We start from the raw sequence: 55220 nt of genomic DNA on the forward strand, positions 1-55220 counted from the left end.
GTGCTGGCGCAGCCGATGGGTCCGCTGGCCAACAACATCGTCGGCCTGCTGGTCATCTCGGCCATCTGCGGCCTGCCGTTCCTGTCGCCCATCCTGGGACCGGGCGCGGTCATCGCGCAGGTCATCGGCGTCGCCATCATCGGCCCGCAGATCGCCAACGGCACCATCTCGCCCGCAATGGCGCTGCCGGCGCTGTTTGCCTACAACACCCAGGTGGGCTGCGATTTCGTTCCCGTCGGTCTGGCGCTCGGTGAGGCCAAGCCGAAGACGATCGAGATTGGCGTGCCGGCGGTGCTTATCAGCCGCCAGATCATGGGCCCGGTCTCCGTGCTGATCGCATGGGTCGTGTCCCTGATCGTGTTCTAAAACATTCATAAAAACGAGGTTCGCCATATGTCGGTTCTTCTCAAGACACGGGTCACAGCAATAGGACCCGAAGTGGCGGACCTCGCCGAGGGCGGCGTGGTCATCCTGTTCGCGGATGGCTCGCCTCCCGAACTGGCCGAGGTCTCCGTGCTGCACAAGACGGAGGAAGGCCCGAGCGATAACGGGCCAGCGAAAGGCGCGTCGATCACGCTCGGACCGGTTTCGGCTGTTATAACGGCGGTCGGCGACACGGCCTGGAGCAAGGTCCGCGAGATGGGCCATGTCGTGATCTCCTTCAACGGAGCGACCGAGGCCGAAAGGCCGGGCGAAGTCTGCGCATCCGAGGTCGATACCGGAGCGCTCGTGGCGGCCCTTACACCGGGCGCTGTCATCACCATCGCCGCCTGATAATATCCGCGCTGTCTGTCGATAAGCGCCCAAACCTAGAGTATTGCCATGGAACGCTCGACCATCGTCAGAGTGCACGAAGGTTTGCACGCCCGTCCCGCCACGCGGTTCGTGAAGCTCGCCAAGGGTTTTGAATCCGAGGTCGAGTTGGTCAAGGACGGCAAGGCGGTCAGCGCCAAGAGCTCGGTCAAGCTGATGCTGCTGGCGGTCAAGGAAAACCAGGAAGTCACCGTGCGCGCCAACGGCGCCGACGCCATCGAGGCGGTCGAAGCGCTGATCGGCTATCTGGAAAACCCGCGCGCCGGTCTCGATGACGAGAGCGAGGCGGGCGGGGGTGGTTCGGAAGCGGCCGCGCCCGCTCCGGAGGTCTCCCTGCCTGTTGCCGCACCGGCGGATGGAACGCCGAAACTCCAGGGCGTAGCCGCCAGCGAGGGCGTGGCCATCGGGCCGGCTTTCGCGCATTTTCCCGCCGAGATCGAAGGACCGGGCCGGCGCCTGCAAGCCGATGAGATCTACGGCGAGGTCGAACGGTTCCGTGCGGCCGTAGCGCAGGTCCAGGCGCGCATGGATCGAACCCTTGCCGAGGATAATCTCTCCGCCGGCGACCGTGGCATCGTCGCGGCCCTGCGCGACATTGCCGCCGACGACAGCCTGAGCGGCGAAGTCGAAAGGCTCATCAGCGAGGGCGATGACGCGGTGTCCGCCGTTATCGGCGCGGCCTCTACAATCGCCGCCGATTTCAGCGCCGTCGACGACCATTACCTCAACGCCCGGGCCGACGACGTCCATGCCGTCGGACGGCAGATCTGCCTGGTGCTGCTCGGCCAGGACGAGGTCAGCCTGGAGACCATACCGCAGGGCGCGATCCTGATTGCCGACGACATCGGCGCCTGGGATCTGGCGCGCGCGCCGCTGAAGCGCATCGGCGGCGTGGTCTGCGGCCATGGCGGCGCCACCTCGCACATCGCCATCATCGCGCGCTCGCACGGCATCCCGGCGGTGCTGGGTCTCGGTGATAAGGTCAACCAGTTGCGCACCGCAAAGGAAGTGGCGCTCGACGGCAATGCCGGGCATGTGATCGTCGATCCGGATGAGACGACGCGCTCCGATTTCACCCGGCGCGTTGAAGCCGCAACGCAGGAGCGCGCGGGCCTCAAGATATTCAAGGGAGTAACTCCTACACGCGCCGACGGCACGGTGATCGAGGTCGCCGCCAATATCGGCTCGCTGGAGGAGATCGAGGCCGCGCAGGAAGCCGGCGCCATGGGCGTCGGCCTGTTCCGCACTGAGCTGCTCTTCATGCGCCACATGCACCTGCCGTCGGAAGACATGCAGGCCGAGACCTACAGCGCCCTGGCCAAGGCATTTGCGCCGCATCCGGTGATCGTGCGCACGCTCGACATCGGCGGCGACAAGCCGATCGCCGGCATCGAATTTCCGGACGAGGAAAACCCCTTCCTCGGCTGGCGCGGCATCCGCATGTGTCTCGACCGTCCCGACATCTTCAAGAAGCAGCTGCGGGCGCTGCTCAGGGCCGCTGTCCATGGCAATATCAAGGTGATGCTGCCGATGGTCTCGGAAATCGCCGAGGTGACGCACACGCGCGCACTGGTCGATGAATGCGCCGCCGAGTTGAAGGCCGAGGGCGTGGAGCATGCTAGCTTCGACCTCGGCGTGATGATCGAGACGCCGGCCGCCGTGCTGATCGCGCCGGCGCTGGCGAAGGAAGTGGCGTTCTTCTCGATCGGCACCAATGATCTCACCCAGTACATCATGGCCGCCGACCGCCTCAACCCGACGGTCGCCAAGCTCAATGACGTCACCAATCCGGCGGTGATGTCGGCGATCGAGCTGACGGCCAAGGCAGGTGTCGCCGCCGGCATCATGGTCGGCATGTGCGGCGAGGCCGCCGGCCGACCGGATCTGATCCCGGCCTTCATCGGGATGGGCCTGACCGAGCTCAGCATGAGCCCGGCCTCGATCCAGCGCGCCAAGAAGACCATCGCGGCCATGGCGGCCGAACGATAGCGGATCCTTGCGGCGGTTACGTCAGATGCGCGAGCAGTGTGGCGAGAACCGGTGTCAACTCCTGGACGGCATTGGCCTGGGCGCAGGCCTGCCGGATGCGATCCTCCCGCACTTCGGCCGCCAGCACGGCGATCTCGAGAATATCGGGCTCCGGCGCGCCGCCGTCCGCCTTGGTCGCCAGTCCGCAAGCAAGCACCACCGGCGCAAGGCATTTGATGTCGAGAGACCGGTCGCCGGCGATTGCCGGGCCTGTCCCGATCTCGCCAGGCTGAACCGGACGGTGGTTGAGGCATTCGACGAGGAGAGCCGCGCAGGCCGCCGCGACCTGGTCCGTGGAGGCCGCGTCCGCCGTCGCCCCAGCCAGAAGATCGGCATGGCGCTTGCGCATCGCGGCGTGCACGGCGGAAAAGCTTGCCTCGTGTACGCGGGGATTGTCGACGCCGTAACCGGCCAAAACCGCGCGGGTCAGATAATACATGTCGCGCCTGAATTGACGTTCGCCGCCGATCTGCCGGTCTTCATCGCCATCCGGGAAATAGGAGCGCAGGCTTTTCACGGTCGTTCCGTCGACCTTGAGCGGCCGGGAATGCGGAACGAAGGATTCGGCGATCGTCAGCGCGTCGTCGACAGCGCTCGCGGCGTGGCCGAGCAGGCTGCGGCCCGGAAAGGGAGGCAAATTGCCGGCTATATCGTGAGAGGTCTCGCCGGTGCTGTCGTGGCGGCTTTGGCGAATGGCGTCGCGCAGTTCCCGAAGCCGGTCCTTCAGGTTGGCGCGCACATCTTCGGAAATTTGTCGCAGCATCGCCAATTGCCTCGAAATGCTGAAGCCGGTCAGGGCTCTGGGGCGCCAGTCGCCCTCTCTAGATTGTTCGTCTCGCTTGGTAGATCAATAGACGATATTTAACCAGCACGCAGAATCGGCGACGGCATCGCGGAGGGGAACTTGGGCAGGCGACGGCAGGGCGAAGCTGAAAACGGCAAGGCGACAGCGGAGGCGGCCGAGCAGGTCGTCAATGAAAGCCGGACCGACCGGCTCAGGATCCGCGCCGCCTGGATGTATTTCGTCGAGCAGATGACACAGAACGAGATCGCCGACGTGCTCGGCGTCGGCCGGGTCACCATCGTGCGCATGCTGGCGGAGGCGCGGGCGCGCAACGAGGTGAAGATCACCATCGAGAGCGAACTCCTGGAGATCGTGCGCCTGGAACGCGCGCTGGAAAAGACGTTCGGTTTGCAGCAGGCGCTGGTGGCGCCGCTCTCCGACCCCAACGCCGATCCGATCCCGGCGATTGCCGCCAAGACCGGCATGTTCCTGTCGGACGCGATGAAATCCGGCATGCGGGTCGGTGTCGGCTGGGGCGTCACGCTGTTCCACACCTTGCCGTTCATCAGCGCCAAGTCGCTGACCGACTTCAGTGTGATCTCACTGCTTGGCGGCATCGGCGTCGCGCGCCGGGTCAACCCCGCCGAGTTCGCTTGGCGCTTCGCCCAGATTTTTCAGGGTGACGGCTATCTGATGCCGACGCCGGCCGTCGTCGACAGCGTCGAGACCAAGATCGCGCTGGTCGAGCGCTGCGGCCTGCAGGAGATTTTTGCAATGGCCGACGCGCTCGATGCGGTCCTGCTGAGCGTCGGCGGCATCGCTTCGGCCACAACCTTCTCGCGCGGCGGCTTTCTCAAGGAAGCGGACCGGGAAGCCCTGCTGGCGCGTGGCGCCGTCGGCGATCTTCTGTTTCATTTCTACGACCGCAGGGGCGACCTGGTCGACCATCCCGTCAACAGCCATGTGATGTCGGTGGATGTCGACCGACTGCGCAAGGCCCCGATCCGAATCCTCACCTCCGGCGGCGCGGAGAAGACCGAGGCGCTGCTCGGCGCCATGAACCTGATCGCGCCGACCGTGCTCATCACCGACGAGGAAAGCGCGCGCCGCATGCTGGCGGCGCATGGGGCGTGAATCAAGCGATGAATGGGCTCGCGCGTTTTGGAATTGAGCCTCGGAGGAACCTGCGGGCCGGCTCCTCCAGCAGGATGAAGACGGCGACCGAAATAATGACAAGCAAGGGCTGATACAAAAGTCGTCCGATCCAGTCCCATTCCCCCGTGAATATCACGGGCATCCACTTTCGAACCGGAATTTGCAGGATGTAGAGGGCATAGCTTGCATTGCCCAGCAGCACGAGAGGTTTGTGCGACAGCGCGCGTCGGACCATGCCCTGATTCACGGCGCATGTCACAATCAGGGCAACGAAGCCGATTCCCGCGAAAGACGCTATGGTCGCCGTGCTGGTTGCGACAAGCGCGACAACCGTGAACGCACCGGCCAGGATGGCGGCCGAGTCGCCGCGAAAGCGATCGAGCGCGCCAGCCCGAAAAAGCAGGGCGCAGATGATGCCGGTGATGAATTCGGGCAGCCTCAAAAGCGGGAGAGGCATTGGCGCCATCCAGCCGAAAGCCAGGTAACCTGTCGGCCCGAGACCCGGAAGGCACATAACGGCAAAAATCGACACCGCTGCCGCCAGGCCGACCCACAGAGCCGCGGTCGTAAGTCTTGACAGGAGGGGAAGCAGAAGCGGGAAAATGAGGTAGAAGAAGAACTCGACCGAAAGCGTCCAGCCGGCGGGGTTCCAGAAGAATGCAAGCAATGACGCTGGTGCTCCCCAGGCCTGAATGAGGCCAAGCGTCGCCAGCGACGCAAGCGGGTAATCGAAAAGCCCTCTTGCCAGCGGCAGAGCTACCGCGAGAGCAAGGAGATAGACCGGATAAATTCTGGCGAATCTCGCTACGGCGAACCGTCGAAGGTCGTCCCAATGAGACATTTTGTCGACGTAGGAATGAGTCAGGATGAAGCCGGACAGCAGGAAGAAAAACGAGACTCCGAGATAGCCATTTTTCACAAAATTGGCGATCAGGTGTGGCGCTCCATCGACGTCGACCGAATGGTACGCAAGCACATAGACAGCTGAGAAAAACCGCAAGCTGGTCAGCTGCGTCAGGTTCGATCCGGCCGGATAATGCTTCGATTCCATACGGAACGCCGTGGCTGCAAGGATAAGGCGGTGCTCGGAACTCTCGATGCTGCCAGGAAACTCCTGTACTCCGGGCCACATTAACAAACCCGTTATGCTCGACGATGGGGGCCGTTCTTCTGCGGGAATCGGTCGACCCGGCCGCTCGCGGTCGATGAAGGTCTGGGGCCAAGTTTTAGGTTGAAAATGGTCGGAGTGGCCGGATTCGAACCGACGACCCCTTGACCCCCAGTCAAGTGCGCTACCGGGCTGCGCTACACTCCGGACCGCGCAAAGCCCTATAGTCTCAAAGGTTGGAGTGCAAGGGTCCGTTGGGCAAAATCATTGAAATTGTGGACTGACGGGCGAGACCCTGCTCTGTTGGGTGCCGGTGGAAATCGGTAAGTTCTCGCGATCTCTTGGAGATAACCCAGTGTCGTTGGCGAATGGTGCCGTACCGGGAATTCCATATCGCGCGGACAGCGCGCACAGCGCGATTGCCCGGATTCGCCCACACTGGGCACGGATGGGGATTACCAGGGTCGCCAATGTGACCGGGCTTGATCGCATAGGCATACCGGTGGTGATGGTGTGCCGTCCTAACGCCCGGTCGCTGGCTGTTTCGCAAGGCAAGGGCATCGATCTGGAATCGGCCGCGGCTTCGGGCCTTATGGAAGCGGCGGAGCTTTATCACGCGGAGCACATCGAGCGCCCGCTGAAGCTCGGCAGCATGGCTGAGCTCTCGCAATCGCACCGGTTCGCCGAGATTGGAAGGCTGGCTCGCATCAGCGGCAGGGCATTCACGAAGGACATTGTGACGCTATGGATCGAGGGCCGGGAGATGATCTCCGGCGAGACACGCTGGCTGCCTTACGAGTCGGTACGGGCCAACTTTACTGTTCCACCGCCGCCTGGAAGCGGCTTCTTTGACTGCAGCAGTAACGGGCTCGCCTCTGGAAATACCGCCGATGAAGCGGTCCATCATGGGATTTGCGAAACCATCGAACGCGACGCGACTTCCTTGTGGAACCGGATGCCATCCGCCGGCCGCCGGCGCACCGGCGTCGACCTCGGCAGCGCGCCGGACGGCCCGTGTCGCGACGTGTTGAAGAAACTGGAAGGTGCGGACTTCGACGTCGCGGCGTGGGAAACGACTTCTGACGTTGGTGTTCCGGCCTTTTTCTGCCTGATCGCGGATCGCCGGGACCGGAACAGCCATTACGGCATAGGCGCGGCGGCGCACCCGGTGCCGGAGACTGCCTTGCTAAAGGCGCTCATCGAGGCCGCTCAGGTGCGAACGACCTACGTATCGGCGGCACGGGACGATCTGACCGCCGAGGAATATAGCGAAGACTATCGCGACAAACGCCGCCGGCAGGCAGAGAGACTGCTGGCCGAACGTTCCAGCATCAGGCGACTTGCCTCCACCGAGGGCAGGGCTGCACAAGATGTTGCAGCGAATGTGACCTGGCTGGCTGAAAGGTTGCAGGCGGCAGGCGTAAGCGAGATCATCACCGTCGATCTGTCCAAGGAGGAGATCGGCCTGCCTGTGATCCGTGTTGTGATACCTGGCCTCGAAGGTCCTGACGACCATGACGCCTATATGCCGGGCGAGCGAGCTCGGCGAATGTCGGATGGCGGACAGTGAAACCGGTCGTCTTTTGCGGCCCAAGCCTGCGGGCGGATGACATCGCATCCTACGACGGATTCGAATTTCGCCCTCCCGTGCGCCAGGGGGATCTTTATGCCGCCACGCGCGATGGTCCCAGGGCAATCGGCGTCATCGACGGTTATTTCGACGGTCAGCCGGCTGTCCTGCACAAGGAGATACTTTGGGCCTTGACGCAAGGGATCGCCGTGTTCGGTGCGTCCAGCATGGGGGCGCTCCGCGCCGCGGAGTTGCACTCGTTCGGCATGCGCGGCGTCGGGCGTATTTTCGAAGCCTTTCGCGACGGCGAGCTCACCGACGACGACGAGGTCGCGCTCATTCATGGTCCGCCGGAGACCGGCTACATCCATCTGAGCGAGCCGATGGTCAACATTCGCGCGACGCTCGAGCGGGCGGTTGCGGAAGGTTTCATCGACAGACCGACAGGGTTGCGCCTTGCGGCCTCGTCCAAGGCGCGCTTCTACCCGGAAAGAACCTGGCCCGACGTGCTGGCGGACATCGGCGATCCCCGTACGGAGCAGGAGCTGGCGGCCTGGCTGCGAACGGGCAAGGTCGACAGGAAGCGCGAAGACGGGCTCGAGCTGCTGAAGGAGATCGACGCGTTTATCCGCAATGGTGCTGCGCAGGGGACTCCCGCCTTCCATTTCGAATGGACTGAGAATTGGCACAATGCATCCTGGCGAAACGAAGCCGCCCAGCCAGGCGGCAAGGCCACGGCTGAACAGGATGCCATTCTCGATGAGCTTCGGCTGAGCGGCGACTATGCGCGATTGCGTCGCGAGGCGCTGCTTCGCCTGCTAGCCCGGGGTGAGCGGGCAGCACCGGATCGCCAGGCGGTCAAGCGTGCCATGGGCGATTTTCGCTCGCGACGCGGGCTTATGCGGCAGGCGGACGTCAGCGCCTGGGCGCGCGACAACGGAACGGATCTTGCCGGCCTTGATCGCATGATCGAGGATGATGCGGCCATCGAGACGCTCGCGCGAGACCGCGATGCCGAACTGCATCGCGCCATCCTGGACAGATTGCGCGAACAGGGTCTCTACCCTGGTTATCGAGACAAGGCTCTGGCCAGACAGCGGTCGCCTTCGCTGTCGGTGCCGCGCGCCCTGCTCGCAGCCTGGTTTTTCGAGAAGCGACTCGCCCGCGAAGTTCCTCGCGACATCGACGACTATGCCATCTCCATCGGATTGCCCGGCATCGACAGCTTCTACGACCTGCTGGCTCGTGAGTATGCATTCACGGTCGGCCGCAGCTCTACCGATCACTCTGGCCTGACCAACGAAAACGGGCTAACTTGAAACCGCATTCGCCGACGATACCGCAGCCAGTTTGACGTGCATGTCTTTGTCCATTGCGAGGGGCAAGTGTGACATCTGGAGTGGAAGGCTCTGCATTCAAGAACGGGACGCGCTTCCGGCTGTTTGCTCAGGCGCCGTTCCTCAAGGCGTTTCATCGACCCGAAATCGTGCTCGTGTCGCCGCCGGCGGGGTCGGTCGGTCCCGGCCCGGGCGACGATCGCATGTATGTCGTCGACCCCATTGGCAAGGCGTTTGCCTACGGCCTTGCCGAAAATGTTCGCGGCGACCCGCTTTATTTAATGCCGCCCTGGCGCGGCGACGTCTTTCCTCCGGCGTTTCCTGATCCCGACGGCCATTTCGATCACATCGACCCGGACGATCCGACATTCGAGGCGGCGCATCTGTTTGGCTCGGTGCGTTTCACGCTGGACGTGTGGGAGAAATATTTCGGCCATCCGATCACCTGGCATTTCCAGCGCGACCTCGACCGCCTGGAATTGGTGATACAGCGCAATCTGCATGAAAACGCCTTCATGGGATACGGCTTTCTCGAGGTCGGCATCCACGAGACGCCGGATGGCCGGATCGAGCCGTTCACCCTGAACTTCGACGTCGTAGCCCATGAGGTTGGCCACTGTGTCATCTATTCCGTCATCGGCGTGCCCGATCCCGGGACGGCCAGCGCGGAATATTACGGCTTCCACGAATCCTCGGCCGACATCGCGGCCCTCGTCGCCGCCCTGCATTTCGATTCCGTCATAGATGAGTTGCTGGAGACCAGTCACGGCAATCTCTACACGTATAATCTCGTCAACCGCGTCGCCGAGCTATCCTCCAACAGCCAGATCAGGCTCGCGGCCAACCCGCTGTCGATGCTGGATTTCGTCCAGGGCTGGAGCGACGAGCATGCCCTTGCGCAGCCGCTCACTGGCGCAATGTTCGACATTTTTGTCGACCTCTTCCATGAGGAACTCGTCGCCCGGGGTCTGATCACCCAAAGCCAGGAAGACCTGTCCGACAGGCTGGAGGACAGTACCGACTATTTCCGCGTAATCCAGCCGATGTTCGACGAAGCCTATGCGGCGGCGCCTTTGGCGTTTCGCGAAGCACTGGTCGCCTCGCGCGACGAGCTCGGCATGCTTCTTGCCGAAACCTGGCGGCGCCTTGCGCCGGACGGTCTCAGCTACGCGGAAGTCGGATACACGTTGCGCGCCGTTGACAGGCTGATGACGGGCGGACGCTGGCGCACCATCATCGACGTCAACTTCAACCGCCGCGCGATCGGTTTTGTGAGCGCCGGCCCCAAAATCAAGCCGTCCGGACCCAAAAGCCACTTCGGCTTGCCGAGGGTATTCGTGCCGGCGCGTCACGGCGCTTGTTGTGCACGGCATCTGCATGTTGCGAGACGGACGGGAACGCGAGACAGACTGGCCAGGGCCGGCGTTCTTTGAGTCAGATGAGGAGGAATGTCCAATGCCTTACGTCGTGACGGAAATCATGGACGACATTGAATTGTTACAGGCCCATGTGGACAGCATTTCCAAAAAGCGAGGCAGGGTCATAGGCGTATTATGGCGTGAAAGTGATCGCACTTATGTCGTGACGCATGAGGTAGAAGCGGCTGAGAAGCAAAACAGAAGACAAAGAGCTGCATAATGCCAAGAAATCATACTGTCTAAGTTAGATACATGATCCAGGAACCGGAGGGTTGCGGCAATGGTAGAGAGCCTTCTTAGCGTGTCGGGTATAAATCTATTCGGCCATTTTGTGATCGATTTGCAGGTTGTGAACGCACTTCTCAATCCTATCGTGGCGCAGGTGGCGACTGCCAAGCACATACCGGCATTGACCGGCAACAAGGTCGTGAACGGTGTGCGTGTGGCAGAAAAGAGCAAGATTGTTGTTTGGAAACAGAAGGTTCCGGATCAGATCGGTGTGTACACGGTTGGCGGCGCGGACGGTCGGTGGACCAAGGATGACACGCCTGTCGGTGCGATAATCCAGGTGACCGGCGGGGATAGTTTCGTCGGCTATTTCATGAAACTTGAGGGCGGGTTCGAATTCATCGGGCGCCGCCCGGGCGCGGCCAACCGAGGCGGCAAGAACAGGCTCCTTGAAGACCAGCTGCAGAACGGCAGGTTTGCAAGGATTTATGGCTTCAGTTTTGAGGGAAGCTACTACGACCTTCCGAGGCCCATAATATTCCTTGTGCACGGTGATGGGGAGCTTGTCGCGGAAGATCTCGGCACGTTCAGCGCCGCCCGCTCACCCAGCCCGACCGGACTGACGGGCCTCGCTGCGGCCGACTTCGATTTCGCCGATGGCCTGCGTGTCTGGTCCTACGACAAGGCCGACTACACGGTCCGCATGGATGTCGAGACAGGCATGTTCGAGGATGTGCTGCTCGCTGCGATACTCGGCGGCGGCGGACCGGGGGGCATGGACAGTGCCGGCATGAGCGCGCGCGGGATGAGCGCAAGAGGCATGAGCGCGCGTGGCATGAGCGCAAGGGGAATGAGCGCCCGCGGCATGAGCGCCCGCGGAGGCGGCAACAGCGATTGACCCCGTATGGAATGAGTCCCTGACGGCCCCATTCGCTTCGCCATGCAGAAGATCGGCCTTGGCTGGGCAATCAACGGTGTGGTGTGTTGTCACCCGCTGATCGCGCGGGCGTTGCATTAGCATAAGCTAATTCCTTTAAATCTCAGCAATATTCCCTTGAGCACGTCTTTTTTTCCCGCCTGCTGTTGGCGATTCTGCGTGCTATGCTGCACTGCCCGGTGATTGCTGGGAACGCCGGCGGGAAGAGCAATGGTAACAGGCCGATACGAGCTGCTTAATCGAAAGCTGTCGGCGATCGTCTATGCGGACGTGCACGGCTACAGCCGCCTTATGGATCAGGACGAGGCAGGCACAGTTGTCCGCCTGACCCGGTCGCTCAGCTTCATACGCGGCTTGGTTGGAGACTATGGCGGTTCAGTCGTCGACACTGCCGGCGACGCTGTGGTGGCCCTGTTCCCCAGCCCGACCCTGGCGTTGCATTTCGCGGTCGAGATGCAGCGGGAACTGTCCAACGAGACGGTGTGGTCAGGCGCCCAGGATCCCATTACCTATCGGATCGGCATCACCGTTGGAGACACGATCGCAAGCGACGGTGAGATCTATGGCCTGGGCATCAATATGGCCGCTCGAATCCAGTCGCTGGCGGAGCCGCGCGGCATATGCATCGCCGAATCCGTTCGCCAATTCGTTCGCGGCGAGCCGGAGTGCTCGTTCCGCTCGCTGGGCAAGCAAAAGCTGAAGAATATCGCCGACGAAGTGGAGGTCTTCGCGGTCGATTTCGAGCTGGCACATGCCGAGCCAAGGGCGCAGGCGCTACACTTTGCCCCTGCGCCTGAGCGTATCGCGCCGGAGAGTTCGCTGGCGGTCCTGCCGCTTGAGAACGTTTCAGGTGACCCCGCGGACCTCCATTTGTGCCAGGGTGTCGTGGCGGATCTCATTTCCAACCTGTGCCGGTTCCGCAACCTGATGGTGATTGCCCGGCATTCGACACTGGCCGTCGTCGCCCAGACACGATCGCTGCGCGAGATCGCCAATCAACTGGGTGTTCGCTATCTCCTGACGGGAAGCCTGCGCCGTGCGGGCACTCGCCTGCGGGTCGCCATGGACCTGGTCGAGGCGCAGACCGAGCATACGATCTGGTCGGAACGCTACGACGGCAGCATTGAGGACATCTTCGCCTTCCAGGACGATGTTACCGCGATGACAGCGTCACGGCTTGCAGTGCAGATCGACATGGCTGAGAGGCGGCGGCTGATATCGCAAAATCATCCCAACATTCATGCCTATGGCATGATCTTGCGCGGACAGGATCTCAGCTTCCGCTTCCGCCCGGAGAGCAATTGGCATGCCCGGCGGCTCTATGAGCAGGCGAGGAATCTCGACCCCCGTTATGCCCGCAGCTATGCGGCCCTGTCCAGAACGTTCAATGTCGAATGGCGCTATGCGTGGACCAGCGACCCGGAAGCAGCGTTGAACGAGGCGCTGAAGCTCGCAAGTCTGGCCGTGCTGCACGATGACCTCGACGCGCGGGGTTACTCGGAGATGGGCTTGGCTCACCTCTACAAGAAGCAGCACGATCCAGCGATCGCCGCCTACGAACGCGCTCTGCAGCTCAATCCCAACGACGCCGACCTGCTGGCCGAGATGGGCGACTGCCTTGTCTATGTTCGGCAGGCGGAACGGTCGGTGAAGCTGCTGGAGCGGGCGATGCGGCTGAACCCCTACTATCCCGATGCCTATCTTTGGTATCTGGGCGACGCCTATTTTCAGCTGGGCGAATATGAAAAAACGATAGAGACGCTGCAGAAGATGCGGGATGGCTCCGAGGGCCATCGGCTAATGGCGGCGAGCCATGCCTATCTCGGAAACACTGAAGAAGCGCAGAAGCACGCCCGTGCGCTGCTGGAGGTGCACCCGAATTTTACCACTGAGCAGTGGCGCAAAGTTCCTCCGCACAAACATCCCGAGGATACTGAATTGCTTGTCGATGGCCTGCGCAAAGCGGGGCTAAGATAGCGCGGGTGCGGGCGTCTGCCGCGAGATAGACGACGCGGCCGCTGCCGGAACGGGACTACGCGCCAGCCGCAATTCCCGCTGATGCCGGTACTCCAGCGCGATGGCGCCCCAGACCAGTCCGAGCAGCAGATAGAGATGGCGCCAGTGGTCGATGTCGATGAAGGTGCCTAGTCCGATATTGCCGAGATAGGCGACATAGGCGCAGAGCAGGTAAGGCTGCCATGGCCGGTCGCGCAGGAGGATGCGGAAGCCGGCGCCGATCGTCCACAGCGTCAGCGTCAGGAACGACACGAAGCCCAACCAGCCATAATCCATCAGCGCCTTCAGCCAGATGTCGTGCGTGTCCTCGCCATAGATCGTGCCGAAGACCAGCGGGCCGATGCCGAACGGATGCTCCATCGCCAGCTGGAAGCCGATCGTGTAGCGGGCGAAGCGGCCGAGCCGCGCCGAGTCGTAGCTCTGCTCGAGCTGCGCGCGCTGGGTGAACATGTCCGACACGCCGGGCAGTTGCAGGATGATCAGGAAGGCGACGACCAGCAGCGCCAACGCCGCTATCGTCATCACCACCACGCGCAGCCGGAACTTGCCGCTGGCGCTCTGCAGGAAGAGGCACGCGGTAAGCAGCACCGCCGACACCGCGAACATGCCCCAGGCGCCGCGCGAGAAGGAGAAGAAGATGCCGGCGGTGATGATGAGCAGTGGCACGGCAAACAGCGGCATGCGCGGCACCGGACCGGTGAGCAGCAGGTAGAGCAGGTAGGTGCCGGGCAGCACAAGGTACGGCCCGAACACGTTCGGATCCTGGAAGGCGCCGGCCGCGCGGTCGTATTTGGTGAACATCTCCGCGCCGGGAAATGCATGGAAATAGCCGGCGATGCCGAGCAGCGACGTTGCCACCGCCGACACGACATAGGCGATGAAGATCAGCCGGTAGAGGCTGGGCTGGACCGAGGTCACCGAGGCGAAGAACACCGCGCTGAAGGCGAGGAACAGCGAGACGGCGAGATAGAGCGGCGTGTTGGCGAGATCCGCCATCTGCGTCATGGCGATCATGCCGCCGATGTTCATCGCCACCAGGAGCACCAGCAGCGGCACGATCGCGCGCGAGATCCTGAGGCCGAACAGCACCCAGACCGCGATCAGCCCGGCCATGTAGAGCTCGTAGGGCGCGGGCTCGCTGATGACAAAGCCGGAGAGCAGGATGCCGATGCCGATCCCCGCCGACGCGATCAGCGAAATCAGCTTCGCATTGACCGCCGACGCCGGCAATGCCCGCGGCTGCAACTCATGAGTGACGGCGCTCAATAGGCGTTTTCCGTGTTGAGCAGGCGGATTGGCGTCAGGAACAGAATGCGCAGGTCGAACAGCATCGACCAGTTCTCGATGTAATAGAGGTCATATTCGGTGCGCATGCGGATCTTTTCGTTGGTGTCCATCTCGCCGCGCCAGCCGTTGATCTGCGCCCAGCCGGTGACGCCGGGCTTCACCTTGTGGCGGGCGAAATAGCCGTCGACCACCTCGTTGTAGAGCAGGTTGTGCGACTGCGCGGCGATCGCATGCGGGCGCGGCCCGACCAGCGACAGCGAACCGAAGAGCGAGTTGAAGAACTGCGGCAATTCATCGATCGAGGTCTTGCGGATGAAGCGGCCGACGCGGGTGACGCGCGGATCGTTCTTGGTCACCGTCTGCTTGGCGGTCGGATCGGACCGGTCGGTGAACATCGAGCGGAACTTGTAGACCTCGATGATCTCGTTGTTGAAGCCGTGCCGCTTCTGCTTGAACAGCACCGGACCCTTGCTGTCGAGCTTGATGGCGATCGCGGTGGCGAGCATTACCGGCGAGAAGACGATGATGCCGACAAGCGAGAAGACGATGTCGAAGGCGCGCTTGGCGACCGAATCCCAGTCGTTGATCGGCTTGTCGAAGATGTCCAGCATCGGCACGGAGCCGATATAAGAGTAGGCGCGCGGCCGGAACTGCAGCGCGTTGGAATGCGCCGAGAGCCGGATGTCGACCGGCAGCACCCAGAGTTTCTTGAGCAACTGCAGGACGCGCGATTCGGCGGTCAGCGGCAGCGACACGATCAGCATGTCGATGCGCGCGATGCGGGCGAATTCGATGAGCTCCGAAATCGTGCCGAGCTTCGGATAACCGGCGACGATCGGCGGCGAGCGCTTGTCGTTGCGGTCGTCGAAGATGCCGCAGATGCGGATGTCGTTGTAAGGCTGCTTCTCGACCGAGCGGATCAGCTGTTCGGCCGCCTTGCCGCCGCCGACGATGAGCGCGCGGCGCTCCATGCGGCCGTCGCGCGCCCAGCGGCGGATGAGGCTGGACATCACCAGCCTCAGGCCGAAGATCAGCACGAAGCCGACCACGAACCAGGTGCCGAACAAAAGGCGCGAATAGTCTTCCGACGCCTTGATGGCAAAGGCGGTGAGCGCCATCAGCGCGAAGCTGCCGGCCCAGACGAGCAGCACCCGGCCGAAATTGGCCAGTGGGCGCATCAGCGCCGCGATCTGATAGCGGTCGGTGACGTCGAGCAGCACCACGGCCAGGAACGACGTCGCCGCGATCGCCAGCGGGTATTGCCAGGCCAGATAGGTGAAGAAGCCAACATAGTAGAAATAGACGCCGAGCCCCGACAGGAACAGCAGTGCGAACTCGACCATGCGCAGCACGCCGCTGACCATGATCGGCGACATGGTATCGCGCCGGTATTGCGAGGCGACCTGGCGCGCCACATCGTTGATGCCGCCGGGCTGTCCGCCATCGGCGGGAGCCTCGTAGTTGCGCACCGCATCCATGGAAAAGCGGTGCGCGGGGTCGATCTCATTCATGGGAACTGTCCGCGAGCTTCGCGCAATTGCTTAGCAAAAGAGAGCTAAAAAAGGCTTGAGACAACCGGTGGTTTTGAAGCTGTTGTGCGGTTGCGGACCTACTTGTTCAGCGCTCCGAAATAGGCCTTCTCAATCTGGGCGGCCATTACATCCGCTCCGAATCGGGTCTTGAGCTCGCCGGTCTGGGGCATCATCTCCCGGTACGCGTCGCGTTCGCCGAGCGCGGTCTTCATCTTGCCGGCAAGTTCGACCGGATCTGGCCGGATCAGGGCAGGGGAGCCCTCGCCGAAGATTTCCGGAATGCCGCCGACCGCGGTCGCGATCATCGGCATGCCGGCGGCCAACGCTTCGAGCACAATATAGGGCATCGCCTCCGCGCGGGACGGAACTACGACCAGCTCGGCCAGGGCGAAAGCTTGCCTGGCCGGCATCGGCGGCAGGAAGCGAACGCGACTCTTGAGACCGAGCCGCTCGACCTGCGCGTGGTAGCGCGGCAGGTCGTCGCCGTCGCCAATCATCACCGCGCTCAAGGGCCGTTCAAGCTCGCTGCCGGCTAAAGCCAGCGCATCGATGAAGATATCCGGGCCTTTCAGGTCGCGCATCATGCCGATGTACAGGAAATCGGCGGCATCTGCCGCCGTCGCCACCGGTTCGAATTCGGCGGCGCGCAGGCCGTTATAGACGAGCCGGTTGGGTATGGGCGGTTCGCCAACTTTGCGGCGATAGGTTTTCCGCTCATAGTCGGAAACGAACAGCAGGCAGTCGGTGAAGTGCGCCATGAAGCGCTCCAGCCCGAAGAACAGCTTTCCCGTCGCTGTCGTTTCGTCATAGTGGAGCGAGCCGCCATGCGCCGAATAAAGGCGGGCCACGCGATACCTTGAAACCCGCAACAGTGAGCCGAACAGACGGGCATAGGCGCCACCCTTGGCGCCGTGCCCGTGCAGCACGTCCGGCCGCAATTCCTGGATGATTCGATAGGTGCGCCAAGCCGAGGCGAGATCGCCCGGCCCGACATGACGCTGCATCGGCGTGCGATGGATGCCGAGCGCCAAACTGTCCTTCATCGCCTCGAACAGCCGTTCCTCATAGTCGCCGCCGGTCGTCGAGTCGCAGACGATTCCCACCGCGTGGCCGGCGGCGACCTGCGCCTCGGTCAGGTCGCGCACATGCCGGAAGATTCCCCCGACAGGTGAGCGGAAGCAGTGGACGATCCTGAGGTTCACCGCCACGACGGCTTTTTCAGAACAGGCGTTCGCGGACGTAGACGGTGTCGCCGGGCAGGAGCGGATCGGATGTCAGCACCCGTCCGGTCATCACCTTGCCGTTGATATCGCGGGTGATGTCGACGCTCTCCTGATTGGCGCGTGGCGTGAAGCCGCCGGCAATGGCGACCGCCTTCTGCACGGTGAGCCCCGGCACATAGGAATACTGGCCAGCGGCACCCACTTCGCCCATCACGAAGATCGGCCGGTAACGGTCGATCTCGACCGAAACATCGGGATCGCGCAGATAGCCCTGGCGCAATTTGTCGGCGATCTCCTTTTCCAGCTGCTGCGCGGTGTGGCCGCGCGCCGGCACAGCGCCGACCAGCGGGAAGGAGAGGTAGCCGGACTGGCCGACGCTGTAGGTGTTGGTCAAGCCGTCCTGCTCGAACACCGTGACACGGACGCGGTCGCCGGCGCCAAGCCGGTAGGGCTGGTCGAGCACTTCATGGAAGGCGGCGGGTGTCGGGCGATAGCTCGAGCAGCCGGTCAGCAGCGACAGGGCAAGCAAAGCGCGAAAGAGGGAAGCAGTGCTTTTCATGACCGGCCAGGAACCTTCATCGCTCTCGCCGCAAGCCGCGGCACAACCCCAGGAAGTTGCGACCGTTATCATCCTGTTAGGGTTAATGGGCGGTAAAGGAGCGCGATCCGGACCGCTTTGATCGGCAAAAAGCCAATCGTTCTATTGCTTTCATCCAATATTCTTTGAGTGCCCTCTAATAAGCCGCCGCCCTAATCTTAACGGGTGAGTTACCATAGCTGTTTACGGTCCATCCTCGACTCAAAGTTCGGAGCAGGATGCATGTCCGTTCAGTCCGCGGCCGCAGATGTCGATGTCGACCTGAAGCAGCTTTTCGCCAGCCTGGCGAGGAACTGGCTGCGCATTGTTATTGTCACGCTTGTGGCCACCGGGCTCGCCTTCGCTTTGGCCTGGCTCGCGACGCCTTATTATAAGGCGACAGCCAAGCTGGAGATCGGCTCGCGCGAATCGGAATACACCCGCCCGCCGGGCACCAACGACGACGACAAGCCGATTCTCGACGAGCAGGGCGTGGCGACTCAGGTGCAGATCATTTCCTCGCCCGACATCCTCAAGCAGGTGGCGACCAAGCTCAATCTGGATAAGCTGCCGGAGTTCGACGAAACGCTGAAGATGTCGGCGCTCGGGCGCATGCTCGTTCTCGTCGGCTTGAAAAGCGATCCCTTCGATATTCCGCCGGAAGAGCGCGTGCTGAACGCCATGCACGACAAGCTCAATGTCTACGCGGTTGAAAAGACTCGCGCGATCGCCATCGAGTTCGCCTCGAAGGATCCCAAGCTTGCCGCCGATATCGCGAACGGCATCGCCAACGCCTATATTGCCTCGAAGGGCGACGCCAAGCTCGAATCGAACGCCGCCGCCACCGACTTCCTGGCGCCGGAGATCGCCGACCTGCAGAATCGCGTGAAGGACGCCGAGGCCAAGGTCGCAGCCTTCCGCGCCCAGTCAGACCTTCTTATGGGCGGCAACAATGCGGTGTTGCCGACTCAGCAGCTCGCCGAGCTGTCGAGCGAATTGTCACGCGTGCGCGCCAGCCGCGCCGCCGCCGAGGCGAGTGCTGAGAGCGTGCGCCGGGCGCTGCAGAATGGCGGCTCGCTGGACAGCGTGCCGGAGGTCCTGTCCTCCGAGCTGATCCAGCGCCTGCGCGAGCGCCAGGTGGAGCTCCGGGCCAACATTGCCGACCTTTCCACGACCCTGCTGGACAACCATCCGCGCATCCGGGCGCTGAAATCGCAGCTTGCCGACCTCGACGGCCAGATTCGCAATGAGGCGCAAAAGATCATCCGGGGCCTGTCGGCACAGGCTCAGACGGCGAAGGCCCGCGAGGATCAGCTGGTCGTGGATGTCAACACGCTGAAAGCCGCCTCGGCGCGCGCCGGCGAACAGCAGGTGCAGCTGGACGCCTTACAGCGTGACGCGAACGTTCAGCGCCAACAGCTTGAATCCTATATGGCAAGTTACAATGCGGCCGCCTCGCGCAAGGATCGCAAATACTCGCCCGTGGCGGCGAGCCTGATCGCGCAGGCTCAGGTGCCGTCCCAGCCTTATTTCCCGAAGATCGGGCCGATCACCGGCGCCGCCGCCGCCGCTTCGCTGCTCCTGATGGCGATCGGAACGCTGCTTGGCGAGCTGTTCTCCGGCCGCGCCATGCGTCCTGCACCCGGTGCCCGTTTTGAGAACATAGAGCAGGTGGCAATGCCTGTCGCGCGGACGGAACCGGCGATCGATGACGAAGGTCGCGCTTTTGCTCCTTACAAGGAAGCCGCGGCAGGTCATTCCATCGCGGAAGCGGAACTCCCCAGGCCGGCCGAGACCGAGCCGGTAGAGGTTCATGCCGCCGCTGCCGAACCCGCTGAGTCCGTTGTCAGGCCTTCTGAAGCCGGCGAATCGGCGCCCGAGCCGCGCCAATCCCGGCTCGGCGAGATCGATGTCGACAAGGCGGCGGAGAAGCTGATCGCCTCCGGTGCGGCGCGTGCGATCTTCGTGTCGCCGGAAGGCGACGAGGCGGCCGCGTCCGCCGTGCTGGTGGCGCGCGAAGTCTCCGACGCCGGCCTGCGTGTGCTTTTGCTCGATCTCACCGCATCGGGCGCGGCGTCCCGGCCGATGCTGGACTCGAGCCTCTTCCCCGGCATCACCAATCTGCTCGCTTCCGAAGCGCAGTTCAGCGACGTCATCCGTCCCGATCTCTATTCGGATGCGCATGTCATTCCGGTCGGCACCGCCGACCCGGTCCGCGCCATGCGCGCCGCCGACCGGCTGCCCATCATCATGCAGTCGCTGACCACAGCCTACGATCTCGTTGTGGTCGAATGCGGCCCGGCCGATGCGCAGGGCATCAGCCGCCTGGTCGGCGACGGCACCGAAGTCTTCCTGTCGATGCTGGAAGCCGACGATCAGATGACCCAGGCCGCAGTGAAGCTGATCGAGAACGGCTTTCCGGATGTCACGCTGGTCACTCCGGTCGGCCATGAGCCGGGAGATCCATTGCCCGGACGCCGGTCGGCTGCATAGGGCTGGAGGCCGACAAGGCTGTCCGGCGCTGCCGCGACGCTTGCCCAGGATAACCGCGAGGTACCGGAGACCGGACCGCGACGAATGGGTCGCAGCTCAGCTGAGGGGCATGACAATCGTTAGGATCGGAGCATTTCTCTGCGGCTCCTGCACTTTACATCGGCGGCAAGCCACCTAGTTTGGATGTTTCGCGCTGCGCATTTTTGTGCGTGGATGATCGTGAGCGGGACCGTGATCCATAGGCCGGCCCCCAAATTCCCAAAGGATGGCTGTTATGACACAGGCCAAGAACGGCGACACCGTACGCATCAACTACACTGGGCGTCTGGTGGACGGCACCCAATTCGATTCTTCAGGCAGTGAACCGCTGCAGTTCACACTCGGTGAAGGACAGGTAATTCCTGGCCTCGAAACCCATGTCGAGGGCATGGAGGTCGGCACGAAAAGCACTGTCACCGTTCCTGCTGACGCCGCCTATGGCCCTCATCGCCCCGAGGCGGTGGTAACCGTCGACCGCGCCGCCGTGCCGGCAAACATCAACGTCGATGTTGGCACCCGATTGCAGGCCCGCTCCCGCGAAGGACGTCCCATGCAAGTGACGGTCATCGGCGTCGACGACGCCAGCGTCAAGCTCGACGGCAATCATCCGTTGGCCGGAAAGGACCTGGTGTTCGACGTTGAATTGGTCGAGATCGTTCAGGCGGCTTAGTCAGCGATCTTGCCAGGGCTAGCTGTCGTCCTCGGCCGCGGCAGGTGCTGCCTGTCCGGCAGTCTTGCGGCGCAGCATCTTGGTCAGCTTCCAGGCCGTCGGGTTGTTCTTGATGAAGGCCTTCGCCCGCGCGCCTTGCCGCATCGCCGCGGCCAACGCGTGGCCCTTCAGCGTCAGTGGCGCGAGCACCTCGAAATGCTGGACTTCGATATCGCACCAGAGCCGCTTGTAAGGCTCGTCGCCGACCGAGAAGTCGTACACGCCGAAACCAAGCTCACAGGCTTCCTGGATGTTGTCGAAGAACAGGAAGTCGCCAGGGCTGGTGAAGGCGAGATCGTCCTCGGCGATGGCGCCAAACTCGCAGATCAGCCGCTTGCCCGAGCGGCTGGAGCCCGTCACCGCGCGCAGCTTTCCCGCCACGTCAAGGCCGTGCAGCAGGAAGGATGGCTTTTCCTCGGTCAGCGCATCGATAAACAGCGCCCGGAAAAAGTCGCGCACCTGCCTGTCGCCGAAGACATTGGCGATGCCCATCTTGGCGAAACGCGCTTCCTTCATCTCGAGGAAGGCGTCGAGCAGCCTGTCGACCTCCTCGCGGGTGCGGGCTTCGATCCTTCGGAATGCGCCGACGGCCTCGAACTTGCGCGTCTGCGAGCGGTGCTTCTTGCGCTTGCGCTTGCCGCTCGCGCGCGACAGCAGCGCGTCGAACCCGCCGTCGAGATCGACCGCGAGCGCGATGTTCGGACTTGGGAAGCCGGGCAGCACGGCCAGTGGATTGGCGACGCCATCGAGATCCGGCAACAGCCTTTCCAGTGAGATCAGGTCGATGTCCGGGCGCACCCTGGCGATCGCCTTGAACATCGAGCGGATCGCCGGAGCGTCGATGGCGGGCAGAAAGCGCGGATCGGCTGCCGCGAAATTGCCGTTGGCGTGCCGACCGCCGGCGAAACGGGCAAGCTTGAAGGGACCGTGCCTAATGACATCCAGCGCCAGCGAAAGCGCCGGGCGGCCGTCGCAGACAAGCGTCGCGACAACCATGTCGGCGCCCGTCGCGGTTGCCCAGTTGTTCGCCCAGGACGCGCTTTGCGCCGGCGCGAACAACGCCGAGGCGCAGAATTGAATATAATCGGCAAGGCCGGCGCCATCGCGTGCGGTAGTGGTCCACCGGCCCTGATCGGCCTTCATCGGTCGCGTGGAAACCTCATTGGCAGCGACCCGGTTGCCGTCAAATGACGCGGCGGCGTCAACCATCCCTCAATCCTTAAGACGTATTGGTTGCAACCTGGGGTTCGCATAGGCGCAAGTCGTGCATGGATGAGCCTAGGCGCAAAAGGTGAAGGAATGATCGACGGGGGCGAGGCAATCCGGAAACTGGCGTTGAACCTTGCCCGCTACTCCGGCTTGGCGCCCCTGGCGCGACCCTTTGTCGGCGGCATCGGCGCCATCCTGATGCTGCACCGCGTCACCGCGACACCGGAGAGGCCGAACAGCGTCAATCGGCATCTGAACATTGCTCCCGCTTTTCTTGACAGGCTTATCGCTGACATGAAGGGAAAGGGTTATGCCTTTGTTTCCCTTGATGAAGCGATCGAGCGGATCAAGGCTGGTGGCAAGGGTGGCCAGTTCGCCACGATCACCGCCGATGACGCCTATCGCGACAACATGACGGAGGCGCTGCCGGTGCTCGAGAAGCACGGCGCGCCGATCACCATCTACGTCGCTCCCGGCTTGATCGACGGCGCCGTCGATCTCTGGTGGGATGTGATCGAGGACATCGTCGACACCAGTTCGCGCCTGACGCTGACGATGGCGGGCAAGCCGACGGTGATCGATTGCTCGACATCAGGCAGGAAGATCCAGGCCGTCGAGCGGCTGAACGCATGGCTGACCGTGGAAGTACCCGAGGAAGAGCAGGGTGCGGCGCTGCGGGAACTGGCCCGTTCGAGCGGCCACGAATTGGGCACAGGCCGCCCAGGCACCCTGATGAGCTGGGATGAGCTTCGCAGCATGGCCGTGCACCCGTTGGTGACCATTGGCGCGCACACGGTCAATCATCGCAATTTGAAGCGGCTGTCCGAAGCCGATGCGCGCCATGAGATCGGCGACGTCCGCCGTATCCTCAAGGAAAAGCTCGGCGAGGAGCCGCGTCATCTGGCTTACCCCTATGGCTATGCCAGCGCCGTCGGCTGCCGCGAAGTGGGCTTTGCACGCGACGCGGGCTATGCCTCGGCGGTGACCACGCGGCACGGTGTGCTAAGGGCCGAGCATGCCGGTTTCCTGCATGCTTTGCCGCGCATCTCCGTCAACGGTCGCTATCAGAGCGTCGCCCATATCCGCACGATGCTGTCCGGCATCACCACGCCGCTTGCCAATGCCGGCAAGATGGTGGTGACCATCTAGACGAGCCGAGCTGCCGGCGTCGGCGCGGCTCACCCCTTCGGCCGCGGCTCGATGATCAGCCATTTGATGATGGCCATGGCCGGCAGGACCCAGAGAAAGCCGCTGAGCAGGAAGAACAGGAGATGCGCGGTAGGCCCATACTCGGCGAGCCTGGTGACCGCGACGGCCGACGCGATCAGCGCGTAGATGATGACCAGCGCCACCAACAATATGGTTCCGATCAGCTTTTTCAGGCGAATGGGCATGTCGCGGTCCCGTTGACCCGTCTCGCTTAGGCTGAATGACATGCGCGCGCAACCGCCGCGGCCCGGCGCGACGGCGTGCCGCGCTGTCCAGTCTTGTCAGCCGGGCGGCCATGGTCCACCAATCCGCCGTTTTCAATCGTTGGAATACGCTCATGGCTGCCATCACCGCCACGGCCCCCTATGCCGCACGCGACCGAGATCTGCATAACCGCGCCCTGGTGCGCGGCTGGCTCTACGTCGTGGTGCTTGTGCTGTTCGCGCTGGTGCTGGTGGGCGGTTCCACGCGTCTCACCGGCTCGGGGCTGTCAATCACTCAGTGGCAGCCGATACATGGCGTCATCCCGCCGCTCAACGACGCCGAATGGCAGGAAGAGTTCCAGCGCTACCAGCAGATCCCGCAATATACCGAGATCAACAAGGGCATGAGCCTCGAGGACTTCAAGTCCATCTTCTGGTGGGAGTGGGCGCACCGCATCCTGGCGCGCAGCGTCGGCGTGGTCTTTGCCTTGCCGCTGCTGTTCTTCTGGGCAACGCGCCGCATCGAGCGCGGCCTTGGGCTGAAGCTCCTCGGCATCCTGGCGCTCGGCGGACTGCAAGGCGCCATCGGTTGGTGGATGGTGGCTTCGGGCCTGGTCGACCGGGTCTCGGTCAGTCAATACCGGCTGGCGACACACCTGACGCTTGCCGCGCTGATCTTCACCGCCACCATGGCGGTCGCGCGAGGTCTCGCGCCGCATTCCGAGCCCGCCGCAGATCGTTCGACGCAGCGGCTCGCCGGCTTCATCGTGTTCTTGACGCTGATCCAGATCTATCTCGGCGGATTGGTCGCCGGCCTTCACGCCGGCCTTACCTACAACACATGGCCACTTATGGACGGAAAGGTGATCCCCTCCGATCTGCTTCTCCTGAAGCCCGCCTGGCTGAACTTCTTTGAAAATCCGAAGACGGTGCAGTTCGTCCACCGGCTGGGCGCCTATACGGTCTTTGTCATGGCGCTCTGGCATATGATCGCCACCTGGCGTCGTCAGCCCGGCACCACCCATGCCCGCCGCGCCACGCTTCTGTTCGCGCTGGTGGTCGTCCAGGCCTCGGTCGGCATCGGCACGCTGCTGATGCAGGTGCCGCTGCACATGGCTCTGACGCATCAGGCGATCGCGCTGGTCCTGCTCGGCTTTGCCACCGCGCATTGGCGCGGCAGCAAGGGCGCTTATCCGCTGCCGACGCAGATAAGTGTCAGAAGCTGACGGCCGGCGATCAGCATAGCGAGCGAAACCTTCGAACGGCCCAGCGCTCTGGAAACGCCTGCATTGCCGCTCAGTGCTTGATGCCGAGCATCAGGTCGAGATTCTGCACGGCGGCGCCCGACGCGCCCTTGCCGAGATTGTCGTAGACAGCCATCAGCAGCGCCTGCGCCCGCTCGTCATTGGCGAAGACGTAGACCTTCATCCGGTTGGTGCCGTTGTAGATTTCCGGATCGATCTCCGGGATGCGCTCCATATGGGTGTATGGCGCCACCTCGACCACGCCGCCGTCGATCGACGCATAATGGTCGGCGATCGCCGCGTGAAGCTCGGCGCCGGACGGCACGCGGTCGAGACCGCCAAGCTGCAGCGGCACCACGGTGATCATGCCCTGCGCGAAATTGCCCACCGCCGGCTGCATGATCGGGTCGTGCGACAGCTTCGCATAGGTGCGGAGCTCCGGCACATGCTTGTGCTGCAGCGTCAGCCCGTAGGGCAGGAACTCGGGCGCGTCCTCGCCCTTGCCGACATAGTCCTCGATCATCGGCCGGCCGCCGCCGGAATAACCGGAGATGCCGTTGACGGTGACCGGAAAGTCGGCCGGCAACAGGCCGGCGGAGACCAGCGGACGAAGCGTCGCGATCGGCCCTTGCGGCCAGCAGCCCGGATTGGCGATGCGCTTCGCGCTGGCGATCTTCTTCGCCTGGTCCTTGTCCATTTCGGCGAAGCCGTATTCCCAGCCCTCGGCGACGCGATGCGCGGTCGAGGCGTCGATCACCTTGGTGGTGTCGTTCGTGATCAGCGACACGCTTTCCTTTGCCGCCGCATCCGGCAGGCAAAGGATCGTGACATCGGCCGCGTTGAGGAATTCGGCGCGGGCTGCGGTCTCCTTGCGGCGCTCGGTCGGGATGGAGATGATCTCCAGGTCGCCGCGGTCGGCAAGCAGCGCCCTGATCTGCAGGCCCGTCGTGCCGTGTTCGCCGTCAATGAAGATTTTCGGTTTCATCGCTTGCCAAATTCCCTGCGATTCCAATGTCATATGCCGTGAGCATAATTTATCGCGGCATGATTGCCGTTGTTCAACTCTTCTGCCCGTGCCTTTCGTTCCGCCAACAGGCCGAGATAGTGCATGGCGATGATCGATCCGGCGATCGCCGTTATATCGGCATGATCATAGGCCGGCGCAACCTCGACGATGTCGGCGCCGACGACATCCACCTGGCCGAGCTGGCGCAGCGTCGACAGCATCTTTGCCGAGGAAGGGCCGCCTGCGACAGGCGTGCCGGTGCCTGGCGCGAAGGCCGGATCGAGGCAGTCGATGTCAAAAGTGAGGTAGGTCTTCTTTCCGCCGGTGCGCTCGACGATCGCATAGGCGATGTCGGAGGCACGCATCTCCTCGACCTCGTGGCCGTAGAGGATCTTGATGCCGAACGTATCGGGCGCATGGGTGCGGATGCCGATCTGGATCGAGCGGTCCGGATCGATGATGCCTTCATTCACCGCGCGGGCAACGAAGGAGCCGTGGTCGATGCGCTTGCCGTCATCGGGCCAGGTGTCCTGATGCGCGTCGAACTGCACCAGCGCCAGCGGCCCATGGATCGCGGCATGCGCCTTGAGCACCGGCCAGGTGACGAAATGGTCGCCGCCGAGCGTCAACAGGAACGCGCCTGATTTCAGGATCTTGGCCGCCTCGCGCTCGATGGTGCCCGGCGTCTTCTGGTGGTTGCCGCTGTCCAGCAGGCAATCGCCATAGTCGACCACCGAGAGGTGCTCGAACAGGTCGCGCGAGAACGGGTATTGCGGGTCGTTGTCGAGGATCGCCGAGGCGCGGCGGATTGCCTGCGGCCCGAAGCGGGCGCCAGGCCGGTTGGTAACGGCGGCGTCGAAGGGAATGCCCCACACCACGGCGTCCGCGCCCTTCACGTCCTTCGTGTATTTGCGCCGCATGAACGACAGCGCGCCGGCATAGGTCGGCTCGAGCGACGCGCCCGTCTTGAAGCGGGCGGTGAAGGCGTGGTCGATCTCTTTGTTCGCCATTACGGGTCCTCGGTTTGCATCGGGGCAGCCACCACTACAGAACCGGCACGCAACATGCCAGTCACAGCTTTGCGGAAAGGAAGCGGCGCTCGGCGAGTGCCACGGCAACACAGGATCTGTATCATTATGGCTGAGACGGCTCTGCTCAACCTTGCGCCCGCGCCAGCGGCGACCCGTGTCGGCACGGCCGCCGGCGAGCGCTTCCTGGTGCTGGATTCCTGGCGCGGCATCTGCGCGCTGCTGGTCGCGTTGTTCCACTTCCCGACCACGTCGATGATTTCGCAAAGCGCCTTTGTCGGCGGCTCCTATCTGTTCGTCGATTTCTTCTTCGTACTCTCCGGCTTCGTCATCGCCAGCGCCTATGGCAGCCGGCTGAACGAGCAGGATGATCTTGCCCGCTTCGCGCTGGTGCGTTTCGGCCGCATCTATCCGCTGCATCTCCTGATGCTTGCCGCTTTCGCCGGCTTCGAGGCGCTGCAGCTCGTCTTGCCGGCCCTGCACGGAACTGGTCCGGCACCCTTCACCGCCGGCTTCGACCTGAAGAGCCTCGTCGCCAACCTCTTCCTTCTGCAGGGTATGGGGGTTGAGGATCACCTGAGCTGGAATGCGCCGAGCTGGAGCATTTCGGCCGAGTTCTTCACCTATCTCATCTTTGCCGGCGTGGTCTTCGCCGCCGGCCAGCGCGCCTGGATATGGTTCGTCGCCGCCGCCGTGACGGCGCCGCTTTTGCTGCTCGCGGTATCGACGCGTCATATGGACGTGTCTTTCGATTTCGGCTTCATCCGTTGCCTTTGCGGCTTCTCGCTCGGTGCGTTGCTTGCCTGGTTTCAGCACGATTCCATTGCAGAGGCGCGACAGGCGCTCAGCAACGGGGCAGGGCGTCTCGCCTGGACGCTGGCCGAACTCGCGATGATTGTGGGGATCGCGCTGTTCGTCTCCTTTGCCGGCACGAGCGACATCGGCATTGCGGCGCCGGTCGTCTTCGCGCTGGCGCTTTATCTTTTCGCCCATGAGGGCGGGTGGGTCAGCGTGGCTTTGCGCAGCCGGCCGATGCTGCTGCTCGGCTCGCTCTCCTATTCGATCTACATGGTCCACATCTTCGTCCAGGCGCGCATGATCAATGCAGGCGGCCTCATCGAGCGCAGGCTCGGGCTCGGCATCGTTGGCGACCTGATGCTGCGCGGCGACCACGCGACCGGCTTCGGCGCCGGTTCGCCATGGATTGGCTTCGCGGCTTTGATCGCGATGTTGATCGCTATCATCGTCGCGTCGTGGTTCACCTGGCGCTTCGTTGAAATGCCCGCGCTTGCCTGGTTCCGCCGTCTTTCCAAACGGATTTGACGAGCCTTGGCGCAAGACGGATAGCCGGCTTCGTTCACCGCCCTGTCATGGGCATCGCCTAACCGGGTCCCGACCCGGAACGGAGCGATTCCCCGATGCGAACACTCTGGTTGAGCCTTTTTCTCTCCGCCGCGCTTGGTGCAATTCCTAATCAAAGTTTAGCCGGCGAGACGCGCGCCGCTCAAATACTCGACCGTTTCGAACATGCCAATCAGTGGCGCGACCATGTGATGATTGCCGCGCACCGCGCCGGTAGCATGCAGGCCGGCAAGACGCTCTACGCCAAGAATTCGTTGGCCGCCGTCGAGGGTTCGATCGCCATCGGCGCTGAGATCGTCGAGGTCGACGTCAGGCGCGCTAAGGACGGCACGTTCGTCATCATGCATGACAGCTGGCTCGACCGCACGACCACCTGCAGAGGCGAGTTGGTGAACTATACGCTTGCCGAGCTGAAGACGTGCCGGCTGGTTATCGAGGGCACGGGCGCCGTCACCAACGAGACGGTGTCGACGCTGCGCGAGATGCTGCTGGCGACCAGGGACAGGATCCTGATCAACCTCGACAACAAGCTGGAGGTGACCGACCTGCCGGGCATGATCGCGGAGGCGCGCGATCTCGGCATGGCCGATCAGGTGATCGTCAAGGAGAACCTCTGGAACCGGCAGCGCATCGATGCCGCGAGCGCTGCGCTCGCCAAGGCTGGCGGTGGCTTCCAGTTCATGCCGATCTTGGCCGACGACGCCGTGCATGACGCCGTCTTCGCCGCCGAGGTCGACAAGGCGTTCGCGCCTCATGCCATCGAGCTGATCAATTGGCGCAACGGCGCGGAAACGCTGACGCCGACGGGCGGGCCGCTGTTCAGCAACCATATGCGGGCGGAAGCGGCCCGCGGCGACTGGCACCTTTGGGCCGACACCTACGCCATCGTCCACAAGCCAGGCGGCTTCCTTGCCGGCGGCCGCGGGGATGAACTCGCCGTCGCCGCCGGCCTGCCGCGCGAAGCCTGGGGTTTCTGGGTCGACCGCGGCGCGACGATCGTCCAGACCGACGAGCCGAAAGCGGCGATCGAGTGGCTGGCGGCGAATGGTTATCGCGTGCCGTACACAACGGACATCAAGCAAGCCGAGCCGGCGCGTACGGCGAGTATTAATTAGAGCCGGCGCTTCACCCCGCCCGGCGCTTCGCGCCGACCTCCCCATCGAGGGGAGGTAGAACGTCGTGCCAAACTGCCGTCGCTGCATGCCTGCGGCATCCTGAATGCAAAACCGGCGTTCGAGCATAAAGCGCGGCGCCCTACCTCCCCTTGATGGGGAGGTCGCGCCGCAGGCGCGGGCGGGGTGCTGCGCCGACCTACGCCGCTTTCGCCACGCCATCCAACTCGCGCAGCACATCCGCCGATAGCTCCAGTTCCGCGGCCGCCAGATTCTCGCGCAAATGCCCGACCGACGACGTGCCCGGGATCAAGAGGATGTTGGGCGACCGCTGCAGCAGCCATGCCAGCGCTACCTGCATTGGCGTGGCGCCGAGCCGTTCCGCGACGCCCGAGAGCGTCGACGACTGCAGCGGGCTGAACCCGCCGAGCGGGAAGAACGGCACATAGGCGATGCCGTCGCGCGCCAGCTCGTCGATCAGCGCGTCGTCGTCGCGGTGCGCCAGATTGTACTGGTTCTGCACGCAGACGATGTCGCAGATCTTCCGGCCTTCCGCGATCTGCGCGCGGGTAACGTTGCTCAGGCCGATATGGCGCACGAGGCCTTTGCGCTGCAATTCGGCAAGCTTGGTGACCTGCGCCTCGATGGAACCCTCGGCCGGACCATGCACCCCGAACATGATGCGCAGATTGACGACGTCCATCACCTCAAGACCGAGATTGCGAAGATTGTCGTGCACGGCCTGTTCGAGCTCATCGGCTGTGAAGGCCGGCAACCAGGAGGCGTCTACACCTCGACGGGCGCCGATCTTGGTGACGATGGTGAGGTCGTCGGGGTAGGGCGCCAGCGCCTCGCGGATCAGCTTGTTGGTGACATAGGGCCCGTAATAATCGCTGGTGTCGATATGGTTCACGCCTTGCGCCACCGCTTCGCGCAGCACCGCAATCGCCGCGTCATGATCTTTCGGCGGGCCGAACACGCCTCTACCCGCAAGCTGCATGGCGCCGTAGCCGAGGCGGTGGACCGAGCGGTCGCCGAGGTTATAGGTACCGGATTTGTTTACGCTGGACATCGTGGTCTCCTTCGCTGTCGACCACGGAGATAGGGCATGGCCGCTGTCCCGATAACCGGGTATAACTGGCACGACCTGTGCGGAAATAAGAACAATGGCAGCTGACCTTAACGATCTCCAGGCATTTATGGCCGTCGCGCGCGCGGGTGGCTTTCGCGAAGCGGCTCGCGTCACGGCAGGCAGCGCGTCCGTGCTCAGCGAAGCCATTCGCCGTCTGGAAACCCAGCTCGGTGTCAGGCTCTTCAACCGCACCACGCGCAGTGTCGCCCTGACCGAGGCAGGCGCCGGCCTGCTGGCGCGTCTTGGCCCCGCGCTGGGTGAGGTGGAGGCCGCGCTCGACGTCGTGAACGGCTTTCGCGACCGGCCAGCCGGGACCTTGCGCCTTAATGTGCCGATCAGCGCCTCACGGCTGGTCCTGCCAAAAATCGTTCCGGGATTTCTCGCCGCCTATCCGGCCATTCGCCTGGAAGTGATCGCGGAGGAGAACTTCGTCGATCTGCTGGTGGCAGGCTGCGATGCCGGCATCCGCTATGACGAGCGGCTAGAGCAGGACATGATCGCCGTGCCGATCGGACCGCGCACGCAGCGTTTCACCACGTCAGCCGCGCCGGCCTATCTTGACCGGCACGGCCGGCCGCAGCACCCGCGCGACCTGCTTGGCCATGCCTGCGTGCGCGGCCGCTTCCCGAGCGGGGTCATGATGCCGTGGGAGTTCGAGCGGGATGGTGAGGTGGTGCGGGTCGACACCACGGGACCATTGCTCGTCAGCATCGGCGGGGGCGTCGATCTCGCCATCGATGCGGCGATCGCCGGCGTCGGCATTCTCTGGCTGTTCGAGGACTGGGTACGCCCGCATTTCGAGAGCGGCACGCTGGAACCCGTGCTTGAGCCGTGGTGGCAGAGCTTTTCGGGTCCGTTTCTCTACTATCCCGGGCGCCGTCTGGTGCCCGCGCCGCTGCGCGCCTTCATCGACTACGTCAAAACGCCGGCCGGACACTGGTAGCGGAAAACAAAAAGGCCACCCGGAGGCGGCCTTTTCGAAAGCTTGGATTTCGAAGCGCTTAGCGCTTCGAGAACTGGAAGCTGCGGCGGGCCTTCGCCTTGCCGTACTTCTTGCGCTCGACCACGCGGCTGTCGCGGGTCAGGAAGCCGCCCTTCTTGAGCACCGAGCGCAGGCCCGGCTCATAGTAGGTCAGCGCCTTGGAGATGCCGTGACGCACCGCACCGGCCTGGCCGGAGAGGCCGCCGCCGATGACGGTGGCGACGATGTCGTACTGGCCGGCGCGGTTGGCCGCGACGATCGGCTGGTTGAGGATCATCTGCAGCACCGGACGCGCGAAATAGGTCGCGAATTCCTTGTCGTTGACAGTGATCTTGCCGGAGCCCGGCTTCACCCAGACACGCGCGATGGCGTTCTTGCGCTTGCCGGTGGCATAGGCGCGGCCCGACTTGTCGAGCTTCTGGACATGCACGGGCGCGGCCGGCTGCGCGGCGACGGTGCCGAGTTCTGCGAGCGAGGAAAGCTCAGCCATTACGAAGCCCTCTTGTTCTTGGAGTTCAGCTTGGCCACGTCGAGCGTGACGGGCTGCTGGGCGGTGTGCGGATGCTCGGCGCCTGCATAGACGCGCAGATTCTTCATCTGGCGACGGCCAAGCGGGCCGCGCGGGATCATGCGTTCGACGGCCTTCTCGACGACGCGCTCCGGGAAACGGCCCTCGAGCAGCTGGCGCGCGGTGCGCTCCTTGATGCCGCCGGGATGGCCGGTGTGCCAGTAGTAGACCTTGTCGGTGTACTTCTTGCCGGTGAACACCACCTTGTCGGCATTGATGACGATGACATTGTCGCCATCATCGACATGCGGGGTGAAGGTGGGCTTGTGCTTGCCGCGCAGATGGTTGGCGATGACAGTGGCCAGACGACCGACGACGAGACCTTCGGCGTCGATCAGCACCCACTTCTTCACCACATCCGCAGGCTTCTGCGAAAAGGTAGCCATGGTTTTGCTCTCAGGTTGACCTTCCCTGCAAAGGGCAGGAGAAGGCGTTTCTTGTTGCTTGGATTGACGGGAAAGCCGGAGCCACCCGCCAAATAACAAAACGGCGGCCATTGCGGGCCGCTGCTTCGGATAGGCTTATAGGCGAGGGCGCCTGACGCGTCAAGGCAACGGAAAACGAGTTTCAGCGAATAAATATAATAAAAACAGCACGTTGGTAAGACGGTATTATTTTACCGCATCACTATCACGCTTCCTCGGGATCGAGTAGGTCCCCGTGGCGTGGGCCACAGTGTGTCCGTCCGGGCCCGCCACGATGTCGATGTCGAACACCATCAGGCTTTTGCCGAGCTTCAGGATCCGGCAATGGCCGTCGATCGGACCGGCCTCGGCCTTGCGCATGAAGTTGATGTCGAGGTTGACCGTCACCGAAAGCGCATCCGGTCCGGCGTGGCTGAGCACGCAGACATAGCCGCCGATGTCGGCAAGCGTGAACAGCGATGGACCGGATACCGTTCCGCCGGGACGCAGATGCCGCTCGTCGGCATTGAGCCGAACCGTGCAGCCGCCGGGAAACACGTCGATCGCCTCGTAGGAGGTGAAGTTGTCGTTGAGTTGCGGATAGACGCTTGCCATCAGCGCGTTGACTTCCGCCGCATTGAGCATGGGCTTCAGATCGCTTTGGGCAGGCATGGCGGCGTCCTATATGAATGGTGGGCTCCGGGCGATGTGCCTGGACCAAACGGTGCGACGGAGAAAACACGTCTCGCGACTGTTCTTCAACCGGCAGCGTGCTAGTTCTGTTGCTCCATGCGCCGCAAGCGCTGACCCGAGAGATTGGACATGGCTGAAGTTGTTGCCATCAAGCCCGCCGTCGTCGACGGCCCCGTTCTTGTCAGCCAGGACAAGGGCATTTTGCGTCTCACGCTGGCCAGCCCGCCGGCCAATGCGCTGTCGCTGGCGACGATGGCGGCGCTGCAAGCCGAGTTCGATCGCGTGAGAGAAGACAAATCCGTGCGCGTGATCGTCCTGGCGGCGTCGGGCAAAGTGTTCTGCGCCGGTCACGACCTCAAGGAGATGACGGCGCACCGCGCCGAAGCGGATCGCGGCAAGGCTTTCTTCGAAAAGACCTTCGCTGCCTGCGCGAAGTTGATGCAGACGATCGTGCGCCACCCGAAACCGGTGATCGCCGAGGTCGACGGCCTGGCAACCGCCGCCGGCCTCCAACTGGTCGCGAGCTGCGATCTCGCCATCGCCTCGCACGAGGCGAGCTTCTGCACGCCGGGCGTCAACATCGGCCTGTTCTGCTCGACGCCGATGGTGGCGCTGTCGCGCAACGTCTCGCGCAAGCAGGCGATGGAAATGCTGCTCACCGGCGAGACGATCGACGCCGCGACCGCCAAGGAGTTCGGCCTGATCAACCGCATTGTGCCGCGCGAATATCTGAATCAGGTTGTCAACAAATACGCGCAAACCATTGCTTCAAAATCATCTTTGGTGGTCAAGACCGGCAAGGAAGCGTTCTATGCCCAGGCCGAGATGGGACTGGGCGACGCCTATGCCTATACCGGCCGTGTGATGGTGGAAAACATGCTGGCCCGCGACGCCGAGGAAGGCATCGGCGCCTTCATCGGCAAGCGCAAGCCGGAATGGACAGACGAGTAGCGGCTTGAATGGGTCCGCGCCATTCCATCGCTAAGGGTTCGACGTGGCTGCCCGCAAGCAACTGACGCGGCTGAAAGCGCCCTACCTCAAGCGCATCCTGCTTGAGCCGTCGCGTGTTGCCGACTGGGAGCAATATCCCTGGAACCTGCCGATTTTCCGCGACCGCGAGTTCGAGTTCGAATTCGCCTCGGCCATCACGATCATCGTTGGCGAGAACGGTACCGGCAAATCGACGCTGCTGGAAGCGATCGGAGCATTGGCTGGCTACGATGAAGCCGGCGGTGGCAAGGGCTACATGCCCGTCGACCATTCTCGCGCCATCGACAAGAGCGGCGCAGGGCTGGCGAGCAGTTTCCGGTGCCACTGGCTGCCAAAGGTGACTGCGGGTTGGTTCTTTCGCGCCGAGTCATTCTATTCGGTTGCACGCTATCTCGATGAGGCGGCGCGGGAATCCGGCGGTGCGCCACCCGACTTCCTGTCCTGGTCGCATGGCGAGGGCTTTATCCGCTTCTTCGAGGAGCGCTGCCGCCGGCAAGGTATCTACATCCTCGATGAGCCCGAAAGCGCGCTCTCGCCGACGCGACAGATCGAGCTGCTCAAATTGCTTCAGCGCATGGAGCAATCCGGCACCGCGCAGGTGATCATGGCCACGCACTCGCCTTTGCTGATGGCTTGTCCGAACGCGCGGCTCTTCCGCATCAGCCGCTTCGGCCTCGATCCGATCGATTTTCAGGACACCGATCATTTTCGCATGATGCGCGACTTTTGCAGCGATCCGGCTGCCTTTCTCGCCGAAGCGCTGTATGAGGACGAGCCATGAATCACGACACCTACGACAACGCCTACATCGCCGGCATTCTGAACTCGGTGAAGACAATCGCCATGGTCGGCGCCTCGCCCAACGATGTGCGGCCAAGCTACTTCGTGCTGAAATATCTTTTGGCCAAGGGCTTTTCGGTGCTGCCGATCAATCCCGGCCAAGCCGGCAAGCAGATCCTCGGACAGACGGTCTATGCCAGCCTGGCCGATCTGCCGCATCCGGTCGACATGGTGGATGTTTTTCGCGGCTCCGCGGCGGTGCCCGGCATCATCGACCAGGTGCTGAAGCTCGATCCGCTGCCCAAGGTCGTCTGGATGCAGCTTGGCGTGCGCCATGACGAGGCCGCGGCCCGCGCCGAGGCGGCTGGCATCAAGGTGGTGATGAATCGCTGCCCGAAGATCGAATATGGCAAGCTGTCGGGCGAGATCGGCTGGACTGGTGTCAACTCCGGCGTTCTGTCGTCGAAAAAGCCGTTGATGCGCCAGGGATTTCAGAGCTTCGGCGTGCGGCAGAAGTAGGCCCCCAGCGGTTCGCGCAAAATTATTCCGGGGAGAAACGCATTTTCCCGGGCGTTCGCGGCAGATCGCACCCGGAAAGGTATTTTCTTCTTTGCATTCCAACTCGGGCTTCGCCAAGAATGCCCGGCGATTTTTCGAAGATCAGGAGAGGGATTTCGATGACCCGTACGCCCGGTTTCAACACCTTGGCCGTTCATGCCGGCGCCAAGCCAGATCCGGCCACTGGCGCCCGCGCCACGCCGATCTACCAGACCACCTCCTTCGTCTTCGACGATGCCGACCACGCCGCTTCGCTGTTCGGGCTGAAGGCCTTCGGCAACATCTACACCCGCATCATGAACCCGACGCAGGCGGTGCTCGAGGAGCGCGTCGCCGCGCTGGAAGGCGGCACGGCGGCGCTTGCCGTCGCTTCCGGCCATGCCGCGCAGGTCATTGTCTTCCACAATCTGATGCAGCCCGGCGACAACTTCGTCGCCGCCAACAAGCTCTATGGCGGTTCGATCAACCAGTTCGGCCATGCCTTCAAGAATTATGGCTGGGAGGTGCGCTGGGCCGAGGCGAATGATCCGGCGACCTTCGAAAGCCAGATCGACGACAGGACCAAGGCGATCTTCATCGAGAGCCTCGCCAATCCCGCCGGCACCTTCGTCGATATCGAGAAGATCGGTGACATTGCCCGCAAGCACGGCCTGCCGCTGATCGTCGACAACACGCTGGCCTCGCCCTATCTGGTGCGGCCCATCGAGCACGGCGCCGACATCGTCGTCCATTCGCTGACAAAATTCATCGGCGGACACGGCAATTCGATCGGCGGCGTCATCGTCGACGGCGGCACGTTCGACTGGTCGAAATCGGGCAAATACCCGATGCTGTCGGAGCCGCGGCCTGAATATGGCGGCCTGGTGCTGCACGAGACCTTCGGCAACTTCGCTTTTGCCATCGCCGCGCGCGTGCTCGGCCTGCGCGACCTTGGCCCGGCGATCTCGCCCTTCAACGCCTTCCTAATCCTGACCGGCCTGGAGACGCTGCCACTCAGGATGCAGCGCCATTGCGACAACGCCGCGAGCGTTGCCGGCTGGCTCTCAAACCATCCCAAGGTTGCCTGGGTGAACTATCCCGGGCTGCCGAGCGACAAGAACAACGCGCTGCAGAAGAAGTATTCGCCGCAGGGCGCGGGCGCCGTCTTCACCTTCGGTCTCAAGGGCGGCTACGAGGCCGGCGTCAAATTCGTCGAGGCGCTGGAACTGTTCTCGCATCTGGCCAATGTCGGCGACACCAAGTCGCTGGTCATTCATCCAGCCTCGACCACGCACCGCCAGCTTTCCGACGAGCAGAAGGTCAAGGCCGGCGCCGGGCCGGACACCGTGCGGCTGTCGATCGGCATCGAGGACGTCAACGACATCGTCGCCGACCTCGAACAGGCGCTCGGCAAGGTCTGACATGTCGGCCTTTCTTGAGGTCAATATCGACAGCGTCGAACCGGAGGCCGGCGCGCCGGCCCCGGACCGGGTGATCTCCGGCGATCCGAAATTCCGCACCTGGAATGTCGAGGAGCGCGACGGCGGCCTCTACGCCGGCATTTGGGAAGCGACGCCAGGCAAATGGCGAATCGTCTATGACGAATGGGAGTTCTGCCACATCCTGTCCGGCGTTTCCGTCATCGCCGAGGACGGCGGCGAGGCGCGCACCGTGCGGGCCGGCGACAGCTTCGTGCTGAGGCCTGGTTTCAAGGGCACCTGGGAAGTGCTCGAGACGACGCGCAAGGAATATGTGATCAAGCTCTGAGTAGGCCCCATCGCCTCGTCAAGGATGACGAAGCGGCGCAGGCCTAGGCTCAAAACGTGACGGCAACCCGTTCCAGTCCGTGGAAATGGTAAGTGTCGCGGAAGCGCGGCGTCTCCGCCAGGCGCAGATCCGGCAGCTGGTCGAACAACGTCTTCAGCGACACCTGCAACTCAAGCCTGGCCAGCGGCGCGCCGATGCAGAAATGGATGCCGGCGCCGAAGGAGACGTTCTTCTGGTCCATGCGGGCCGGATTGAAGGTATCGGGTTCGGCAAAAGCCAGGGGATCGTGATTGGCCATGCCGAGCAGCAGCGCGACCATTTCGCCTGGCTTGACCGATATGCCTGGCGAAACTTCGATTTCCTCATAGGCATAGCGCAGGAACATGTGTAGCGGCGCGTCGAAGCGCAGGCATTCCTCGACTGCCGCGACGTTCTTTTCTGGCGTTTCAAAGAACCGGCGCGGATCGCCGCCCTGGGCCAGGATCGAACGTACCGCATTGCCGGTCTGGTGCACCGTCGCTTCGTGGCCGGCATTGAGAAGCAGGATCGCCGAGGAAACCAGCTCGTCTTCCGACAGCTTCTGGCCGTGGTCCCTGGCCTCTATCAGCAGCGACAGCAGGTCGTCGCCAGGCTTCTTGCGCCGCTCGGCGACGAAGCCGCGCAGGAACGCGGCGAAATCGCGCGCGGCGCGGTTGGCGGTGTCCTCGGTTTCCCGCGTGCGGCCATGCATGTACATGGCGACCATCTGGTGCGACCAGTCGAGCAGTTGCGGCCCCATCTCGACCGGCACGCCGAGCATCTCGGCGATGATGGTGATCGGCAGGGGCGAGGCGTAGGCAGGCAGCAGGTCGACGCCGTTTGGCTCGAAGCGGTCGACCAGCTCGTTGGCCAATACCTCGATGCGTGGCCTGAGCCGCTCGACCTGGCGTGAGACGAAGGCGCGGTTGACCAGCGTCCGCAGCCGGGTGTGCACTGGCGGCTCGAGTTCCAGCATGGAATTGGCCTCGATCGCATCAAAAGCCACGAGGTGCGAGCGGTCGTCGCCAATGCCGCGGCTGTCGGGAATACCGGCCGGATTCTGGCGGCCGAAACGGCGGTCGCGCAGCAGCCGGTTGACGTCGTCGAAACCGCCAAAGCACCAGAAACCGTAGTCTTCCCAGAAGAAGGCGTTGGCTGTGCCGTGCAGGAAGGCATAGGCCTCATAGGGGTTCTGGACGAAGGCCGGCTCGTGCGGGTCGAGGCGCAGGCGGCGACCGGACGGGTCGAAGGCGAGATAAGCTGGCGTCATGCTCGATCTTTAGCGCGCCTTGTCAGTCCGATGCCAGACAATGTCTTGGCGCCCGGGACGGAGAAGCGTTGAGCCAGCCGCTAATGTCCTGTCTTCAGGATGCTCGCCACCTTGGCGGCAATTGCCGCATCGAGCGCCGGCCAGTTCGCCAGCAGCTCGCGCGGAAAACGGTAGGTGAGGCTGAGGTCGTCGCCGACCTGGATGTCGCGCTCGCAAGGCGCCAGCGATTCTTCCGCGCTCGGCCCGCTGAGGCAGCGGGCCACGAACGGATCCTTGCCGGGGCGCGAGGCGACGGCCAGCACCTCGTTGAGATAGCCTGATTTTTCGCTGAAAGCGTAAACCGTCGTCCCGCCTGGACCGGGCGTGCCGGGCTTTTCGATCAGGGCGCTGTAGATCGGCGCGAAACGGCCGCTCATGTCGCGCGACATCATCCGCGGCTCGAACGACAAGAAGATGATCTTCCTGGCCGTGGTGTGGTTGAAGTCGTCGCGCGCGGCCGCGCTGTAGCCGTCCATCTCGGGATAGCGCAGATAGAGATCGAGCCGCGAGGCAATGCCGTCTCGCCTCGCCTGGTCGAAGCGGATGAAGTTTGCCGGCACGCTGATCAGATTGTTGCCCATGACGATCCGGCGCACCGTCGTGTCATCGGTATAGCCGGCCATGGCGATCGACCGTCCAAGCCATTTGCCGCCGACGCTGATGGCCACCGAAAGCAGCGCCAGCGCCGCGAAAATATAGAAGACCCGCTTCATCAAGGTCGAATCGACGACCTCGAAGTCCGGGCTCTCCGCGGCGGTTGCCTGTCTCATTCGCTCTTTCCCGATCCGCCCACCTGTCCTTCGGCGGCACAGCCTGCGCGGCATGGCTCTTGCAGCGCGTTGGCACGACTGTGCGTTTTCATGGTAAACGGTTGGTAAACATGGATCCCATTGTGCTTGTTCTTTACGCTTTCGCGGTTGGTGTCACGGCCTGCGGGCTGGCCGGATCGGCCATGGAACTGTTGTCAGGCCGGCGCCTGGCCTTTGCCGAGCCCTATGTCTCGCCGGTCCATATCCTGCGCTCGCTCGCGGCAACGGCTTGCGCCGGACCGTTCATGCTTACCAACGAAGCCTTGGCCGCCCGACGAGAGGGCCGCATCGCCACGATGGCGCTGTTGTCCTGCGGTTGCACGGCCATCGCCTGGGCTCTGGCGCTCGGCATCGTGCTCATCGCCATTGCATCCTGGGCGACCGAGAACTTAGGGTCCTTCGAATTCTCTGGTTGAGACGATTCGGAGACACAAAATGCCGGTCTATGCGATCGATGGGAAAGCGCCTGAGTTCGAGGATGCGGAAACCAACTGGATCGCGCCGGACGCCACGCTGATCGGCAATATCCGGATCGGGCGCAATGTCGGCTTCTGGTTCGGCGTCGCCATCCGCGGCGACGGCGAGCCAATTTCGATCGGCGCCGATACCAATGTGCAGGAACATACGATCATGCACACCGATCCGGGCTTTCCGCTGACCATCGGCGAAGGCTGCACGATCGGCCACAGGGCGCTGCTGCATGGCTGCACGATCGGCGACAACAGCCTGATCGGCATGGGTGCCATCGTGTTGAACGGCGCCAGGATCGGCAACAACTCGCTGGTCGGCGCCGGCGCGCTGGTGACGGAGAACAAGGTTTTTCCCGACAATTCGCTGATCGTCGGCTCGCCCGCCAAGGTGATCAGGACGCTGGACGAAGCGGCAATCGAGCGGCTGCGCGTCTCGGCGGCGCATTACGTGGCCAACGCCAAACGCTTCAAGGCCAAGCTGACGGTGGTATAAGGGCGGCCGCGCGCCGCGCGTCATCCACGGCGGCTGTTCATCGCTTCCCGCAGCAGAAAGGCGCCGGCCTCGAAGCCGGCCTCTTCGGCGCCTTCCAATGGCGTCTCATAGTCGTCGATGCGGGTCCTTAGCGACGGGTCCGCGCCCGAGAGCAGCAGCAGGTGGATTGCCTCGACGTCACGCCGCGAAACCGCGTAGTGCAGGGGCGTCCAGTCGTTCACGCCGCGCATATTCGGATCGGCGCCATGCTCGAGCAGGATATGGATGACGTCCAGCCGATCCGGCCTTTCCGTCGACAATGCCGCGATGATCGAAGGAAAGCCGGCCAGATCTTCGTAGTTCGGGTTCGAGCCGGCATCGAGAAGCGCGGTGATGAACGCGGCCGGGCTCCAGTAGATGGCATATTCCAACGGGTGGCCAAGGCCGAGCTCGAATGGCATCCGCTCGTCGAACCAGCGTGCGGAGCCGCCGAGCGCAACGCCCAGGGCCGCGAAATCTCCGGCCTTGAACGCTTCGTCTATAGCCTTGAAAAGCCGGTGTCGGGCGCCGCGATCCTCAGGGACTTCCAGCATCGCCTTCATCCGCAATGAGCGACCTATATTGCGCCCTTCCACCTCGCTCGGAAAGGCCGTCTCGGCGGCGGCCCTCGGCAAGATCCCGGTCGTTTGCCCTCGACAGACACGGCCTAAAACAGCGGAGCCGGCCCCGGGGACAGGGGCCGGCTCCTAAAACCCGGTCGTTGGGGACGGGGAGGGTGGGGACTCGACCGGGCTTTCTCTCTGGGCGCGCCGCGTCACCGCGACGTGCCCGATCGCTTTGCCGCCTTAGCGGACGCTGGCGACCGCGTCCTCGCGGCCGTCGTTGATCGTCACCCAAACGCCGGAATTCTCAGTCGATTGACGCTTGAGATAGGTGTAGACCGTATCGTTCCAGGCGAGCACTTTCGGCTCGAGATTGTCGAGGATGAACTCGCCGAGGCTGGTGCGCACGGTGAGCACCGCATGGCCGTCGCCATTCGGCTGGCGCACCACCGTCATCAACAGATTGCCGGCCGGAACACCCGCGGCCATCAGCTCGCGACGCTTCTCCAGCGCGTAGTCCTCGCAATCGCCAACGCCATTGTCGGGGTAGGCCCAGTATTCCTCGACACCGTAGATTTCCATGTCGGTGCGCGGCTTGACGCGGGTGTTGACCGAATTGTTGACGTCAACGATCGTTGCCCACAGCTTGCGCGTCAGTTCGACCGGCGACCCCTTCGGCGTCCGCTCGTTGCATTCCCCCGGAATGCGCTGACAGAAATCATAGTGACCGACCGGCTGGGTGGTGCGGCCACCCGTATGCATGTAAACCGGTCCTGCGCTTGCCGTGCCCCAGGCGGAAAGCTGCATCGCCATTGCCAAGAGCAACAGCTTGCCCCTCGTCATTTTCATTCTTGTAGTCTCCCCGTTTGAGGAGACTGTGCCACGTTGGGATTTATTTGACGCAAAAACCCGAAGTAGACATTGAGTAAAACGCCAGTAGAATAAACATAAAAGTTGAACTATCGCGATCTTGGATTATTCAGATTTGCGACGTTCCGCCGGTCACCAGGCCGGCCAGACCGGGCAACAAAAAACCGGCCGCCAGGGGCCGGTCCGCTTCGCTTGCGGGCAGGCCCTGCGCTTGAGCGATTCCAGGAAAGTACGAGCTCGGCGGCTTCGCCCTCTATGACCGCGGCGCGTTGAATTCCTGGTCGAGCGTTTCCGGCCGCTGGATGACCGCGAATTCGATGGCGACGCCGTCCTCGAAATGGCGCACCACCTGGCCGCGCATGGTTCCAAGCATGACCTGGATGCCGATCGCCGGCTTGACGTCGATCTCGATCGCGGCGCCCGAGAGCGACAGGTCGATGATGCGGCACTGATACTGGCGCCCGTCGGTAAGCTGCAGGACGCTCATAGGATTGCGCGGCGCCACGCGCTCGTGGCGACGATCCTCGGGCAGGTCCAGCTCATGCTTGTTGGCAAGCCAGGTGAGCTGCGCGGCAAGCTTGTCCTTCTTGCGGTCGGAAGCGATGACGGTCATGGCGAAACCGTCCTGCGACGTGCGCGTCACGATCCCCTCGACGCGGCCGATATGGTCGATATAGGCGATGACCTTCTCGCCCGGCATGCCGATACGGTCGGTGCGCAGCGCGACGTTGCCGGGTGACATATCGATCACCTGGCATGGATGCTCGGTGCGGTCTTCCAGCATAAAGCGCCCGTAAATCTTGACCCGGACACGCTGGAAGTTGCGCCGCTCAGCTCGTGACGGTGCAAATTCTACCGCCGCTGACCTCATGACTGCCTACACCCCATTGGCGTTCCGCGCGACGATGCGTGGAATCTCGCCTGAAAAACTACAGCGAAGCAGGTTAACAAACGGGAAAAATCGGCCGCGAAAGCCCGGGCCTGGAGACTTGTACGGCGCAGAAAATTAGCCGCGGGTGAGAGGAAAATCCCGCGCGGCCAAGCTCATTCGTGACGTCCGCCGTCGAGAACGACGAGGTGGCGGATGCGGCGCACGCGGCCGAGCGCCGAAATGGTTTCCGGGGGATCGAATTCGGACGGAACGAGTGAGGGAACCTCGATCGCCGGCCGGTTCTTCAGGAACATCGGTTCCTTGTCGGGATCTATCACCCGGATTGTGTCGATGAGCGCGTCGGCGAGCGGGTCCGCGCCCAGCCAGAACGGCTTTTCGGCGGCGCTGATAATGCCTAGGCAGCGCGGGTTCTCGTGGCCCCCATCCAACGGCAGCGCCAGGAGCTCGAATTTGTTGGAGCGGCCGTTGCGGCTGAATCCCTCGTAAGTCATGAACAGAACCGATTTCTGATCGAAAACGCCCTGCATAAGCCGCGACACCAGCCGCTGGTCTTTCTCGCGCCAGAGCGAAGGAAAAGAGAAACCCTTTAGCTCGCGTCCGTAATAGGCACAGAGCCTCGTGCCGGCCAGCCGAAACACCGCTTCGCCGCGCGTGTCGCGCTCGAGGATGAAGGTGTCCGCCAAAAGTGACTTGATGTCGGCCGGCTCCACTTCCGATCGCTTCGGGGCGAGACGGCCATCACGCAGCTGGTTCCAATATTGGAACAGCGCGATTGATCCTTTTTCTTTCATGTCCATTCCGCTCCGCACAATCTGTCTTTTGATGTCCCATCGGCGAACAGACAGGGCGCCCTCCGATGACCTTCATGCGGTGCGGAGCAGGATGCGTGCCAGTATCGTTAACGTTTGTTCACGCCTCGGGGTCGTTAAGGTTAACAAGTGGTTTACATTGCGTGCCGCTGAGGCCCGTGGCACATCAAAACCACTCCAAAACGGTCGTTCTAGCGAGCGACCGGCAGCACTTCAGTCACGAGTTTACGGGGAGCAGGGGACTCGACCGGCCGTTCAGGGGACACCTGAACGGCCTCTTTTTTGATTCGACCCTGTTCTGATTCGCCCCTTTTCGGCTGAGACGCTGTGGCGATTAGCCGTTTGTGATTCGAACGGGCGTGATCTACATGCTCGCCGAAACCCCAAGTCCCAGACCCGCGAAGGTGCATGAGCGAACCGGTAAGCCCCGCTGAAACCGAACCGCCACCCAACGAGGCGCCCGAGCCGCGGCGCCGTGAACCGGTGTTCAACCTGCCGCCGGTCGTGCTTGCGGTGATCGCCATTTGCGCGGTCGTTTATCTGCTGCAGGAATATCTGCTGAACGAGACGCAGCAAATGGTGCTGCTCTATGACGGTGCCTTCATTCCGGTGCTCTACACCGGCAAATATGGCTTCGACTGGTTCCAGTTCACGCGTCCGTTCACCTATGCGTTCATGCATGGTGGCATTGCCCATATCGCCATCAACATGATCTGGCTTGCGGCCTTCGGCTCGCCGCTTGCCAATCGCCTCGGCGCGCTGCGCTTCGCCATATTCTACGCTGTGACCGGGCTGGCCTCGGTTGTCCTGTTCTGGGGGCTGCATCCTTATGGCGAGATGCCGCTCGTCGGTGCATCGGGCGCGATTTCGGGCATGATGGGCGCGGCCGCGCGCTACGGCTTCCGCATCGACCGGTCATCCGGCAGGGCGGCCTTCGCCGGCGAGCCGCTGCCGATCGCGGACGTGTTGCGCTCGCGCGGCGTCGTGACCTTTCTTGGCGTCTGGATGGTGATCAACCTGGCCACCGGCCTGCTCGGCTTCGCGCCGGGCGTCGATGGCCAGATCGCCTGGGAAGCTCATATCGGCGGCTTCGTCGCCGGCTTTTTCGGATTGCGTTTCTTCGACCGCCCGCTGGCTGCCGCTTAGAGCAATTCCAGGAAAAGTGCGCAGCGGTTTTCCGTCCGGAATTGCGTAAAAACAAAGGCATGGAGCGGTTCGCGGTTTCCGTGAAACGGTGAAACGCTCTAGTCCTTAGGCGCACTTGAAAAGCAACCAATCACGGCGCACGATGTTGCCATGCATGTCGCCCAAAAGTGCGCAGCGGTTTTGGGAAAACGACATGCATCAAAACACAAGCGCGCCTTGGCGCGCTTAGAGCCACCCGGTGTCTTCCTAGGGGCGCGGGGGCTCAAAAGCCGGTCGGGGCGGGGAGCCGGCGTCAAAGGCAGTGGAGGACGCCATGACGGTTAAGGCAATTCTTGAAAGCAAGGGCCATGACGTGTTCACGCTCGGGCCCAATGAGAAACTCAGCGAGGCCATTCGCATGCTGGCCGAGCACAGGATCGGCGCGCTCGTCATCACCAATGGCGACCGAAAGATCGTCGGCATCCTCTCGGAGCGTGATATCGTCAAGGTCGTGGCCAGGGAAGGCGCCGCCGCGCTCGATATCCCCGTGCGTTCGGCGATGACGCCGAAGGTGAATATCTGCAACGAAAACCACACGGTCAACGAGGTCATGGAGATCATGACAAGGGGCCGCTTCCGCCATCTGCCGGTGGAGAAAAACGGCCTGCTCGACGGCATCGTCTCCATCGGCGACGTGGTCAAGCGCCGCATCGAGGATGTCGAGCGCGAGGCCGAGGAGATCAAGCAATACATCGCCACCGCCTGATCTCGAGTGAAACCGCCGGCTGTTGCCAGCCGGCGGCGTGGGCGCGTTTTATCGGTTGTCGAACTCGGCGCGGACGAGTTGGAGCCCGCGTCGGGTGATGCGGTAGGGACAGCCAGCCGTCGAGGAAACCGCCTTCTTGCGCCTCAGTTTTCGAAAGAGCTCAAGATCGAAGCCCGGATAGCGCCAGCCGTCGCGGTCAGGCACTGGACCGAGGCGATCTCTTGGATAAAGTCCCGGGAAAAACAACAAAAGCCGCCGCCGCGAGACATCGCGGGCACAGGGTTTCAGGTTTTTCTGCCCTGCCACTCGCCTACGAGGTCTAGGCTTCACCGGCGAACGTGGCGGAAAAGGCCAGAGAACGGCGCTTGTCTCGCGAGGCGGTTTGCACTAGCGGAGTTGCGCACCGAAATATGCGTTTTGCATATCGCGAATTCTAAGATACGCAGGCCTCCATGAGCATCATCGACACCCGCACCCCCGACGCAAAACGTCTGATCCCCGGCGCCACCGGCGACTGGGAGATCATCATCGGGCTCGAAGTGCATGCGCAGGTGATCTCGGAAGCAAAACTTTTCTCCGGCGCCTCGACCTCGTTCGGCGCCGCGCCCAACGCCAATGTCAGCCTTGTCGACGCGGCAATGCCCGGCATGCTGCCGGTCATCAACGAGGAATGCGTCAAGCAGGCGATCCGTACGGGGCTCGGCCTCAAGGCCGCGATCAACCACAAGTCGGTCTTCGACCGGAAGAACTATTTCTATCCGGACCTGCCGCAGGGCTACCAGATCTCGCAGTTCAAGCAGCCGATCGTCGGCGAGGGCAAGGTGATTGTCTCGGTCGGCCCCGACCGCCAGGGCGAGTTCGAGGATATCGAGGTCGGCATCGAGCGCCTGCACCTGGAGCAGGATGCCGGCAAGTCGATGCACGACCAGCACCCGACCATGTCCTATGTCGACCTCAACCGCTCCGGCGTCGCGCTGATGGAGATCGTTTCCAAGCCCGACATCCGCTCGGCCGAGGAGGCCAAGGCCTATGTCACCAAGCTGCGCTCGATCATGCGCTATCTTGGCACCTGCGACGGCAACATGGACGAGGGCTCGCTGCGTGCCGACGTCAACGTCTCGGTGCGCCGTCCGGGCGGCGCGTTCGGCACGCGCTGCGAGATCAAGAACATGAACTCGATCCGCTTCATCGGCCAGGCGATCGAATACGAGGCGCGCCGGCAGATCGCCATTCTCGAGGACGGCGGCAAGATCGACCAGGAGACACGCCTGTTCGACCCGGCCAAGGGCGAGACGCGCTCGATGCGCTCCAAGGAGGAGGCTCACGACTATCGCTATTTCCCGGATCCTGACCTTTTGCCGCTGGAATTCGACCAGGCCTATGTCGATGCGCTTGCCAAGAACCTGCCGGAGCTGCCTGACGACAAGAAGGCGCGGCTGGTCGATGTGCTCGGCCTTTCGGCCTATGACGCCTCGGTGCTGGTTTCGGAAAAGCCGATCGCCGACTATTTCGAGAAGGTTGCCGCCGGGCGTGATGGCAAGCTCGCCGCCAACTGGATCATCAACGATCTTCTGGGTCAGCTGAACAAGGCTGGAAAAGACATTGAAAATGCTCCGGTTTCGCCTGAGCAGCTGGGCGCTGTTCTCGACCTGATCAAGGAAGGCACCATTTCCGGCAAGATCGCCAAGGACCTGTTCGAGATCGTCTGGAACGAGGGCGGCGATCCGCGCCAGCTCGTCGAGAGCCGCGGCATGAAGCAGGTCACCGACACCGGCGCCATCGAGAAGGCCGTCGACGAGGTCATCGCCGCCAACCCGGACAAGGCCGAGCAGGCGCGCGCCAAGCCGACCATGGCCGGCTGGTTCGTCGGTCAGGTCATGAAGGCCACCGGTGGCAAGGCCAACCCGCAGGCGGTCAACGACCTGGTCAAGGCCAAGCTCGGCATCGAATAGGGCGATGTTCGTCCGCACCGCCAGCGAGCGCGATCTTGTTGCGGTCCGCGCGCTGCTGGTCGAGACCTGGCATGCGACCTATGACGGCATCTACGGCGTCCAGCGGGTTACGGCGATCACCGACGACTGGCATTCGATCGCCTCGCTCAAGGCGCGGCTGACGCGGCCGAATTCCGAGTTCCTTGTGGCTGACGACGGCAAGCGGCTCGGCGGCATGGCATTCGCCGCCGCTACCACCGATCCGAAGATCGTCCTTCTGAACCAGCTATACGTGCATCCGGCCTGTCAGCGGCAGGGGATTGGCCAGTCGCTGCTCGACGAAGTCGAAGCCAGTTTTCCGGAGATGGATACGCTGCGCCTCGAAGTCGAGGAAGCGAATGCCGTGGCGATCGCCTTCTACGAGACCAATGGATTCCGGCCGGCGGGCAGGACCGCCAATTGCGGTGGCAATTCGGGATTGCCCGCGCTCATCATGGAAAAACGGCTGGGCTAGATCGGGCACGCCTGTTCATCGCGCGGTTTTGATTTGATCGCGCCGATTCGCGCGATAAAGGCTGGTCGTCGCCGGCGTCGCGAACTCCACAAGGCACAAGTGTCGCCGCAATGGGGGAGAACCATGCCGAGCTTGCCGGAACTGATGCCGACCGAAGTGTCGGACGAGACTTTTGGCGGCGTGACCTATCACGTCGCCGGCGAACTGGTGCCCGTGCTGTCGGTCGATGTGACCAACATGCCGGTCTATTTCGAGCACCACATCCTGCTCTGGAAGAACACCACCATCACCATCGGCCTGAAATCGCTGAAGGGCGCGCTGAAGCGCATGATCGCCGGCATGCAGATCTTCGTCACCGAGGCGTCCGGGCCGGGCGTCATCGCCTTCAGCCGTGACGGGCCCGGCCATATCGTGCCGATCCATCTCCGGCGCGGCGAGGAAATCCAGGTACGCGAGCATCAGTTCCTCGCCGCCACCGCCAGTGTCGACTACAGCTTCGAGCGGGTGCGCGGGCTGGGAACGATGCTGTTCGGCCAGAGCGGCTTCTTCATCGACCGTTTCCGTGGCGAGACCGGCGACGGCATCGTCTGGCTGCACGGCTACGGCAACGTCTTCGAAAAGGTGCTGGCGCCCGGCGAGACCATCGACGTCGAGCCAGGCGGCTGGCTGTTCAAGGACGCTTCGGTGAGGATGGATACGAGGATCGACAAGCTTTCCAGCGGCTTCTTCGGCGCCGCCATGAATTTCGTCGTCAATCGCTTCACCGGGCCGGGCCGCGTCGGCATCCAGTCGATGTACCTGCATATGCCGTCGGAAGAGTAGGCGTCACGGAGTTCGGCGGCGGATCGGCAGCCGATCGAGCCGCCAGCGCTCAGCCGGAGGGAATCTCCACATTGTCGATCAGCCGCGTCGTGCCGAGCCAGGCGGCCGCAAGCAGGCGGCCGTCGCGGTCCCGTCGCCAGGCTGCAAGCGTGACGCTCGCGCGGGCGGCGACATAGTCGACCTGCCGGAAGCCCGCTGAGATAAGTGCCTTTGCCGCATCTTCGGTGGCGGCCGCCTCATCCGTGCCGCCCGAAAGCGCCGCCGCCGTACGGCGCAGGATCGCGTTGAGCTGGCGCGCGATGTCGAGCTCGGCCTCGCCCAGATAGGCATTGCGCGACGACATGGCGAGGCCGTGCGCGTCACGCACGGTCGGCGCGCCAACGATCTCGACGGGCAGATCAAGATCGCGGCAGAGCTGCCTGACGACGCAAAGCTGCTGGTAGTCCTTCTCGCCGAACACCGCGAAATCGGGTGCCGCCTGCAGGAAGAGCTTGGCCACGACGGTCGCGACGCCGTCGAAGAAGCTCGGCCTGAAGTCTGTTTCGAGGCCCGACGAGGGGCCGCCCACCGAGATCTTGGTGGCGAAACCGGCGGGGTACATTTCGCTTACGCCTGGCGTGAAGGCGAGATGCGCGCCCGCCTCCCGCAATCGGCCGAGATCGCGGGCCAGCTGGCGCGGATATTTGTCGAGGTCCTCCGTCGGCGCGAATTGAGTCGGATTGACGAAGATCGAGACGACGCAGCGCTCGGCCCGTTCGAGCGCGATCCTGACCAGCGAGATATGGCCGTCATGCAGCGCGCCCATGGTCGGCACCATGCCGATCCTGAGTCCGGCCCGGCGCCAGTCCCGGACCTGCACGCGAAGGGCGGCGACGCTGTCGACGACGATTGGGGCGTTCATGTCTCGTCCTTGTCGGGTGCGGTCGTCGTGAAGACGTGGTCGGAGCTGGGAAAGGCGCGGCTGCGCACCTCGGCGGCGTAGCGCGCCGCGGCATCCGCCACCACGCTGCGCAAGTCTGCGTATTCCTTGACGAATTTCGGCACGCGGTCGACGGACAGGCCGATCATGTCGTCGATCACCAGGATCTGACCGTCGCAGTCGGCGCTGGCGCCGATACCGATGGTCGGTATGGAAATATGACGGGTCAGCTTCGCGGCCACGGCCTCCATCGTGCCCTCGATGACGACGGAGAAGGCACCGGCCTTTTCCACCGCCTCGGCGTCGCGGAAGAGCGCTGCGATGTTCTCCTCCGTCCGGCCCTTGATCTTGTAGCCGCCGTCCTTTTCCACCGACTGTGGCTGCAACCCGATATGACCCATCACCGGTATTCCTTCGGCGACGATGGCCGCGATCTGGGCGGCCATGTCGACGCCGCCTTCGAGCTTCACGGCCTGGCAGCCCGTTTCCTCGACGATGCGCCTGGCGGATGTCGCGGCCTGTGCCGGCGAGGCCTCATAGCTGCCGGCCGGCATGTCGACCACGACGCAGGCCTTGGCCGAGCCGCGCATCACGGCCTGGCCGTGGGCGATCATCATCTCCAGCGAGGCGCCGAGCGTCGTGGCATGGCCATGCAGGACCATGGCGACGCTGTCGCCGACCAAGAGCAGGTCGACATGCGGATCGAGCAGACGGGCGACTGGGTAGGTATAGGCGGTGAGGCACACGATCGGCACGCCGCCCTTGCGGCAGCGAATATCCTCCGCGCTGATCCGATTGTCGGCGGCTGGAACCAATCGTCACCCCTCCCTCAAGGCGAGCCCGAAACGGACCGGTCGAGCTTTAGAAAGACAGGTCATGCTTGGCAAGCCGAGCGGTGGTTGACGGCTCTGCTGCATCGATTTAGCGCACGAAGCATTTACGTTCAGGACATGGCAAAACCCTTGCCTTCGCGGTGGCGTGACGCCATAAGCAGGGGAAAGGCAGGAGCCGCTGCCGCCGCGAGGATCTGGATGAAAACTTTCCTGCTGCAGTTTTTCACCTGGTGGAACAGCCAGACGCTCGGCACGCGTTTGCACACCTGGCGCTTCGGCAAACGGGTCGGCGAGGATGAGGCCGGCAACGTCTATTACGAAGGCGGCATCGATTCGGAAGGTCGCACCCGCCGTTGGGTCATCTATCGCGATTATTCGGAAGCATCGAAGATCCCGCCGGGATGGCATGGCTGGATCCACCACCGCGTCGACACGCCTCCCTCGAGCGAGAGCTATAAGGCTCGCGAGTGGCAGAAGCCGCATCGGGCGAACCTCACGGGAACGCCCGGCGCCTATCGGCCGCAAGGTTCGATCCTGACCAACCAGCATCGCCCTCAGGTGACCGGCGACTACGACGCTTGGACGCCCGGATCGTAATCCGCGTCCGCGACGCCGCTTCGATCCTTTATCGCCACAATTGGCGTTTAGCTGCTTGCTGACTGCGCAGCCATGACTAGCCTTGGGCGTTGAAGAATCACCCGGGCACAACCACCGGTATTTTGCATGAGCTCTTCTAAGCAATTCCAGGAAAAGTGCGCAGCGGTTTTCCGTCCGGAATTGCGACCCAGGATTCCAAGCCATATCTCCAAGGCGCTGATCGCTGCGACGTCCGTTCTGATTGTCTCGACGACAGCCTTCGCCGCCGCCCAGGCGCCGGCTCCTGCGCCCGCGGCCGCCGACCGCATCACCAATCCGGTGGCCGAGTTTGCCGGCATCGACAAGATCACCGGCCGCATCATCACCTTCGACGTCTATGTCGACGAGACCGTGCAGTTCGGCGCTTTGCAGGTCACGCCCCGCGTCTGCTATTCGCGGCCGGATACGGAGCAGCCGAAGACCGATTCCTTCGTCGAGGTCGACGAGATCACGCTCGACCGCAAGATCCGTCGCATCTTCACCGGCTGGATGTTCGCCGAAAGCCCGGGTCTCAACGCCGTCGAGCACGCCGTCTATGACGTTTGGCTCAAGGGCTGCAAGCAGAAGTCGGACGTGCCGCCGCCGACCGCGGCAAAGGCCGAGACAGGCAAGTCGAAGATCCAGGCCGCCAAACCCAAGGCTTCGGCGGAGCCGGCCGACGCCGCGCCCGAACCGGCTGACGCTGCCCCCGAGCCGGCCGACGCGACGCCGGAGCCGGACGACACCACCAACGCGAACTGATCCCGGAACTTGACCGCCCTTGAGCCGTTCCAACTCGGCAAGGCGAGGAGGATTCCGCGATGACTACCACGAAGCCGTTCATGGCCAACAAGCAGGAGCTTCTCGACATCGAGAAGGGCTTCTGGACCGGCGATTCCGCCTATTATGAAGCCAATGCCGATGTGGAGTGCCTGGTGGCGTTCCCGCAAATGGCCAAGGCGATGACCAATGCCGAACTGGCAGGGACTGCCAGCAAACCCAACCGTTGGCGCAACCTCGACATCAAGCTGAAGGGCATGGTCGAGCCGGGAAGCGATATCGTTATGCTGACTTACGAAGCGCGCGCGACGCGTGAGAACGGCGAATCCTACGCTGCGCTGGTCAGCACCGGCTATGTTCACCGCGCCGATGGCTGGAAGATGATGTTCCATGCGCAGACGCCGTTGGATGCGGCGCAGGGCTGACCTCAAGGATAGAAGACGGCCTCGCCTTTCAGCGCCTCGGCCAGCAGCTTTTCATACTGGCGGCGCGGCACGTCGATGGCGCCGAAGCGCTTCAGATGCTCGGTGGTGAACTGCGTGTCGAGCAGCGCGAAGCCGCGCGCCTTCAGCCGCTCGACGAGATAATAGAGGCAGGTCTTCGAGGCATCGGTCTCCCTGGCGAACATGCTCTCGCCGAAGAACACGCGCCCGAGCGAAACGCCGTAAAGGCCGCCAACCAGGCGGTCCTCGCGCCAGGCTTCGACCGAATGGCAGTGGCCGAGGCGATAGAGCTCGACATAGGCTTCGCGGATCGGCGCGTTGATCCAGGTCGAGCGGCGCTCTTCGCGCTTTTCCGCGCAGCCGTCGATCGTCGCCTCGAAATCGAAATCGTAGCGGATATCGAACGGGTGCCTGCGGATCGTCTTCTTGAGGCTGCGCGGCGTGTGGAACCCGTCCAACGGAATGATGCCGCGCGTTTCCGGCCGCACCCAGAACACTTCCGGGTCGTTGGCGCTCTCGGCCATCGGAAAGACGCCCGAGGCGTAAGCCCTGAGCAGCAGGTCGGTCGGGATGCGATAGCCTGGCGCGTAGGGGCGGGTCATCGCATCCCCGTGCTATTCACCCTTGGCCAGGTATTTTTCCAGCCAGTGGATATCGTAGTCGCCATTGGCGATGTCCGGGTTGCCGACAAGGTCACGGAACAGCGGCAGCGTCGTCTTGATGCCGTCGACGACGAATTCGTCGAGCGCGCGGCGCAGCCGCATCATGCATTCGACGCGGTTGCGGCCATGCACGATCAGCTTGCCGATCAGGCTGTCATAATAGGGCGGGATCTTGTAGCCGGAATAGACACCGGAATCGACGCGGATGCCAAGGCCGCCTGGCGTATGGAAATGCGTGATCGTGCCAGGCGACGGCGTGAAGGTGCGCGGATCCTCCGCGTTGATGCGGCACTCGATGGCATGGCCGTTGAACTTGATGTCTTCCTGCCTGACCGACAGCCCGCCGCCGGATGCGACGCGGATCTGCTCATGCACGAGGTCGATGCCGGTGATCGCCTCGGTCACCGGATGCTCGACCTGAAGGCGGGTGTTCATCTCGATGAAATAGAACTCGCCATTCTCATAGAGGAACTCGATCGTGCCCGCGCCCGAATAGCCGAGATCGGCGATCGCCTTGGCGCAGATGCCGCCGATACGCGAGCGCTCTTCGGTGTTGAGCGCGGGGGAGTTGGCTTCCTCCCAGACTTTCTGGTGACGACGCTGCAGCGAGCAGTCGCGTTCGCCGAAATGCACGCCGCGGCCGGCGCCGTCGCCGAACACCTGCACCTCGATATGGCGCGGCTTCTCCAGATATTTCTCGATATAGACGGCGTCGTCGCCGAAGGCCGCGCCCGCTTCCGACTTTGCCGTCTGCAACGCGACTTCGAGATCTGCTTCGGTGTGCGCTACCTTCATGCCGCGGCCGCCGCCGCCGGCGGAGGCCTTGATGATCACCGGATAGCCGATCTCGGCGGCGACGCGCTTGGCCTCCTTGTCGTCGCTGATCGCGCCATCGGAGCCGGGCACCACCGGAATGCCGAGACGCTTTGCCGTGCGCTTGGCCTCGATCTTGTCGCCCATGATGCGGATATGGTCGCCGGAGGGACCGATGAAGGTGATGTTGTGCGCGGCGAGGATGTCGGCGAACTTCGCGTTCTCGGACAGGAAGCCGTAGCCCGGATGCACGGCGTCGGCGCCGGTGATCTCGCAGGCGGCGACGATCTGATGGATGTTGAGATAGCTTTCGCGCGACGGCGGCGGGCCGATGCAGACGCTCTCGTCGGCGAGCCGCACATGCATGGCGTCGGAATCGGCGGTCGAGTGGACCACCACAGTCTGGATGCCGAGCTCCTTGCAGGCGCGCAGCACCCGGAGCGCGATTTCGCCGCGATTGGCGATGAGGATCTTCTGGAACATCTCTTGGCTGTTCCTACTCGAGGACCACCAGCGGCATTCCGTACTCGACCGGCTGGGCATCCTCGATGAGGATCGCAGTCACCGTGCCGGCGCGCGGCGAAGGAATCTGGTTCATCGTCTTCATCGCCTCGATGATGAGCAGCGTCTGGCCTTCCTTCACCTTCTGGCCGATCTCGACGAACGGCTTGGCGTCGGGCGAGGGCGCCAGATAGGCGGTGCCCACCATCGGCGACGGCACGGCGTTCTTGGACGGATCGGCGGGCACCACGGCGGCGACCGCGGCCGGCTGAGCCGCAGCGGCGACGGGAGCGGCGATCGCGGGCAGGGGCGCGGCAACCGCGTGGACAGCCTGCGACTGGCGCGACACACGCACTTTGAGATCGCCGAGCTCCACCTCGATCTCGGTCAGATTGGTGTCGTTCAGGATGCCCGCCAGATCGCGGATCAGCTGCTGGTCAACACCGGTCTTTTTTATCGACATTTTCGAGCCTTCTGTTTGGGGGCCGGTCACAGGCGTGCCGCCAGTGCCTGCAGCGCGAGCGTGTAGCCGAGCGGCCCGAACCCGCAGATCATGCCGACAGCGACCGGCGCGACCATGGAGACGTGGCGGAAGGGCTCCCGCGCATGGATGTTGGAAAGATGAACCTCCGCCACCGGCAGCGGCGCAACAGAACGGATGGCGTCGTGGATGGCGATCGAGGTGTGGCTGTAGGCGCCGGGATTGATGACGATGCCTGCCGCCTTCTCGCCGGCTTCCTGGATCCAGTCGACCAGGTCGCCCTC

At 63.3% G+C, this 55220-nt stretch carries 58 protein-coding genes, 1 tRNA gene and 1 pseudogene (2 of these 60 cut by a window edge); 32 read left to right on the forward strand and 28 right to left on the reverse strand.

Features of this window, described 5'->3' with window-relative positions:
• The 3 genes in view from EN852_RS12850 to ptsP are tightly spaced (at most 48 nt apart) and all read left to right on the forward strand, a layout consistent with a single transcriptional unit that may run on beyond the window.
• On the forward strand, window positions 1–366 hold the 3' end of the coding sequence (locus tag EN852_RS12850) for a PTS glucitol/sorbitol transporter subunit IIB (RefSeq protein WP_127873786.1). 639 nt of this gene lie to the left of the window's left edge; only the last 366 of its 1005 coding nucleotides appear in the window; its start codon lies beyond the left edge, outside the window; the stop codon is at window positions 364–366.
• A gap of 27 nt (window positions 367–393) precedes the next feature.
• On the forward strand, window positions 394–774 hold the full coding sequence (locus EN852_RS12855) for a PTS glucitol/sorbitol transporter subunit IIA (RefSeq protein WP_127867860.1): 381 nt from the start codon (window positions 394–396) through the stop codon (window positions 772–774).
• 48 nt (window positions 775–822) lie between these two features.
• Window positions 823–2802 (forward strand): phosphoenolpyruvate--protein phosphotransferase, encoded by a 1980-nt coding sequence (ptsP, locus tag EN852_RS12860; protein WP_127873785.1) that lies wholly within the window; start codon window positions 823–825, stop codon window positions 2800–2802.
• A gap of 16 nt (window positions 2803–2818) precedes the next feature.
• On the opposite strand, the gene EN852_RS12865 is transcribed toward ptsP, so the two are convergent.
• Window positions 2819–3604: a hypothetical protein gene (locus EN852_RS12865; RefSeq protein WP_127867862.1), complete on the reverse strand. Its 786-nt coding sequence runs from the start codon at window positions 3602–3604 to the stop codon at window positions 2819–2821.
• A gap of 141 nt (window positions 3605–3745) precedes the next feature.
• Here EN852_RS12865 and EN852_RS12870 point away from each other — a divergent pair, with 141 nt between their 5' ends.
• The gene (locus tag EN852_RS12870; protein WP_127873784.1) at window positions 3746–4759 is read left to right on the forward strand and encodes a sugar-binding transcriptional regulator; all 1014 of its coding nucleotides are present in this window, start codon (window positions 3746–3748) and stop codon (window positions 4757–4759) included.
• A gap of 1 nt (window position 4760) precedes the next feature.
• Here the strand turns inward: EN852_RS12870 and EN852_RS12875 are convergent, their stop codons facing one another.
• Entirely contained in the window at window positions 4761–5831 is a 1071-nt protein-coding gene (locus tag EN852_RS12875) for an acyltransferase (RefSeq protein ID WP_189545876.1), read from the reverse strand.
• A gap of 187 nt (window positions 5832–6018) precedes the next feature.
• Window positions 6019–6095, reverse strand: a tRNA-Pro gene (locus tag EN852_RS12880).
• Between the two features lie 100 nt (window positions 6096–6195).
• On the opposite strand from EN852_RS12880, the gene EN852_RS12885 reads away from it, so the two are divergent.
• From EN852_RS12885 to EN852_RS12910, 6 genes are all read left to right on the forward strand, one after another.
• Window positions 6196–7458, forward strand: a complete 1263-nt coding sequence (locus EN852_RS12885; RefSeq protein WP_210238237.1) for a YcaO-like family protein — start codon at window positions 6196–6198, stop codon at window positions 7456–7458.
• On the forward strand, window positions 7455–8777 hold the full coding sequence (locus EN852_RS12890) for a TfuA-like protein (protein ID WP_127873782.1): 1323 nt from the start codon (window positions 7455–7457) through the stop codon (window positions 8775–8777). The genes EN852_RS12885 and EN852_RS12890 overlap by 4 nt, the downstream gene beginning before the upstream one ends.
• An 80-nt stretch (window positions 8778–8857) precedes the next feature.
• Complete coding sequence (locus tag EN852_RS12895) at window positions 8858–10228, forward strand: hypothetical protein (RefSeq protein ID WP_189545878.1); 1371 nt, start codon at window positions 8858–8860, stop codon at window positions 10226–10228.
• A gap of 22 nt (window positions 10229–10250) precedes the next feature.
• Window positions 10251–10433, forward strand: coding sequence for a hypothetical protein (locus EN852_RS12900; RefSeq protein WP_127867866.1), 183 nt, complete (start codon window positions 10251–10253; stop codon window positions 10431–10433).
• Window positions 10434–10493: 60 nt separating this feature from the next.
• Entirely contained in the window at window positions 10494–11339 is an 846-nt protein-coding gene (locus EN852_RS12905) for a hypothetical protein (RefSeq protein ID WP_127873781.1), read from the forward strand.
• A gap of 222 nt (window positions 11340–11561) precedes the next feature.
• On the forward strand, window positions 11562–13355 hold the full coding sequence (locus tag EN852_RS12910) for a tetratricopeptide repeat protein (RefSeq protein ID WP_210238238.1): 1794 nt from the start codon (window positions 11562–11564) through the stop codon (window positions 13353–13355).
• Here the strand turns inward: EN852_RS12910 and EN852_RS12915 are convergent.
• From EN852_RS12915 to EN852_RS12930, 4 genes are all read right to left on the reverse strand, one after another.
• A complete protein-coding gene (locus tag EN852_RS12915) occupies window positions 13347–14660 on the reverse strand; it encodes an O-antigen ligase family protein (protein WP_127873779.1) in 1314 nt (437 codons plus the stop codon). The two genes, EN852_RS12910 and EN852_RS12915, sit on opposite strands and share 9 nt — an antisense overlap.
• Window positions 14657–16192 (reverse strand): undecaprenyl-phosphate glucose phosphotransferase, encoded by a 1536-nt coding sequence (locus EN852_RS12920; RefSeq protein WP_127867869.1) that lies wholly within the window; start codon window positions 16190–16192, stop codon window positions 14657–14659. Before EN852_RS12920 ends, EN852_RS12915 begins: the two co-directional genes overlap by 4 nt.
• A 98-nt stretch (window positions 16193–16290) precedes the next feature.
• Entirely contained in the window at window positions 16291–17421 is a 1131-nt protein-coding gene (locus EN852_RS12925; protein ID WP_127873778.1) for a glycosyltransferase family 4 protein, read from the reverse strand.
• 10 nt (window positions 17422–17431) lie between these two features.
• Window positions 17432–17995 carry a polysaccharide biosynthesis/export family protein gene (locus tag EN852_RS12930; protein WP_127873777.1) on the reverse strand — a complete coding sequence of 188 codons (564 nt, stop codon included), beginning with the start codon at window positions 17993–17995 and terminating at the stop codon, window positions 17432–17434.
• A 261-nt stretch (window positions 17996–18256) separates the two neighbouring features.
• Between EN852_RS12930 and EN852_RS12935 the strand changes: the two genes are divergently transcribed.
• Both EN852_RS12935 and EN852_RS12940 read left to right on the forward strand, forming a co-directional pair.
• On the forward strand, window positions 18257–20506 hold the full coding sequence (locus EN852_RS12935; RefSeq protein WP_127873776.1) for an exopolysaccharide transport family protein: 2250 nt from the start codon (window positions 18257–18259) through the stop codon (window positions 20504–20506).
• Between the two features lie 274 nt (window positions 20507–20780).
• Window positions 20781–21215 (forward strand): peptidylprolyl isomerase, encoded by a 435-nt coding sequence (locus EN852_RS12940; RefSeq protein ID WP_127873775.1) that lies wholly within the window; start codon window positions 20781–20783, stop codon window positions 21213–21215.
• Between the two features lie 18 nt (window positions 21216–21233).
• Here EN852_RS12940 and EN852_RS12945 read toward each other — a convergent pair whose 3' ends face one another.
• Complete coding sequence (locus EN852_RS12945; protein ID WP_127873774.1) at window positions 21234–22463, reverse strand: GNAT family N-acetyltransferase; 1230 nt, start codon at window positions 22461–22463, stop codon at window positions 21234–21236.
• A 90-nt stretch (window positions 22464–22553) separates the two neighbouring features.
• Here EN852_RS12945 and EN852_RS12950 point away from each other — a divergent pair, with 90 nt between their 5' ends.
• Window positions 22554–23612, forward strand: a complete 1059-nt coding sequence (locus EN852_RS12950) for a polysaccharide deacetylase family protein (protein ID WP_127873773.1) — start codon at window positions 22554–22556, stop codon at window positions 23610–23612.
• Window positions 23613–23641: 29 nt separating this feature from the next.
• On the opposite strand, the gene EN852_RS12955 is transcribed toward EN852_RS12950, so the two are convergent.
• Window positions 23642–23857, reverse strand: a complete 216-nt coding sequence (locus EN852_RS12955; RefSeq protein WP_042643947.1) for a DUF2842 domain-containing protein — start codon at window positions 23855–23857, stop codon at window positions 23642–23644.
• 152 nt (window positions 23858–24009) lie between these two features.
• On the opposite strand from EN852_RS12955, the gene EN852_RS12960 reads away from it, so the two are divergent.
• Complete coding sequence (locus tag EN852_RS12960; protein WP_127873772.1) at window positions 24010–25101, forward strand: COX15/CtaA family protein; 1092 nt, start codon at window positions 24010–24012, stop codon at window positions 25099–25101.
• A gap of 70 nt (window positions 25102–25171) precedes the next feature.
• Here EN852_RS12960 and argC read toward each other — a convergent pair whose 3' ends face one another.
• Window positions 25172–26104 (reverse strand): N-acetyl-gamma-glutamyl-phosphate reductase, encoded by a 933-nt coding sequence (gene argC / locus EN852_RS12965; protein ID WP_127873771.1) that lies wholly within the window; start codon window positions 26102–26104, stop codon window positions 25172–25174.
• A gap of 29 nt (window positions 26105–26133) precedes the next feature.
• Complete coding sequence (gene speB / locus EN852_RS12970) at window positions 26134–27135, reverse strand: agmatinase (protein WP_127873770.1); 1002 nt, start codon at window positions 27133–27135, stop codon at window positions 26134–26136.
• A gap of 126 nt (window positions 27136–27261) precedes the next feature.
• On the opposite strand from speB, the gene EN852_RS12975 reads away from it, so the two are divergent.
• Window positions 27262–28476 carry an acyltransferase gene (locus EN852_RS12975; RefSeq protein WP_127873769.1) on the forward strand — a complete coding sequence of 405 codons (1215 nt, stop codon included), beginning with the start codon at window positions 27262–27264 and terminating at the stop codon, window positions 28474–28476.
• Window positions 28477–28571: 95 nt separating this feature from the next.
• Entirely contained in the window at window positions 28572–29630 is a 1059-nt protein-coding gene (locus EN852_RS12980; RefSeq protein WP_127873768.1) for a glycerophosphodiester phosphodiesterase family protein, read from the forward strand.
• A 196-nt stretch (window positions 29631–29826) separates the two neighbouring features.
• Here the strand turns inward: EN852_RS12980 and EN852_RS12985 are convergent, their stop codons facing one another.
• Window positions 29827–30699, reverse strand: coding sequence for an aldo/keto reductase family oxidoreductase (locus EN852_RS12985; RefSeq protein WP_127873767.1), 873 nt, complete (start codon window positions 30697–30699; stop codon window positions 29827–29829).
• Window positions 30700–30793: 94 nt separating this feature from the next.
• On the opposite strand from EN852_RS12985, the gene EN852_RS12990 reads away from it, so the two are divergent.
• The gene (locus tag EN852_RS12990) at window positions 30794–31702 is read left to right on the forward strand and encodes a LysR family transcriptional regulator (RefSeq protein ID WP_127873766.1); all 909 of its coding nucleotides are present in this window, start codon (window positions 30794–30796) and stop codon (window positions 31700–31702) included.
• Between the two features lie 58 nt (window positions 31703–31760).
• Here the strand turns inward: EN852_RS12990 and rpsI are convergent, their stop codons facing one another.
• The 3 genes from rpsI to EN852_RS13005 form a co-directional block, all read right to left on the reverse strand.
• Complete coding sequence (gene rpsI, locus EN852_RS12995; RefSeq protein WP_040999876.1) at window positions 31761–32231, reverse strand: 30S ribosomal protein S9; 471 nt, start codon at window positions 32229–32231, stop codon at window positions 31761–31763.
• Window positions 32231–32695 (reverse strand): 50S ribosomal protein L13, encoded by a 465-nt coding sequence (gene rplM, locus EN852_RS13000; protein WP_040983169.1) that lies wholly within the window; start codon window positions 32693–32695, stop codon window positions 32231–32233. The genes rpsI and rplM overlap by 1 nt, the downstream gene beginning before the upstream one ends.
• Window positions 32696–32920: 225 nt before the next feature.
• Window positions 32921–33385 carry a PaaI family thioesterase gene (locus tag EN852_RS13005; protein WP_127867883.1) on the reverse strand — a complete coding sequence of 155 codons (465 nt, stop codon included), beginning with the start codon at window positions 33383–33385 and terminating at the stop codon, window positions 32921–32923.
• A gap of 150 nt (window positions 33386–33535) precedes the next feature.
• Between EN852_RS13005 and EN852_RS13010 the strand changes: the two genes are divergently transcribed.
• The 5 genes from EN852_RS13010 (at window position 33536) to EN852_RS13030 (ending at window position 37480) form a co-directional block, all read left to right on the forward strand.
• A complete protein-coding gene (locus tag EN852_RS13010) occupies window positions 33536–34357 on the forward strand; it encodes an enoyl-CoA hydratase (protein WP_127873765.1) in 822 nt (273 codons plus the stop codon).
• A 43-nt stretch (window positions 34358–34400) separates the two neighbouring features.
• Window positions 34401–35177, forward strand: a complete 777-nt coding sequence (locus EN852_RS13015) for an AAA family ATPase (protein WP_127873764.1) — start codon at window positions 34401–34403, stop codon at window positions 35175–35177.
• Window positions 35174–35695, forward strand: coding sequence for a CoA-binding protein (locus EN852_RS13020; protein WP_127873763.1), 522 nt, complete (start codon window positions 35174–35176; stop codon window positions 35693–35695). The genes EN852_RS13015 and EN852_RS13020 overlap by 4 nt, the downstream gene beginning before the upstream one ends.
• 158 nt (window positions 35696–35853) lie before the next feature.
• Window positions 35854–37134 carry an O-acetylhomoserine aminocarboxypropyltransferase gene (locus tag EN852_RS13025; RefSeq protein ID WP_127873762.1) on the forward strand — a complete coding sequence of 427 codons (1281 nt, stop codon included), beginning with the start codon at window positions 35854–35856 and terminating at the stop codon, window positions 37132–37134.
• A gap of 1 nt (window position 37135) precedes the next feature.
• On the forward strand, window positions 37136–37480 hold the full coding sequence (locus EN852_RS13030; RefSeq protein ID WP_127873761.1) for a cupin domain-containing protein: 345 nt from the start codon (window positions 37136–37138) through the stop codon (window positions 37478–37480).
• 49 nt (window positions 37481–37529) lie between these two features.
• Here the strand turns inward: EN852_RS13030 and EN852_RS13035 are convergent, their stop codons facing one another.
• Both EN852_RS13035 and EN852_RS13040 read right to left on the reverse strand, forming a co-directional pair.
• Window positions 37530–38768 carry a cytochrome P450 gene (locus EN852_RS13035; protein ID WP_127873760.1) on the reverse strand — a complete coding sequence of 413 codons (1239 nt, stop codon included), beginning with the start codon at window positions 38766–38768 and terminating at the stop codon, window positions 37530–37532.
• Window positions 38769–38848: 80 nt separating this feature from the next.
• Window positions 38849–39577 (reverse strand): hypothetical protein, encoded by a 729-nt coding sequence (locus tag EN852_RS13040; RefSeq protein ID WP_127873759.1) that lies wholly within the window; start codon window positions 39575–39577, stop codon window positions 38849–38851.
• Between the two features lie 110 nt (window positions 39578–39687).
• On the opposite strand from EN852_RS13040, the gene EN852_RS13045 reads away from it, so the two are divergent.
• Both EN852_RS13045 and EN852_RS13050 read left to right on the forward strand, forming a co-directional pair.
• Complete coding sequence (locus tag EN852_RS13045) at window positions 39688–40032, forward strand: hypothetical protein (RefSeq protein ID WP_127873758.1); 345 nt, start codon at window positions 39688–39690, stop codon at window positions 40030–40032.
• Between the two features lie 19 nt (window positions 40033–40051).
• The gene (locus tag EN852_RS13050) at window positions 40052–40579 is read left to right on the forward strand and encodes a gamma carbonic anhydrase family protein (RefSeq protein ID WP_095818442.1); all 528 of its coding nucleotides are present in this window, start codon (window positions 40052–40054) and stop codon (window positions 40577–40579) included.
• 20 nt (window positions 40580–40599) lie between these two features.
• Here the strand turns inward: EN852_RS13050 and EN852_RS13055 are convergent, their stop codons facing one another.
• The 4 genes from EN852_RS13055 to EN852_RS13070 form a co-directional block, all read right to left on the reverse strand.
• Window positions 40600–41151, reverse strand: coding sequence for an ankyrin repeat domain-containing protein (locus EN852_RS13055; protein ID WP_127873757.1), 552 nt, complete (start codon window positions 41149–41151; stop codon window positions 40600–40602).
• Window positions 41152–41403: 252 nt separating this feature from the next.
• Window positions 41404–42009, reverse strand: coding sequence for a transglutaminase-like cysteine peptidase (locus EN852_RS13060; protein WP_127873756.1), 606 nt, complete (start codon window positions 42007–42009; stop codon window positions 41404–41406).
• 274 nt (window positions 42010–42283) lie between these two features.
• On the reverse strand, window positions 42284–42901 hold the full coding sequence (locus EN852_RS13065; protein ID WP_095820716.1) for a PilZ domain-containing protein: 618 nt from the start codon (window positions 42899–42901) through the stop codon (window positions 42284–42286).
• A gap of 173 nt (window positions 42902–43074) precedes the next feature.
• A complete protein-coding gene (locus EN852_RS13070; RefSeq protein ID WP_042643989.1) occupies window positions 43075–43713 on the reverse strand; it encodes a PAS domain-containing protein in 639 nt (212 codons plus the stop codon).
• Between the two features lie 426 nt (window positions 43714–44139).
• Here EN852_RS13070 and EN852_RS13075 point away from each other — a divergent pair, with 426 nt between their 5' ends.
• Window positions 44140–44877: a rhomboid family intramembrane serine protease gene (locus tag EN852_RS13075; protein ID WP_127873755.1), complete on the forward strand. Its 738-nt coding sequence runs from the start codon at window positions 44140–44142 to the stop codon at window positions 44875–44877.
• Window positions 44878–45190: 313 nt separating this feature from the next.
• The gene (locus tag EN852_RS13080; protein WP_127873754.1) at window positions 45191–45622 is read left to right on the forward strand and encodes a CBS domain-containing protein; all 432 of its coding nucleotides are present in this window, start codon (window positions 45191–45193) and stop codon (window positions 45620–45622) included.
• Window positions 45623–45670: 48 nt separating this feature from the next.
• Here EN852_RS13080 and EN852_RS42300 read toward each other — a convergent pair.
• A pseudogene (locus EN852_RS42300) lies at window positions 45671–45817 on the reverse strand (YjhX family toxin); the annotation flags it as partial.
• Between the two features lie 257 nt (window positions 45818–46074).
• Between EN852_RS42300 and gatB the strand changes: the two are divergent.
• The 3 genes from gatB (at window position 46075) to EN852_RS13100 (ending at window position 48889) form a co-directional block, all read left to right on the forward strand.
• Window positions 46075–47574 (forward strand): Asp-tRNA(Asn)/Glu-tRNA(Gln) amidotransferase subunit GatB, encoded by a 1500-nt coding sequence (gene gatB / locus EN852_RS13090; protein ID WP_127873753.1) that lies wholly within the window; start codon window positions 46075–46077, stop codon window positions 47572–47574.
• Window positions 47575–47578: 4 nt separating this feature from the next.
• Window positions 47579–48067 (forward strand): GNAT family N-acetyltransferase, encoded by a 489-nt coding sequence (locus EN852_RS13095; RefSeq protein ID WP_127873752.1) that lies wholly within the window; start codon window positions 47579–47581, stop codon window positions 48065–48067.
• Window positions 48068–48190: 123 nt separating this feature from the next.
• Window positions 48191–48889 (forward strand): AIM24 family protein, encoded by a 699-nt coding sequence (locus tag EN852_RS13100; RefSeq protein WP_127873751.1) that lies wholly within the window; start codon window positions 48191–48193, stop codon window positions 48887–48889.
• 49 nt (window positions 48890–48938) lie between these two features.
• Here the strand turns inward: EN852_RS13100 and panC are convergent, their stop codons facing one another.
• Entirely contained in the window at window positions 48939–49790 is an 852-nt protein-coding gene (gene panC, locus EN852_RS13105; RefSeq protein WP_127873750.1) for a pantoate--beta-alanine ligase, read from the reverse strand.
• On the reverse strand, window positions 49787–50623 hold the full coding sequence (gene panB / locus EN852_RS13110) for a 3-methyl-2-oxobutanoate hydroxymethyltransferase (protein ID WP_127873749.1): 837 nt from the start codon (window positions 50621–50623) through the stop codon (window positions 49787–49789). Before panB ends, panC begins: the two co-directional genes overlap by 4 nt.
• A gap of 216 nt (window positions 50624–50839) precedes the next feature.
• Here panB and EN852_RS13115 point away from each other — a divergent pair, with 216 nt between their 5' ends.
• The 3 genes from EN852_RS13115 (at window position 50840) to EN852_RS13125 (ending at window position 52461) form a co-directional block, all read left to right on the forward strand.
• Window positions 50840–51238 (forward strand): NADH:ubiquinone oxidoreductase subunit NDUFA12, encoded by a 399-nt coding sequence (locus EN852_RS13115; protein ID WP_127873748.1) that lies wholly within the window; start codon window positions 50840–50842, stop codon window positions 51236–51238.
• 126 nt (window positions 51239–51364) lie between these two features.
• A complete protein-coding gene (locus EN852_RS13120; protein WP_348643428.1) occupies window positions 51365–52018 on the forward strand; it encodes a DUF2155 domain-containing protein in 654 nt (217 codons plus the stop codon).
• Between the two features lie 59 nt (window positions 52019–52077).
• Window positions 52078–52461 (forward strand): hypothetical protein, encoded by a 384-nt coding sequence (locus EN852_RS13125; protein WP_127873747.1) that lies wholly within the window; start codon window positions 52078–52080, stop codon window positions 52459–52461.
• A gap of 2 nt (window positions 52462–52463) precedes the next feature.
• Here EN852_RS13125 and aat read toward each other — a convergent pair whose 3' ends face one another.
• The 4 genes in view from aat to aroQ are tightly spaced (at most 26 nt apart) and all read right to left on the reverse strand, a layout consistent with a single transcriptional unit that may run on beyond the window.
• Window positions 52464–53081, reverse strand: coding sequence for a leucyl/phenylalanyl-tRNA--protein transferase (gene aat, locus EN852_RS13130; RefSeq protein ID WP_127873746.1), 618 nt, complete (start codon window positions 53079–53081; stop codon window positions 52464–52466).
• Window positions 53082–53093: 12 nt separating this feature from the next.
• On the reverse strand, window positions 53094–54437 hold the full coding sequence (gene accC / locus EN852_RS13135) for an acetyl-CoA carboxylase biotin carboxylase subunit (RefSeq protein WP_127867906.1): 1344 nt from the start codon (window positions 54435–54437) through the stop codon (window positions 53094–53096).
• A 13-nt stretch (window positions 54438–54450) separates the two neighbouring features.
• The gene (gene accB / locus EN852_RS13140; RefSeq protein ID WP_127867907.1) at window positions 54451–54918 is read right to left on the reverse strand and encodes an acetyl-CoA carboxylase biotin carboxyl carrier protein; all 468 of its coding nucleotides are present in this window, start codon (window positions 54916–54918) and stop codon (window positions 54451–54453) included.
• A 26-nt stretch (window positions 54919–54944) separates the two neighbouring features.
• Window positions 54945–55220, reverse strand: partial view of a type II 3-dehydroquinate dehydratase gene (gene aroQ / locus EN852_RS13145; RefSeq protein ID WP_127873745.1) — the 3' portion only. 159 nt of this gene lie beyond the right edge of the window; only the last 276 of its 435 coding nucleotides appear in the window; the start codon falls outside the window, past its right edge; it ends in the stop codon at window positions 54945–54947.

The organism is Mesorhizobium sp. M2E.F.Ca.ET.209.01.1.1, assembly GCF_004010375.2.
In the GTDB taxonomy this organism is placed as follows: Bacteria; Pseudomonadota; Alphaproteobacteria; order Rhizobiales; family Rhizobiaceae; genus Mesorhizobium.

Bases quoted from the DNA above. Each gene is read 5' to 3' on its own strand.
- EN852_RS13035 (WP_127873760.1), bottom strand. From the start codon at position 38,768: ATGACGCCAGCTTATCTCGCCTTCGACCCGTCCGGTCGCCGCCTGCGC.
- rpsI (WP_040999876.1), bottom strand. From the start codon at position 32,231: ATGGCTGAGCTTTCCTCGCTCGCAGAACTCGGCACCGTCGCCGCGCAG.
- EN852_RS13050 (WP_095818442.1), top strand. From the start codon at position 40,052: ATGCCGGTCTATGCGATCGATGGGAAAGCGCCTGAGTTCGAGGATGCG.
- EN852_RS12950 (WP_127873773.1), top strand. From the start codon at position 22,554: ATGATCGACGGGGGCGAGGCAATCCGGAAACTGGCGTTGAACCTTGCC.
- EN852_RS13075 (WP_127873755.1), top strand. From the start codon at position 44,140: ATGAGCGAACCGGTAAGCCCCGCTGAAACCGAACCGCCACCCAACGAG.
- EN852_RS13010 (WP_127873765.1), top strand. From the start codon at position 33,536: ATGGCTGAAGTTGTTGCCATCAAGCCCGCCGTCGTCGACGGCCCCGTT.
- EN852_RS13055 (WP_127873757.1), bottom strand. From the start codon at position 41,151: ATGCTGGAAGTCCCTGAGGATCGCGGCGCCCGACACCGGCTTTTCAAG.
- EN852_RS13070 (WP_042643989.1), bottom strand. From the start codon at position 43,713: ATGAAAGAAAAAGGATCAATCGCGCTGTTCCAATATTGGAACCAGCTG.
- EN852_RS13025 (WP_127873762.1), top strand. From the start codon at position 35,854: ATGACCCGTACGCCCGGTTTCAACACCTTGGCCGTTCATGCCGGCGCC.
- EN852_RS12900 (WP_127867866.1), top strand. From the start codon at position 10,251: ATGCCTTACGTCGTGACGGAAATCATGGACGACATTGAATTGTTACAG.
- EN852_RS13030 (WP_127873761.1), top strand. From the start codon at position 37,136: ATGTCGGCCTTTCTTGAGGTCAATATCGACAGCGTCGAACCGGAGGCC.
- aat (WP_127873746.1), bottom strand. From the start codon at position 53,081: ATGACCCGCCCCTACGCGCCAGGCTATCGCATCCCGACCGACCTGCTG.
- EN852_RS13005 (WP_127867883.1), bottom strand. From the start codon at position 33,385: ATGCCTGCCCAAAGCGATCTGAAGCCCATGCTCAATGCGGCGGAAGTC.
- EN852_RS13060 (WP_127873756.1), bottom strand. From the start codon at position 42,009: ATGAAAATGACGAGGGGCAAGCTGTTGCTCTTGGCAATGGCGATGCAG.
- EN852_RS13040 (WP_127873759.1), bottom strand. From the start codon at position 39,577: ATGAGACAGGCAACCGCCGCGGAGAGCCCGGACTTCGAGGTCGTCGAT.
- speB (WP_127873770.1), bottom strand. From the start codon at position 27,135: ATGGCGAACAAAGAGATCGACCACGCCTTCACCGCCCGCTTCAAGACG.
- panC (WP_127873750.1), bottom strand. From the start codon at position 49,790: ATGAACGCCCCAATCGTCGTCGACAGCGTCGCCGCCCTTCGCGTGCAG.
- EN852_RS13045 (WP_127873758.1), top strand. From the start codon at position 39,688: ATGGATCCCATTGTGCTTGTTCTTTACGCTTTCGCGGTTGGTGTCACG.
- ptsP (WP_127873785.1), top strand. From the start codon at position 823: ATGGAACGCTCGACCATCGTCAGAGTGCACGAAGGTTTGCACGCCCGT.
- argC (WP_127873771.1), bottom strand. From the start codon at position 26,104: ATGAAACCGAAAATCTTCATTGACGGCGAACACGGCACGACGGGCCTG.
- rplM (WP_040983169.1), bottom strand. From the start codon at position 32,695: ATGGCTACCTTTTCGCAGAAGCCTGCGGATGTGGTGAAGAAGTGGGTG.
- EN852_RS13120 (WP_348643428.1), top strand. From the start codon at position 51,365: ATGAGCTCTTCTAAGCAATTCCAGGAAAAGTGCGCAGCGGTTTTCCGT.
- EN852_RS12985 (WP_127873767.1), bottom strand. From the start codon at position 30,699: ATGTCCAGCGTAAACAAATCCGGTACCTATAACCTCGGCGACCGCTCG.
- EN852_RS13095 (WP_127873752.1), top strand. From the start codon at position 47,579: ATGTTCGTCCGCACCGCCAGCGAGCGCGATCTTGTTGCGGTCCGCGCG.
- EN852_RS12955 (WP_042643947.1), bottom strand. From the start codon at position 23,857: ATGCCCATTCGCCTGAAAAAGCTGATCGGAACCATATTGTTGGTGGCG.
- EN852_RS12855 (WP_127867860.1), top strand. From the start codon at position 394: ATGTCGGTTCTTCTCAAGACACGGGTCACAGCAATAGGACCCGAAGTG.
- EN852_RS12935 (WP_127873776.1), top strand. From the start codon at position 18,257: ATGTCCGTTCAGTCCGCGGCCGCAGATGTCGATGTCGACCTGAAGCAG.
- EN852_RS12975 (WP_127873769.1), top strand. From the start codon at position 27,262: ATGGCTGAGACGGCTCTGCTCAACCTTGCGCCCGCGCCAGCGGCGACC.
- EN852_RS12980 (WP_127873768.1), top strand. From the start codon at position 28,572: ATGCGAACACTCTGGTTGAGCCTTTTTCTCTCCGCCGCGCTTGGTGCA.
- EN852_RS12920 (WP_127867869.1), bottom strand. From the start codon at position 16,192: ATGAATGAGATCGACCCCGCGCACCGCTTTTCCATGGATGCGGTGCGC.
- accC (WP_127867906.1), bottom strand. From the start codon at position 54,437: ATGTTCCAGAAGATCCTCATCGCCAATCGCGGCGAAATCGCGCTCCGG.
- EN852_RS13125 (WP_127873747.1), top strand. From the start codon at position 52,078: ATGACTACCACGAAGCCGTTCATGGCCAACAAGCAGGAGCTTCTCGAC.
- EN852_RS13100 (WP_127873751.1), top strand. From the start codon at position 48,191: ATGCCGAGCTTGCCGGAACTGATGCCGACCGAAGTGTCGGACGAGACT.
- EN852_RS12905 (WP_127873781.1), top strand. From the start codon at position 10,494: ATGGTAGAGAGCCTTCTTAGCGTGTCGGGTATAAATCTATTCGGCCAT.
- EN852_RS13065 (WP_095820716.1), bottom strand. From the start codon at position 42,901: ATGAGGTCAGCGGCGGTAGAATTTGCACCGTCACGAGCTGAGCGGCGC.
- EN852_RS12875 (WP_189545876.1), bottom strand. From the start codon at position 5,831: ATGGAATCGAAGCATTATCCGGCCGGATCGAACCTGACGCAGCTGACC.
- accB (WP_127867907.1), bottom strand. From the start codon at position 54,918: ATGTCGATAAAAAAGACCGGTGTTGACCAGCAGCTGATCCGCGATCTG.
- EN852_RS12940 (WP_127873775.1), top strand. From the start codon at position 20,781: ATGACACAGGCCAAGAACGGCGACACCGTACGCATCAACTACACTGGG.
- gatB (WP_127873753.1), top strand. From the start codon at position 46,075: ATGAGCATCATCGACACCCGCACCCCCGACGCAAAACGTCTGATCCCC.
- EN852_RS12960 (WP_127873772.1), top strand. From the start codon at position 24,010: ATGGCTGCCATCACCGCCACGGCCCCCTATGCCGCACGCGACCGAGAT.
- EN852_RS13020 (WP_127873763.1), top strand. From the start codon at position 35,174: ATGAATCACGACACCTACGACAACGCCTACATCGCCGGCATTCTGAAC.
- EN852_RS12945 (WP_127873774.1), bottom strand. From the start codon at position 22,463: ATGGTTGACGCCGCCGCGTCATTTGACGGCAACCGGGTCGCTGCCAAT.
- EN852_RS12930 (WP_127873777.1), bottom strand. From the start codon at position 17,995: ATGAAAAGCACTGCTTCCCTCTTTCGCGCTTTGCTTGCCCTGTCGCTG.
- EN852_RS12865 (WP_127867862.1), bottom strand. From the start codon at position 3,604: ATGCTGCGACAAATTTCCGAAGATGTGCGCGCCAACCTGAAGGACCGG.
- EN852_RS13080 (WP_127873754.1), top strand. From the start codon at position 45,191: ATGACGGTTAAGGCAATTCTTGAAAGCAAGGGCCATGACGTGTTCACG.
- EN852_RS12990 (WP_127873766.1), top strand. From the start codon at position 30,794: ATGGCAGCTGACCTTAACGATCTCCAGGCATTTATGGCCGTCGCGCGC.
- EN852_RS13115 (WP_127873748.1), top strand. From the start codon at position 50,840: ATGAAAACTTTCCTGCTGCAGTTTTTCACCTGGTGGAACAGCCAGACG.